This window comes from Sodalis sp. (in: enterobacteria) (assembly GCF_036327475.1).
GTDB lineage: Bacteria > Pseudomonadota > Gammaproteobacteria > Enterobacterales > Enterobacteriaceae.
On sequence record NZ_CP132913.1, the window covers coordinates 1,729,736 to 1,787,406 of the forward strand.

Sequence of the window (57,671 nt, forward strand, 5' to 3'; positions counted from 1 at the left end):
GCAAATAACTGCGTTTGCGCCCGGGAAAGACGAAGCTGGTAACGATCGCGTATGTAGAAGCAAGTCCGGGTGATGGCGCCGCGCACGCGGGCCGTCGGCGCCCCGTCTGCTTGCTCTTTGAAATCCAGCTGCATTTCACAGCGGCCGTACTGGCCCCCGCCGCCGCGCCATTGACTGTATTGATAGTTGCCGCGATTGCTGTTCACTTCGCCGATCGCGGGTTGCAGATTATGCAGGTCTGTTTCGATTTGCCGATAAACCGCTATCTTTGGCGCAGTTTTCCGTTTTGCTGGCATTAGTACGCTGATGGTCACACTCTCAAACCGGTATCACATGTTCCTATTCGATGCGGTTGGCGCGCATCTCGCTTTTACGCACCTGATAGCCGCAGGACGCCGGATCCGGGATGCCCTTTTGCCCCGCCAGAGGATGGCACAACCGCAATAAAAAGGAGCCGGGTGCGTCGCGATTGATTTTCACCGCCGCCGCTTTCGCCTGGTTGAAATTGGTAATCTGCTGCACTTTTGCCGCGGTGGAAAGAGAAAAGAACAAGAGGACAGCGGCTAGTAGGCTAGAAGTTTTATGCGGCATCATCAGAGTGTTCAATTTAGAAAGGCGCAGGTTGCCTAATTGCGCAGAGACAAATTGAACGCGCGGTGCGTCGAATGACGGAAATGATGGAAAGCAGGCGAGGAGTTCTTAACGTCTCTCTCGGGCTGTAATAGGTCGCCACAGCGTCTACAGCGGCATTGGGTCTCATAACCGTCAGGTCAAATTCGTGCGGCCGACGGCAGGGTTTGCAGCACATGACTCTTTATCCAGCGCCACTCTCATCCGTAGGGCGACACCCGGCAAAACTGGCAAAACACCAGCAGGTTCGCCAGTTCGTGCGGAATTACTTCATCAATGAGGGTTGGCTGATTTTCCAGCAGCGATTGCGGATTCAGGTATATTTCCAACCAGGCGGTCCCGGCAGATGTGCTGCGCTGTTGGTAGGTGAGGGTGGGTTAAAATACAGCCAAAATACGCCTCGACCTGTGCGAGCTTGGTCTGCAGGTACTGCATGACACCCCATTGCAGAGCTGTTGGAACACACAACGGTTTCATACTCGTCAACCTAACTGACGGTGAAACAGAATGCAACCGCGTCAGCGCGGCGGGAGAGTACTGCTCAACCATGCACAGGCCAACACTTCACTATCGCTGGGTATTTTATTTAATCCGAGCGCTAGAGCGCGACCTCCGCTGTTCGTGGCGTCTCTGTCGTTAAGGGAGGTGCTTTGGATAAATTCGCGCCCATGGCGCACCTTGAATAAGCATGGAAATAAAAACACCGCCAACACAGGCTATCGAGCAGGCTGCTAAGGTGAGCCTTTGGACCTCCCTCGAAGAAAAACGCCGCCGTCCAGCAGGACGGCGGCGTAGGTCTACGCAAAAGAGGAGCGGTTAGTCCCGCGCACCAATCTCGCGCAGCGGCTTGCCGATCATTAGATTGCGTTCGATATGCTCGAGAGAAACGTTTTTAGTTTCCGGAACCAGCATAATCGTCAATATGATAAAGATGACGTTCAACGCACCGTACACCCAGAAGGTGTTGGCGTTGCCCAGCGTTTCCAGCATGGTAAGGAAGGTCGCGCCGACGATCATATTGGAAATCCAGTTGGTAGCGGTGGAAACGGTGATACCGAAGTCGCGCCCTTTCAGGGGCTGAATTTCAGAACACAATACCCAAATCAGTGGGCCGGCGCTCATCGCGAAACCGACGATAAACAGCATCAGCATGATGATGGCGAAGTATTTTTGGAATTCGGTGTTGATCCCCAAGTGCAATAGCGTACCCAGCACGCCCATGCCAGCCGCCATGACCAGGAAACCCAGTTTCAGGGTCGGTCTACGACCCCAGCGATCCACCAGACCGATAGCGATAAACGTCGCCAGCACGTTGATCAATCCGACAATCACTGTTCCCCACATCTGATCGACAGTGCTGGTAAAACCGGCAATCCTGAAGATTTTCGGCGCGTAGTACATAATCACGTTCATACCGGTGAATTGCTGCATCACCTGTAACAGGACGCCGAGGAAGACCGCGCGGCGGAAATTACTGTTGTCTTTGAACAGCGCCCAGCCGCTTTGTTTGATTTTCAAGCTTTCGCGGATTTCTTCTAGTTCTTTGCGTGCCTGTTCGCTGGAGCTGCGCAGCATATCCAGCACTTTTTGTGCTTCATGATAACGCTCTCTGGTCGCCAGCCAGCGCGGGCTGCCCGGCAGAAATAGTACGCCGATGAATAGCAATACCGACGGGATGGTTATGATGCCCAGCATCCAGCGCCAGGAGCCGCTATAGCTGAAAGCAGTATCAGAGAGATAGGCTGCAAGGATCCCGATGGTGATCATCAACTGATACATGGAAATCATCGAACCGCGGATCTTTTCCGGCGCGATTTCCGACAGGTAAAGTGGGGCGGTATAAGAGGCAATCCCGACCGCCAGCCCCAGCAGAATACGGGCGATGATCAGCGATTCTACAGTGGGGGATAGCGCCGACCACAGAGAACTGATGATGAACAACACGGCGCCGGCAAGCAGGCTAAATTTTCGTCCCAATTTGGCTGACATCCAGCCAGCGGCAAGCGCGCCCACCGCGGCGCCAAACATCATGGAGCTAACCACCCATTCCTGTTGCCGATTATCGATGTGCAGATCAGTGGACAGGAAAGGTAGCGCGCCGGCGATGACGCCAATATCCAACCCAAACAGCAGGCCGACCAACGCCGCCATAAAACAAACGAAAAAAGTAAAACGAGCATGGAATCTGCCAGATTTAGGTGTGGCAGTACTCATAATGCCTCCATGATGTGCTACGTGAATTAATAGTTACTAATATTATGTAAATGTATGCCGACAAAGTGTGAGGTCGATCACAAGTATATGATCTGTTACACACACTTATCCCTGTCTGTCAGCATATTCATCCGTAGAGAAAGCGTTGCCATGCTGATATAGGGTATTCAGAGCGGTTGTTATCGAAAATAATTCGGATGTTGTACACATTTTGTAACAAATAAGAAATGAAGTATTTAATGCTTGGCACAACCATATTAATTTAATGATAATTAGTAAAAAAGGTCGGATTCTCTTTGGTGTGGCGACGTGTTTAGTTTAGATGAAACAAAAATTTTCGCTGAATAAATTTCATCGCATTTCTCGTGGCGAGAAGACAGTATCAACGACGCTGAAAAACGTCGCAGCTCTGCAACGTTAGGCGAAATGGCGCTAGCCGGTATGCATCTGCCTGGTGACATCTCATATCACCCCGCGTGATGACGGGTCGCGGGCAACTGGAGATAATGTAAGCTAGACTGTAACAGCAAGGAGGGGCCGCGCTTGGCCAAGATAGTAGCCGAGGGGCGGCCAGCACCGGACCCGATTGCATTATGGAGTTGTAAAGCAGCGACAGGGTCGGTGTGCGCTCGGCTTAGGCGGCCTTTATCGGTAGGTGAATACCGGCGAGAAACCCATCCCTGCAGGCAAAATGGCGATCGTATCGATCGCCGTTTCGGTGCCGCGGCAGTACGTCCGCCGCGCGTTGTTATAGTGCGTTATTTCAGACCAGCTGCGTCCCGCAGCAGTTCGGCTTTGTCGGTCTTTTCCCATGGGAAAAGTTCGCGTCCGAAGTGACCGTAGGCGGCAGTTTTGCGGTAGATCGGCTGCAGCAGATCCAGCATTGTGATTAACCCATAAGGACGCAGGTCGAAGAATTCGCGCACCAGCGCCGTCAGGTTTTTTGCCGAGATCTTTTCACTGCCGAAGGTTTCGATGGTGATGGAGGTCGGTTCCGCTACGCCAATGGCATAGGACACCTGAATTTCACAGTGATCGGCCAGGCCGGCAGCGACGATGTTTTTGGCCACGTAGCGCGCGGCATATGCTGCCGAACGGTCAACCTTAGACGGATCCTTACCGGAGAAGGCGCCGCCGCCGTGACGGGCCATGCCGCCGTAGGTATCGACGATGATTTTTCGGCCGGTCAACCCACAGTCGCCCATTGGACCACCGATAACGAAACGGCCGGTCGGGTTGATAAAATATTTGGTCAGGGAAGAGAGCCATTCCGCTGGCAAAACCGGTTTGATGATCTCTTCCATCACCGCTTCTTTCAGCTGTGGCAAGGCGATGTCTTCCGCATGCTGCGTGGACAGCACCACGGCATCAATGCCCACCACTTTGCCGTTGTCGTAGGCGAAAGTGACCTGACTTTTGGCGTCCGGACGCAACCATGGCAGGGTGCCGTTTTTACGAACCTGGGACTGGCGGGCCATCAAACGGTGCGCGTAGGTGATTGGCGCCGGCATCAGCACATCGGTTTCATTGGTGGCGTAACCGAACATCAGCCCTTGGTCGCCTGCGCCCTGTTCCAACGGATCGGTGCGATCCACGCCCCGATTAATATCTGGAGACTGCTTACCAATGGCACTCAGCACGGCACAAGAGTTGGAGTCAAAGCCCATCTCTGAATGAATGTAACCGATCTCGCGGATAGTGCTGCGCGTCAATTCTTCAATATCCACCCAGGCGCTAGTGGTGATGATCTCGCCACCCACCAGAACTATACCAGTTTTAATATAGGTTTCGCAGGCGACGCGCGCCTTGGGATCCTGTGCCAGAATCGCGTCCAGCACGGCGTCGGAAATCTGGTCCGCGATTTTATCAGGATGCCCCTCTGAAACAGATTCAGATGTAAATAGATGTTTAGCCATTGGTCTTTTTACCTTTGGATTAAGGGTTAGAAATGATTGCATAGTGCTTAGGACTGGCCACCCGCAATACGCGATGCCGAGATGATAACGGTACGCGTCATGCTGCCTCCCACGAAAACTGTCGTTCAGCAGTAAAACAGTTAATCAGTATAGATGGATTAACTTCTGGATGGCTATTTTAGGGTGAGTTTCGATGGAATGCCAGTAATTTTTTGCTGAAATATATCAGTTAGTTTCAATGCAGAGTCAATAAAGTGACATAGGCTAATTAATTTTGCTTTTCCCCATTGAGCGGTATAAAATCGCGCGCGTTTGCATCGGGTAATGTAAAAGTTAACCAAACGAAAATTTTACACTTATCCCCGCCGCCCGGTTGAGTGTCTTGTTTTTCAAGAGATAGGGTTCTTGACGCGTGTGATTTCTCTCGTTTCCCGTCTCCAACGTGCAGCGCGTCGACTGCCCTTATCCACGACGCCTCGCTCATCCTGTCTTGTGGAAGTCGTCGCCCAACCGGGGCGACTCAGGGCTCTCGGGCGGGCTAGATGCGAGGTTCTGATTTCGGGCCATACGGCCTTTCATGCAATCCTAATTGATGGTGTTCCGCCATCCTAAATAGCATGGAGTTTAGCAAGGTATTTTACAATGGAGTTTAGCAAGGTATTTTACAATTGCTGTCTGGGATAGACCGGACGCCGGCGGCGTCCGGTAGCGTCTCTTGCCGCGTTCGTTGCGCGCGAGCCGGCTGAGTGTTCTAACCGGCGTGAGCGCTGAATCGACGGTAGCGGGCAATAAAGGTCGCACCATTGGCGACCCGCCGCCATAACTGATTCACGACTGGACCAGGAACCGCGCCGCGCGGCTCGACAAGACACTTTGCGCTTAATGCAGGAGGTAGCCATGGTAGCCATGAACGACAGCGACGCCAGCGAAATGCTGAGAACTTACAATGTCACGTACTGGGGCAATAACTACTACGACGTCAATCAGTTTGGTAATATCAGCGTTTGCCCGGATCCTGACTTTCCCGAGGCGTGCGTCGATCTGGCGGAACTGGTAAAACAGCGCCAGACCAAAGGCCAGCGTCTGCCGGCGCTGTTCTGCTTCCCACAGATCTTGCAGCACCGCTTGCGCTCCATTAACGCCGCTTTTCAGCGGGCGCGCGATTCCTTTGATTACCGGGGCGGCTATTTCCTAGTTTATCCAATTAAGGTCAACCAGCACCGCCGCGTTATCGAATCTCTGATCAACTCCGGCGAGCCCCTGGGCTTGGAGGCCGGTTCCAAAGCGGAACTGATGGCGGTACTCGCCCATGCCGGCATGACCCGCACGGTGATCGTTTGCAATGGCTACAAAGACCGGGAATATATTCGCCTAGCGCTCATCGGCGAAAAGATCGGTCATAAAGCCTACCTGGTAATTGAAAAACTTTCCGAAATCACGCTGGTACTGGAGGAGGCAGAACGGCTGAATGTGGTGCCGCGCCTCGGCGTGCGCGCCCGCCTAGCCTCGCAGGGCTCTGGCAAATGGCAATCGAGCGGCGGCGAAAAGTCCAAATTTGGCCTTGCGGCGGCGCAGGTGCTGCAACTGGTCGATCTGCTGCGTGCGAAAGGACGGTTGGACAGCCTGCAATTGCTGCATTTCCATTTAGGTTCCCAATTATCGAATATTCGCGATATCGCTTCCGGCGTGCGTGAATCGGCGCGTTTTTATGTCGAATTGCATAAAATAGGCGTCCATATTGAATGTTTCGACGTCGGCGGCGGCCTGGGGGTCGATTATGAAGGCACCCGTTCGCAATCCGACGGATCGGTTAATTATGGCTTGAACGAATATGCCAACAAGGTCATCTGGGGTATCGGTGATGCCTGTAATGAATACGGTCTGCCGCATCCAACGGTTATTACAGAGTCCGGACGGGCGGTGACGGCGCACCATACGGTGCTGGTGTCCAATGTCATTGGCGTGGAACGTAATGAATTCAACGAGCCGCATCCGCCTGAGACGGACGCCCCGCGCGCGTTGGAAAGCCTGTGGCAGACTTGGCAGGAAATGCAGGAGCCGCGCAATCGTCGTTCGTTGCGTGAATGGTTGCACGACAGCCAGATGGATTTGCATGATGTCCATACGCAATATACTCATGGTATGCTGGATCTGATGCAGCGTGCCTGGGCCGAGCAGCTGTATCTCAACATCTGCCGCTTGATCCAGACGCAACTCGATCCGAGTAATCGCGCTCACCGGCCGATAATTGATGAATTACAAGAGCGTATGGCGGATAAGCTGTACGTCAACTTCTCACTATTCCAGTCGATGCCGGATGCCTGGGGGATAGACCAACTGTTCCCGGTTCTGCCGTTGTCGGGGCTGGATAGGCCGCCGGAGGGACGCGCGGTGCTGCTTGATATTACCTGTGACTCTGATGGCACAATTGATCATTACATTGATGGCGATGGCATCGCCACTACCATGCCAATGCCGCCTTACGATGCCGATAATCCGCAGGCTCTCGGCTTTTTTATGGTGGGCGCCTATCAGGAAATCCTCGGCAACATGCATAACTTGTTCGGCGATACCACCACGGTGGATGTATATGTGTTCAAGGACGGCAGTCTGAAGATGAACGAGTCTAACGAAGGTGATACCGTTGCCGATATGCTGCGCTATGTGCGGCTCGATCCCGGTATGCTACTGACACGTTTCCGTGACCAGGTGAAAAACGCCGATCTGGATGCTGAACTGCAAAGCAAATTCCTGGATGAGTTCGAGGCGGGCCTGTATGGATACACTTACCTGGAAGGTGAATAACGTTAAGTAAGGAATGACGATGAGTACTCTGGGTCATAATTACGATAATTCGCTAGTGTCGAACGCTTTCGGTTTCCTGCGTCTTCCGCTGGAATTCAACCCGTATCACACAGACGCAGACTGGGTGATCACCGGTATTCCCTTCGATATGGCGACCTCCGGGCGTGCCGGCTGCCGGCACGGGCCCGCCGCGATCCGCCAGGTTTCCACCAACCTGGCTTGGGAAGGTTGCCGTTGGCCGTGGGATTTCGACGTGCGTAAACATCTCAAGGTGGTGGACTGCGGCGATCTGGTGTACGAATTCGGTGAGGCTCAGGACTTTTGCAAAAAATTACAGGACCATGCCGAGCGGCTACTGTCGGCCGGCAAACGGATGCTATCGCTTGGCGGCGATCACTTCGTCACTTTGCCGTTATTGCGTGCTCACGCCAAACACTTCGGCAAAATGGCGCTAGTGCACTTCGACGCCCATACCGATACCTACGCCAACGACAACAAGTTCGATCACGGCACCATGTTTTACCGTGCGCCAAACGAAGGATTAATCGATCCCGGCCACTCGGTGCAGATAGGCATCCGTACAGAATTCGAGCGCGATAACGGGTTCACCGTGCTCGACGCAGAGCAGGTTAATGACCGCAGCGTTGACGATATTTTGGCTCAGGTGAAGCAGATTCTGGGTGACTTGCCGGTCTATCTCACGTTCGATATTGATTGTCTGGATCCCTTTGCTGCCCCCGGCACCGGTACGCCGGTCATCGGTGGCCTGACTAGCGATCGGGCGCTGAAGCTGCTTCGCGGGCTGCAACCGCTGAATATCATCGGCATGGACATCGTCGAAGTAGCGCCAGCCTACGACCAGGCGCAGATCACCGCGCTGGCTGCCGCTACGCTGGCACTGGAAATGCTTTATATCCAGGGCGCTAAGCTGAACGACGATCGACAGGGAAGGCGGTGTGCCGGCGGCCCACTGGGGTATGCCAGCACGCTACAAGGGGTGTCAAACGCGTAACAAGCGTGACGTCCGCAGTAGCATATAGTCTATCTACTCCCGCCAATGGCGGGAGCCATGCCGTTTGCCCGCGGTTAAGGTCTATCAATAACAGCACACACGACAGGTCGTCGCCATAATGCAGTGTGTCGATGAGCGCACAAAATGAGCCGGAAATGGGTGAGTGCATCGTCACGGTGGTGTAATGACTAAAGGTAAGCTGAACCGCTTCTTCTGTACCGCGTGGTCGCAATCGGACTGCACCGATAGTAGGGTTTTGGGTAGAAAAATCGATAAAATAGCAATATAAAGTCCGATTCTTCAAGTCGAATATCGAGTGATAGAACTATACAAGAAATAGTTTTCAAGGACGTGCAACGAAGCCAGGCGACTGTCAACGAAGCCAGGCGACTGTCATGAAACAGTTTTCTCCAATAGTTGCCAATTCTCTGGCAGGCATACTCGCTTGCAACGCTTCGTTTTGCGGAACAAGAAATTGCATGGTATCGCCAACCGAGGAAAGTAAGTGTTGACGCGATCGCCTCGTGGCGGTGAAAAACGCAGCATCACTACCAGTAAAGAGAATTTGAAGCGGTGTCTGGCCGGTGTAGTGATGCTTTTTGATAAATCTGCCCGCCGATCATAAACTGTACTATGACATACAGATTGCCTTCGATAAATGGGCTGTGTGCCATAATGAGACGACGGCAGAATAACTGGATAATCTGTGCTCCTGGGTAACCTCTTCTCGCCGAGCGCTGCCGACAGCCTCGGTAATTTTAGTGCGTTTACGCTAGTTTTTCTTGTGCTTCAATGCATCGGGATGGAGCAATACGAGGCGTACCGCTTCACATAAGAAGCTTAATGAATGCTGGCGCTAACTCTGGATGGGCGTTTCAATGTATGAATGTGTTTAGCAGCAGGTTTGTACTCGGATCCAGCGTCAGGTAAATGTTGCACGGTTTTTGTTGGTTGAGTAAATGACAATCACTATCCTCTTTCAACGCGATATAAGCGTGGCGATGAGCATGCTGTTCTGAGCTGTTGAGATGTTTTCTGTAATATCTTTTATTTCAATTTAATGAGCAGACTTATGGGTCTTATGGGTTTTATCGATATGAATTGCCACCCGCGGCAGCAGTTGGAGAGGCATTGCTTACCTCGGCATTTAAAATTTTTATAGGCAACAGGCGTAATCTCACGATGCAGTTTCATGTATTAGACTCTGGTGGTGTGGTAGGGCAGTGACACGTTATCAGCTTCAGCTGAGGTCGCCCGGTAATCGCCATCAAGAGCACGTTGTTTTACGACCGTCGGCAGACACTTCATCCGGCAGCGTTTTGGCCCGGCGTTCAGAACTTGCCAGTTCCCGTCATCCGGCATTACAGCATTCCAGCCGGCATTCCCAGCTCTCGGCACTCCGCACTCACCGCCACACCCAGGCATCCTCTGTCTCCCACTCGTGACTGCTCACTTACCATGCGGAGTAGGCTGTCGGCAAAGTAGAACGGAATCGGCGGAATTGTCATGGTCCAATCGCGATAATTTTACATCATTTAAGAAGATCTACATCACAAAATCAGCGAAATTATTCCTATCGAGTGCATATTTGATTATTCTGAATGAATCGATTCGGTCAACGGCGTGATGATCGCGGCGGGCGTAACCACAGCGAGGGATTGCAGTTTCATCTTCCGCACGGATGGCAAAGCGGGTACGCGATATAATATAGTTGATAACAGAGAATTATTAGTCAGACTGGCATACATTACTCGCCGACTATCGGGGTGAGCGGCCGCAGGGCGACGTTTCATCCCCTGGCGTGTCAAGGTTCTGTCTGGCCCATAGATGTTAAATGCGAGGCCGCGAGCGATTAATGGTCCGGTGTGGGGAAGCCTTTCCCCGTCACTCAGGCATTTAGCAAGCATCAAACAAGAGGGTTCATCATGACTGTAATTAAGATGACTGATTTTGATCTGGCTGATAAACGTGTTTTTATCCGTTCCGATTTGAACGTGCCGGTTAAAGACGGGAAAGTGACTTCCGATGCGCGCATCCGCGCCTCTCTACCCACTATCGAAGCCGCATTGAAACAGGGCGCGCGCGTTATGGTGACCTCCCATCTCGGCCGTCCTACCGAAGGGGAATACAACGCCGAGTTTTCTTTGCAGCCAGTGGTGAGTTATCTGAAAGGCAAATTGTCATCCCCGGTCCGTCTGGTCAAAGATTACCTCGATGGCGTGGATATCGCCGAAGAGGAACTGGTGGTGCTAGAAAACGTACGCTTTAACAAGGGCGAAGAGAAAGATGACGAAGTTCTGGCGAAGAAATACGCCGCGCTGTGCGACGTGTTCGTCATGGATGCTTTCGGTACCGCTCACCGCGCCCAGGCTTCTACTCATGGCGTGGGTAAGTTTGCCCCCGTTGCGTGCGCCGGTTCGCTGCTGTTTAATGAACTTGAGGCGCTGGGCAAGGCGCTTGATAATCCGACTCGGCCGATGGCAGCCATCGTTGGTGGCTCAAAAGTTTCTACCAAGTTAGCCGTACTGGATTCCTTGTCGAAAATTGCCGATCAGCTCATCGTCGGCGGTGGCATTGCCAATACTTTCTTGGCGGCCCAGGAACATAATGTTGGTAAATCGCTTTACGAGGCCGATTTGATCTCGGAAGCCAAACGTCTGCTAGAAAGCAGCGATATCCTCGTACCGACCGATGTCCGCGTCGCCACAGAGTTTTCCGAAACCGCGATCGCCACCTTGAAATCCGTCAGAGACATTCAGGACAATGAGCAGATTCTGGACTTGGGCGATGCTTCCGCCGCCCGTCTGGCGGCAATTCTGAAAAACGCCAAAACCATTTTGTGGAATGGCCCGGTTGGGGTGTTTGAGTTCGCCAATTTCCGTAAAGGCACCGAAGTAGTAGCGCGCGCCATCGCCGACAGCAAGGCGTTCTCTATCGCCGGCGGCGGTGACACCCTGGCGGTTATCGACCTATTTGGCATTGCCGATCAGATCTCCTATATTTCTACTGGCGGCGGCGCTTTCCTTGAATTCGTCGAAGGTAAAAAACTTCCCGCGGTGATCATGCTGGAAGAACGTGCGAAACAGTGAATATTCAGCGGATAGACGCTCTCGGCGTTCGTCATTGCTGTGGCTGGTTCATAGACTAGGGACGCGGCATAAGTTACTTTTTATCAATGGCCTATAAAACAGGACAAAGTGATATGTCTAAGATTTTTGATTTTGTGAAACCAGGTGTCACCACCGGTGATGACGTTCAGAAAGTGTTCGCTGTTGCGAAAGAAAACAACTTTGCTCTGCCCGCCGTCAACTGTGTAAGCACCGATTCCATTAATGCGGCGCTGGAAGCGGCCGCAAAGGTGCGCGCGCCGATTATCGTGCAGTTCTCCAACGGCGGCGCCGCTTTTATTGCCGGCAAAGGCTTGAAAGATGAGGGGCAGACTGCTGCGGTGCTGGGCGCGGTGTCCGGCGCGCTGCACGTGCATCATATGGCCGAGCATTACGGTATCCCCGTTATTCTGCATACTGACCATTGCGCCAAGAAATTGCTGCCGTGGCTTGACGGACTGCTGGATGCTGGCGAGAGGCATTATACTGCCACCGGCAAGCCGCTGTTTTCATCCCACATGATCGACCTCTCTGAAGAGTCGCTTGAAGAGAACATTGAAATCAGCGCCAAGTATCTGACGCGCATGGCGAAACTGGACATGACGCTGGAAATTGAGTTGGGCTGTACCGGTGGCGAAGAGGACGGTGTTGACAATAGCTATTCGGACAACTCCGCTCTTTACACCCAGCCGGAAGATGTCGCTTATGCTTATGAAAAGCTGCATGCCATCAGCTCGCGTTTCATCATTGCGGCCGCTTTCGGTAATGTTCACGGCGTGTACAAGCCTGGCAACGTGCAGCTGACGCCAAAAATCCTTGATAACTCCCAGAAATACGTTTCAGAACGATTTGGTCTCCCAGCCAAATTTTTGAATCTGGTCTTCCACGGTGGTTCGGGCTCTACGCCGGAAGAAATCAAGGAGGCTGTCAGCTACGGCGTGGTCAAGATGAACATTGATACCGATACCCAGTGGGCGATGTGGGAAGGTATACTGAAATATTATCAGAAAAACGAAGGTTATCTGCAGACACAACTTGGCAATCCCGAAGGGGCCGATAAACCCAACAAGAAATTCTACGATCCACGCGCATGGATCCGCGCCGGTCAGGTATCTATGGCAACGCGCTTAGGGCTGGCCTTTAAAGAACTGAACGCTATCGACGTACTGTAATCTACATGTAATCGTCCGGCGGTACCCTTCACGTGCAGCGCGTCGTGCCGCTTGCCTGCTGCATGCCGTAGCGCGGGAATGGGAGATACCCACCGCGCAATCCACCGGAAAGTTGTCTCTCCATCGGAGAACACAGTTTTTGTACCGTGACGGGGTGTGGCAATGTTTCGCCTAAACGGGTCGCGACAGCGCTACAGTGGCGTTTAAAACGGCCTAGATCATGATTAAACTCAATGAATCATCTTGTATCTTCTACCGATGGGCTAATTTCGTTGGCGTGATGAGGCGTTGCGGTATAGGCTTAATGCTGTCTTGTCGCCGAGGGACCTTTGTTATACACCGGAAAATTATATGGAAGATATAAACGTTGTAGATAAAATCAATCATGCCAGTAACTGGCTGGTCAATAATCAAGAGTTGCTGATTCATTACGCGGTGAATATCGTCGCGCCATTATCATCCTGTTTATCGGTCTCCTGGTCTCGCGGATTATCGCCCACACCTTGAATCGGATGATGAAAGCGCGGCATATTGACGCCACGGTGGCCGATTTTGTCTCGGCGATTTTGCGCTACGGCATAGCGACTTCGCCCTTATCGCCGCCTTGAACCGGATAGGCGTACAGACCGCCTCAAGTAAAACGCTACTTTCGACCTGCTAGAGAAAGTCAAGGCGGCGCTGGATGCGCACAATATCGGCATTCCGTATCCGTAGATAAGATGTGCGTTTCCGGACGCCGAAGCCATAGCTCGAACAGGGGCAGCAATTCGCCACTACCGCGACCCATTCGGACGCCTCCTGGGATGCCGAGGAGAGTCAGCAAGCGCAATAGTAGCCGGATGCTGATACCGGTGGCTGCCCTGAATCGGCTCGACAATATGATGTGCACGGTCACGGCAGATAACGGGCCAAGGCCGCACGTCGCTACTGCACGCCCGGTGATCGGGAGTGGGTGCCTTGCTGTACCACGTCAAACTCTCTTTGCCTCGAGGCGATTAGTGGGCGTTTCTGCAGGCGTCGTGGATAAGATCATTCTATTTCAATCGTCGCCGGACAGTCGGTAAACCGCCCTCCACAATCGGCAATTACGGTATATGTAGCATTTTCACAAGGATTTTTCGGTATGGCCCTGATTGCATCGAGCCGCAAAACGTAATGGTGATGAATCAGAGGATACATCGGCAGTATTTTGCAACCTGCTACTTATCTGCGTGGGGTGTTCCACGACGCTTACCACCCGTTCGCCGTGGCTATTGCTGGCCATCACCTTGGCCGGCGTGTTGTTCCTAGGCGGTACGGTTTTACGCTTTGCGCAACGGCTAGCGCAGGGCGATACTCGGGCTATCGCAGGCGTTGGGTGCTGTTGATCATTCTTGAAGTCAACTTGTTCAATCCTCATGTCCATCTGGATACGGTAGTGATCCTCGGTAGCGTCGCCGGCGCAATCAGCGCCTCCTCATTGGCCTGGTTTCACAGCCTGCGCTTATTGCCGTGCGACTGGTGCCCTGGTCAATACAGCTGCGCATTCAGCGTGCCATTCAGTGGCTCGTGGTATCGTGATGTGGTGCATGGCATGCCAGCCGCTTCATCAGGGCTGGCGCATGTTCAGAGCGTTGGCAGTGTTTTAGGCGATCAGTGCCGCACTCCTTTATTCAGAACTTACCTATGTTTTCGGTGTCAGTCGGCGAGATGCTATAAACGTAACGGTAAAAAACTGCAAACAACATTTTCTTCCGGAAAAAGGGGTAATATACTTAGCTGCGTATTTTAATTAAAAGCACTGGTATTAACCACTATCGTAGGGCTGGGAGCCTCTATCATGCCGGCATTGGCCGGTAAGTTTCCCCAGTGGCCGTATGTCGTCACCTCATGGACCTCTTCCGTCGATGCGACGCCGGATGTTGCCATGCCATCTATCGCCATGCCATCTATCGAGGCGTCCATCTCCTCCAAAGACGCGGTGCAATATTTCGATTCTTTAAAAAAGAACGGCACTGGCAGCAAAGATATCAATGCCGCCAATTTGCGTAAAGGTTACAAAGCTGTACGGCAAGTCAAGTCACCCTGCACCAGCTGGATAAACTCAACGAACTGCCGGACGGTGCGCTAAAAGCCGGCTTGAACGAAAATCCTGTCGGTGGGTCTGGGTGAACCCAGAACAACATTGTGCCCACGCCAGGCAGAAGGCGATAGATGACACACCTCTCAGGCACGGGCACTGGCGGAAGGCTTCCACGCCTCGCTGGGTCCAGCATTCGCTACCATGTCACCAATTACCAGCTGATGCTGATCAAACCTACGCCCAGTAGCCGATTCATCTCGACGATCAGGTAGATGTCGTGTTTGAAATGAAGTCGCAGCCTTAACCTTAAGTCGCAGCCTTAACCTTAATATGTTGGATGACGTTCGCCGCGCGGGACTGGCAAACGTTAAACCAGCGGAGTAGCGTTCGCCGTGCGCGTCCGGTAAGCGTGCGGTAAGCGTGGAGCCGTTATCAATCCTGGTGAAGGACCTGACCGTGGTCTAGCAAGGTATTGGTCACTTTACGCATCATACGGCCTTCCAGCGCAAATCAGTGCCAGTAGCGGTGCCTGCACAAGCCTGGCGTTAGATCGAATAAGCTCACTCTGCCTCAGTTCGCGTTCGCAAATGGGAAATCATGCAGCAAGTGGTGCCTTGACAGCTGAACAAAGGCTTCTGAGGAATTTACGATATGTCACGGCACGCTTTGCCGGGTGAAAAATCGAAATTCTACTGCAAGAAAGTCTGGTGCATATCGTCGAAATGACCGAACGCCACCGCAGGCGCCTTAAGCAGGGCGCTGCGGGTCAGGCCGTTGGGAAAGTAACAGGCGGCGAACAACGGCAACGTGCCGAACAGATAATTAAGCGCCACAGGCGGTCTACCAGACAGCTTGCAGCGGTTGACGCTGAATACTGACCGTAACCACCACCTCACCACGGCGCAACTGCTCCTGAGTATGGGCTTCGTCTTCCACCTGCATATTCAACCGGATGGAGGATCAGCACCAGCCTGAGCACCGGCAGCAGCCAAGTCTCGAGACTATCGGCGCTGACCGCCAGTGACGATATCAGCGGGGTATCGTTGCCCAGCCACTCTTCTTCGCAGCAGTTCCACCTGATGCAGCAACGCCAATAGCTTCTGCCCTTGCTCGGAAGGCAGGGCGGGATAGCCCGTATCAGGGCAGCTGGCCAAACAGATTCCCAATCGTTTTATACGCTGCGACACGACCAACTGGGTAATACACAGTTTCTGGCGGATGTGTTCAAAACCGCGCTCTCGTATTACGGCGTCAAATGCCTAGAGCATCCGATACTCCGGACGTTTCATTCATCTTCCTCTGTCAGTATCATATCTCTGCACTATGCCATAGTTTTACTCTATTGCGTGTTCGAGTTTGCTTTATACTGGCCACCACACAGGGTTATACACCACGGGCAGAAATAGACCATGACACAGGATGAACTGAAAAAGGCGGTGGGGTGGGCCGCGCTAAAATATGTCCGGCCCGGCACGATCGTAGGCGTGGGGACCGGCTCTACCGCAGCGCATTTTATTGACGCGCTGGGGTCCGTCAGTCATCAAATCGAGGGGGCGATTTCCAGTTCCGAGGCGTCGTCCGCTAAATTGAAGAACCTGGATATTCCTTTATTTGACCTTAATGATGTAGGCGCTCTGGACATTTATGTTGATGGCGCCGATGAGATTAACAGCAGCATGCAAATGATCAAAGGCGGCGGCGCCGCACTGACTTGCGAAAAAATCATTGCCGCTGTGGCGCGCAAGTTCATCTGTATCGCTGATGCCAGTAAGGTGGTGGACGTGCTCGGCACATTTCCGCTTCCAGTTGAGGTGATCCCCATGGCCCGCGCCTGGGTCGCCCGCGAACTGGTACGCCTGGGTGGTCAGCCGGTTTATCGCCAGGGCGTGATGACCGATAACGGCAATATCATCCTGGATGTACACAATCTGGCGATCCTGGATGCGGTGACGCTTGAAGAGCAAATCAATAACATCCCTGGTGTCGTCACCGTTGGCCTGTTTGCGCGCCGCGGTGCTGATGTGGCGCTTATCGGCAGCGAACAGGGTGTCAAAATTATCGGCTAAACAGAAGGTTGGCGCGCGGCCTACCCGATCACCACCGATGTTAATAAAACGCCGATAATATGTTTTATTTTTCTACCCTGGGTAATGAATTTCACATGTCTCACGCTTGCCTGTCGGAAATCTTCGCCTAGTCCTCCCTGCTAGACGATTTATCCATAATATGCCCTTATGGCCGTGTCTTGTGCTACACCTTCTGCGTCTATGCTGGTTGCCGCACCGGTAAGTTTTGTTATTTTATAAGTTTTGTTATTTTATCGGAGTGCTGTGTGTCGCAGCCGCATTGCGCGCATCTTAAAAGATCGGTAAATGGCAAAAGTATCGCCGGAAAAGATAAGATTAAGTTTCTGTTGGTGGAAGGGGTACATCCCTCGGCGCTGGAAAATCTGCAACGCGCCAGTTACACTAATATGAGTATCATAAGAATTCCATTGGAAACGCTGAAACACGCGATTCGCGACGCTCACTCTGTTGGCATTCGTTCCCGCACCATCTAGCTTAAGGTGTTTCGCCATGGCAGAGAAAACGGTGGCAGTGGGGTGTTTTTGTATCGGCACCAATTAAGCGAATCTGCCGGTCGCGATGAAGCGTGGCGTCCTGGTCTTCATTCGCCTTTTCCAAACACGCGCTCCATGGCCAAATGGTATTTGGGGATACTACTTATGATGTGTAGTATCCCTGAAGTAACGCCCGGGCCCACCCGTAGTCAATGGAACAAACAGGCACAGGGTAGTTACGAAGCGCACAGTAAAATTGGGGCATGCAGGTGTTTTTCTACGATATCGAGAGCAAATTAACTCTGGGAATGCCCAGCAGGTCGCTACGCTGGCTGAACCACTTGGGTGAACCAAGTGGTGAGTCTGCATGTGCCGGGTACGCTATCGACGCGCAACATGAAAAACAAAGCCGGTGCGCTGTTGAATTAACGTCTCACGTGGGACGGTGGTGACATGGCAAAGCTGCGTGAGACGCTGGCCATAAAGCAGCTAGCCAGCGCAGTGCTCGACGTTTTCCCGCAGGAGCTGTCGACCAATAGCGATCCGTTCACGTCGCCGCTGTCAATGTAAGCCTGACGCTGCGCATCGGCGGATCAACTCAAGAGCCCAAGAGAATATCAACATAAGAATAAGAAGAGGCCGGCAAATTAGCGAAGTATTCTGATAAGGGTTCCACTTTGTCGACGGTCAATTTCCCTGAAGTGTCGCTGCCGGAGCATAGCGAAGACTCAAATCAACAAGGTTTTCGCCGAGCAGGGAATCAACATCGCCGCGCAATATTTGCAGACGGCGCCGGAAATTGGTTATGTGGTCATCGATATAGAAGCGGGCGGCGGAAAGATATCGCGCCGCGACATGGGCGTCATACTATCGCCAGTGGCGGAAGGGGGTAATAATTTCCAGAAGTCCAATATCCCACTCTTCCAGCGGCAGCGGAACCGCTACCTTCTGATAATCGTGCGCCAGTTCGATAAGATAAAGCCAACCAGTGGCCTACAGTGCTATGGCGTGTGCAGCCATACAAGCTATCGTCCATACCCAGAGCTGTCCCTGCGCATTGAACGCAACCAGCGGCGTGAACAGCATACACATCCAAGCCGTAGCGATATCTAGCCGGAGCTCGCGGATACGCAAACGGTTCAACACGGATGGCGGAGTTCGATTTTTTGGACGACAGCGCGCGGCGCAGCGGGCGAATGTGTCGCGTATCGACTGCCGCAGCAGCGATTTTCCATTGACGAGGTCACGGGGAAACGGCGCTTAACTAGGGGATCTCCGAGATGCCCCGCGGGCTGTAACCCCTGAACCCTTGGTTCAGGGTGAACGCAGCGTCGAGACCTTAAGACTTCTCGTGCGAGCCGAGCATGCGCGCCGGTCAGGAATCGCCACATTCGCCCTAGGAACTGACCAGCTGGCGAACACCTCAGAAATTTGGTTTCCAGCCCGCGGGTATTAGTATCGGCCCCGCGATGCGCACGTCATCATTCTAACTGGTTTCCCGGTCGTTCTGTTATACGGCCCTGTTTAACCAGCACCTGCTCAATCGTTTGCTGCAGTAAACGAATGCGTTGTTCCATGTTGGCTGCATAATCCCGGGTTTTCAACCTTTCCTGCGCCAATTCGTGACAGACGTTAAGGGCGGCGATGAAAACAAGCTGTTCCGTATTGCTGACTCTAGTTCGAACTTTCAGATCTTGTAACCGCTGATTAAGATCTTCCGCAGCCTGGTTCAACGCTTCCTGTTGCTCCGGGGGACAATTGACCCGTAATGTACGGCCAAAAATTTGAATATCTACCGGTTGTGCGGACATACCCCACCTTCCTGTCTTTGTTACCGCGCCAACCCCACCACTGCCGCGTAATAGCAGCAGTGGTGCGAAGGGAAGCAACTATAATCTATCTAAAATAGAAGTTACAAGCCCTTTCTGGTATAGCGACAGACCTTGATGGTAGCATAACACGAACTTATCCCGCCAACATTAGTGAAAGCACATGTCTAAACAAAATCAGACGGCGGTATTAATCGTTGCGGAGATGATGGATTGCTGATCGGAATATATGTGGCAGTAACAATAACGACAGTTGGCGGGTGTTAGTGCATGAATTGACCAACGACGGGTTGGTGTTCAGCCAAACATTCGCCGCGCCGCTGCGCGATCTGTACCAGGCCATCCGCCAGCGCGCTGGCGGATGCATCATTCCAACTTCAACTATTGCTGCCGGCGGACGACGATGCTCTGGCCGGCTCGGTAAACCGTTTTGTGGTTTAGCCGCAGCTGGACAAGGTGCTGGGCGATGTGCGCTAGACGATAGATGATTTGCACAACATTCGTTCCAGTTGGGGCATGACGAGGACGAAGATCGCGAGGCGTTGGCGCAATCGCTGGAGGAAGTGATGGAAATGTCCACATGGCTGCCATACTTTGCCATAATGATTTTACCCGTCCGAATGACGACGCGGTGCCCACGCCAGCCGGTCCGGCATTACATTAACGTCAACGCCGGCCTTGCGTATGGCGTGTTGGCCACGGCAAAGAAGCCGAGCATATTAACCAGGCTGGAGAGAGCGATGACACCACAAGAATACACTCGGCGTCGTCAAGGATTGCTGGCAAAAATGGCCCCGGGAAGCGCCGCGCTGATCTTTGCCGCCCCTGAGGCGGCACGTAGCGCCGATAGCGGGTATCCCTATCGGCAAAGCAGTGATTTCTGGTATTTCACCGGCTTCAACGAGCCACAGGCGATGTTGATGCTGATCAAAAGCGACCAAAGTTATCATCACAGCGTATTATTTAATCAGGTACGCGATAAAACCGCCGAAATCTGGACCGGCCGCCGCCTAGGTCAGGGGGCGGCGCCGGAGCGCCTAGGGGTTTCCCGAGCGCTCCCCTGGGACGATATCGGCGGCCAATTGCATCTACTACTTAACGGCCTGGACGTGGTTTATCATGCGCAAGGTGAATACGATTTTGCCGACACATTGCTGTTCAACGCTCTGGATAAATTGCGCAGCGGCGCGCGTCAGCAATTGCAGGTACCGGCCACGCTGGTGGATTGGCGGCCCTGGGTGCACGACATGCGACTGCTAAAATCCAAAGAGGAACTGGCAGTAATGCGCCGCGCCTGTGAAATTACCGCTTTGGCGCATACCCGCGCCATGCAGCAATGCCGACCCAACATGTACGAGTATCAGTTGGAAGGCGAGATCCAGCATGAATTTAATCGCCACGGCGCGCGCTTTCCGTCTTACAACACCATTGTCGGCAGTGGTGAAAACGGCTGCATTTTGCACTACATCGAAAATGCCTCTAAGATGAAAAGCGGCGATCTGGTGTTGATCGACGCCGGCTGTGAATATCAGGGCTACGCCGGGGATATCACCCGCACCTTTCCGGTTAATGGCCGCTTCTCGCCGGAACAGCGCGCGATTTATGACCTGGTCTTGGCAATGCTTAACTGTGCCATTGAGCTTTATGGCCCGGGTCGCAGTATTCAGGAGGTGAATGAAAAGGTTGTGCGCATTATGGTCACCGGCCTGGTGCAAATGGGTGTCATGAAGGGGGAGGTTGAGGCGCTCATCGCTGAACAGGCGCACCGGCAATTCTTTATGCATGGACTAAGCCATTGGCTGGGGCTTGACGTTCACGACGTCGGTAATTATGGCTCCTCAGCGCGTAGCCGGGCGCTGGAGTCAGGTATGGTACTGACAATCGAGCCGGGTATCTATATTGCCAGCGACGCCGATGTACCTCCTGTCTACCGCGGTATCGGCATTCGCATTGAGGATAACATCGTGATTACCGCCGTTGGTAATGAAAATCTCACCTCATCGATCGTCAAAGAGGCCGAGGCGATTGAAGCCCTTATGGCGGCGGCGCGCACAGGATGAGTGTCACCATTATCGGCGGCGGCATGGCTGGCGCGACATTAGCGCTAGCGCTTTCGCATCTGAGTCGTGGCACGCTGCAAATCGATCTGGTGGAGGTGCGGACGCCGGGAAGCCGCGATCATCCGGGCTTCGACGCCCGCGCTGTCGCGCTGGCGCAGAGGACCTGCCGCGAGATGACCACCATCGGCGTCTGGCCGGCGCTGGCATCCTGCGCTACTGCCATTACCCGGGTGGAGGTGAGCGACAAAGGGCATCTTGGTAAAGTTCAGATTGCGACCGACGACTATCAGCTGCCGGCGCTAGGCTATGTCGTGGAACTGCATGCGGCCGGTAAACGGCTATTCGATTTGCTACGCCAGGCCCCCGGTGTGCGGCTGCATTGTCCGGCGATGCTCACGCGCCTCAGGCGCGAGCGCGAAGAGACAATCATTACCTTAGATAATGGCGTTGAGCTCAACGCACAACTGATGGTGGCGGCGGACGGCTCGTGCTCGTCGTTGGCGGCGCAATGCGGCATGCGCTGGCGGCAGCGGGATTATCAGCAAATTGCGGTTATCGCCAATATCAGCACCGCCGTGCCGCACGGCGGTGACGCGTTCGAGCGGTTTACCCCTCATGGCTCGCTGGCGTTGCTGCCCATGTCCAGCGCGCGCAGTTCGCTGGTGTGGTGCCTGCCAGCTGCGCATAAACAGGACATTGCCGATTGGGACGAGAGGCGATTTTGCCAAGCGTTGCAGCAGGCGTTTGGCTGGCGGTTCGGCCGTATTACCGCCGCCGGCGAGCGTCAGTGTTACCCGCTGCGGCTGTGCACGGCCGAGCGGCATATTGCCCACCGCCTGGCGCTAGTGGGCAATGCCGCGCAAACGTTGCACCCAATTGCCGGTCAGGGATTTAACCTAGGGTTGCGCGATGTGATGACACTGGCGGAAACGCTGACGCAGGCTGCGGCGCAAGGAGAGGATATCGGCGATTACGCCGTGCTAACCCGCTACCAACGTCGTCGTCGGCCGGATCAGGCTGGTACCGTTGGCATCACTGACGGGCTGATTCATCTGTTCGCCAATCGTCACCTGCCGTTAGTGGTGGGCCGCAATCTTGGGCTGCTAGCCATGGCCCATATTCCGTCGCTGCGCGATGCGCTGGCGCGTAAAACGCTGGGTTGGGTGCCTCGTTGACCCCGACCCGGAAGCAAGGATCCATTAAGCTCTATGCAAGCATTTGATATCGTGATTAGCGGCGGCGGTATGGTTGGCCTGACTCTGGCCTGCGGCCTGAAGGGGGCAGGCTTGCGCGTGGCGGTTATCGAGCGCCAAGGGCCGGAAGCGATTCCCCCTGCTGAACAGCCTGCGTTGCGGGTTTCCATTATCAATGCTGCCAGTCGGCGTTTGTTGCAGCATGTGCAGGTCTGGGAGGACATCACCGCGCAGCGCGCCAATCCTTATCGGAGTATAGAAGTCTGGGAGCGGGACAGTTTTGGGCGTATCACTTTCGACGGTGCCGAACTTGGCTATCCCGAGCTGGGTCATGTCATTGAAAATCCAGTTATTCAGCAGGCATTATGGCGCTGCGTGGAGCAATCGGTCGAGGTAATGCTGATAGCCCCTGCTACACTGCGCCAGGTGGCCTGGGGTGACAATGAAGCCTTTATCACCCTTGACGACGACCGGATGCTAACTGCCCGATTGGTCGTTGCGGCGGACGGCGCGTGCTCTTGGCTGCGGACTCATGCCAATATCCCGTTGACTTTTTGGGACTACCAGCATCATGCGTTGGTGGCAACCGTGCGCACTGCTCGGCCTCATAGCAATATCGCCCGACAAACGTTTCATGGTGACGGTATTCTGGCGTTTTTGCCTCTAAGCGACCCGCATTTAAGTTCTATTGTCTGGTCGCTGCCGCCGTCGGCGGCGCAAGAGCGCCTGACGGCGCCCACCGAGGCCTTCAACGCCGCGGTGGGCATGAATTTCAGTCTGGCGCTGGGGTTATGCGAGCTGCATGGCGAACGAACAACCTTCCCGCTTACCGGCCGTTATGCACATGATTTTGCCGCTCACCGCCTGGTGCTAGTAGGGGATGCAGCGCATACCGTCCATCCGCTGGCAGGGCAGGGCGTCAACCTGGGGTTCATGGATGTCGCAGAACTGTTAGGAGAAGTGCGGCGCCTGCGAAAAGCCGGTAAAGATATCGGCCATTACCCTTACCTGCGGCGCTACGAGCGCCGCCGCAAACACAGCGCCGCGCTGATGCTGGCGGGCATACAAGGTTTTCGCGAGCTTTTCGCCGGCCAACAGCCTCTAAAAAAATGGGTCCGCGACGCTGGTTTGCGGCTGGTGGATACGCTACCCGGCATTAAGCCCCATTTTATCAAACAGGCGATGGGGTTGAACGATTTACCTGCCTGGTTGGCAGCCGAGCCCTTTGACTGAATTATTCTCCGTTCCTTTTGGATTATATTTTCCCGATGCTTAGACTCCACCAGGATTTAAAAGCAGTGGCGAGGTTTTTGTGATTAAACTCTCCTTTCTACCCGTTGAGATGCCTGTTTCATGCGCCGAAATCCTCTTTTATGCAGCATAATATCGCGCCTGGCTTCACTTACCTTGCACGTAGCTTTTCCTTCGGTTGATAATTTAGGTTATGGTCTCCACAACTGTTCAATGGTACGTTCAGCCTAAAGGCATTCTTTGCGTCAGCCCCCTTTACCGTCCGGGCAAAGGCTTGGCGTGCTGCGCTAAAATAGTGAATTTCCTCAGCTGGTTGATGCCGTTCAACTATGGTTCCCAACTGGATGAACACCATCAGGTGCGGCGCGATGCCAGCATGTTCGACGCATCCCACATGACCATTGTCGACTTAGCTGGGCCGTGCGCACCCATAGTTTCTGCGCCATCTGCTTGTCAATAATCTCGCCAAGCTGACGGTACCTGGTAAGGCGCTTACGCCGGCATGCTCAACGCTTATGTCTGGGTGATAATTGTGCAATGGCCCGCCGATCCATTTCACCGACACCTCCGGCAATGTGTAGCAAGGCATCATCACTAGCGGCTCGTTGTCGCCCACCTTAGGCATCAGCATTGTGCTGGCACGAGTGCCGGCCGGTACGGCCGGCAGGCGATCGTGTTAATTTGCAGCTGCGAAATGCCTGTTTAAACCCGATGCTGTGCACGCTGGCGGAGTGGTTGTGCAATAACTAACTTTGTTATGGTGAGAATGGTGATGAGCAATGTGCCGACAGAATTAAGGTATCCCTCCTACGAGTGGGTGTTATATGCTCGCCGCCGTGGGCAGTGATTCCCGGGCATTGCTTAGCTTATTGCCTAAACGTGCCGGCGGACATTCAGTTTGCCGTGGCGCCCGCCGTGGGCGAGACGGCGACAGAAGTGCAGACGCTGGCCGAGCTAAAGGCTATCGCCAGTCAGAGTTAGCTCTACAAATTCTTTATCGGCATGGGCTAAGCGCGGTGGTAACGCCGCCCGTTATCCTGCGCAATATACTGAAAAATCCGAACTCGTACACCACCACACACCCTATCAGCCAGAGATATCTCATGGGCAGCCTGAAGCGCTACTCAATTTTCAATAGCTGACGCCGGGTCTAACGGGCCTGGACATCGCTTCCGTCTCGCTGCTGGATGAAACCACTGCTGCGATTGAAGCCATGGCGCTCGAGCAGTCTGATCTCTTCGGCGTGTTATTACAACATGTTCACCGGCAAGCTACATGACTATCGCGCGCTCATTGCCGAGCTAAACAGCCGAAAATTATCAACTGCGTGGTGGCGGATATGCTCTCACTAGTACTAGTGGCCACGCTCGGCTCGCAGGGGGTAGATGTGGCGTTCGGTTCGTCGCAGCGTTTCGGTGTGCCGATGGGGTACGGCTGTCCGTACGCGGCGGCGTTCGCTACCCACGATGAGATAGCGCGCCATGCCGAGCGGATTAACGCCGCCAGCATATCGTACTGCGCGTAGCGATGCAGATGTGCGAGCAGCATATTAGCCGCGAGAAAGCGAACTCGAATACTCATACTTCACAGGTGTTGTTGGACAATATCGCCGGTCTGTATGCAGTCTATCACGGTCCAGGGGCTTCAGCCACCGCTAGTCGTATGCATCGGTTGGAGCACAAGGATCTGGAGCTTAACCAGGCGATGATCCTGCTCGAATCCTGTACAATGAAGCCATAACGCCGCCGAAATGATCCCCATCACTTAGCCGGAATTCGTCGAGCCGAATCCTTTCTGCCCTGCGGAGCGGGCGGTTGGATGCCGGCAAATGATCGCCCAATTATGCGCTGGCCTATCCAGCTGACCGGCATATTTCGCCCTGGGTGCCTGAGTTCGGCCGCATGCACAGAGCGCATATTCCTGTCAGCTGGCAATTCGCCGTTATCATAAAAGCTGTAATCCAGGCGAGCGCCATGTTTTTCTTATCCTGAGCTCGGCCCACGGTACCAACTCGGCGTCGGCGCAGATGGCCGACATGTCAGTCACCGTGGTGGTCTGCGATAAGATCTGCGATAAGAATGGCAACACTGATGCGCACAATTTGCGCGCCAAGGCCGAGTAGGCAGGCGAGCAACTGTCTTGCATTACGGCGACCTACCCCTCGATCCATGGTATCTATGAAGAAACCATCCGTGATGCGTGCCAGATTGTCCACCAACACGGCAGGCAGGTCCATCTGGACGATATCAGCAACGATGTACCGCATCTGAAGGTGCATCTGTCTCCGTTCGTCCCCGGTCATTCGGTGGTGGACTGGACGGCGTTTTAATCCGCAGGGTGCCATCAGCACCGCGCCGTTCGGCAGCGTCTCGATCTTACCCATCAGTATATCCGTATGATTGGCGGGAAGTATTATAACGCCAATTATATCGCCAGCCGATTGCAGCAGGCTTATCCGGTGCTGTTTACCGGACGTGACGGCCGCGTGGCTCACGAATGTATCCTGGACTTCGACCGCTGAAAGAGGCCACCGACATTAGCGAAATGGATATAGCTAAACGCTTGATCAACTATGGTTTTCACGTTACCGCTATGTCTTTCCAGGTGGTCGGTGCGCTGATGGTTGAGGCCGCCGAATCGAACAGTTTGCCGGAGTTCGATCGCTCTTGCAATCCGCGCCGAAATCCATCGGCTGGTGGACGGCATCTGGTTATCGGACGATAACCCGCTGACGAACGCGCCCCATACCTAGTGTGAGCTGGCCAGCGAGTGGTGGTATTCGTACGATCGGTAGGTTGCGGCATTCCCAGTCGGGTATGGGCCGGCGGTGAAGTGGTTGGCGATGTTTACGGCGCCCGCAATCTGTTTTGTTCCTGCGTACCCATCGGCGATTATGCCTAAGCGTCATGGCTATGCTCCGATGGGTGCCGCGCGCAAACCTGCCGGCATAGAGCGATTAACATTACTCCTGTAGCCGCAGTCCCGGTCCGCCGAAAACCCACCGCCAAGCGGCGCCCTGTGCTCGGTATGCCGCCAATAAACATTGTTCGGTGAGGGTGCCGTTGGTCGCGGTGTTATTTTAGCCAGCCTTGCCGCTATGCTTGTGCAGTTAAGGCTGAGATGCGTCCACAGCGCCAGATAGACATCGGCGATAACGCATTGCGCCTTAGCACCTATTCGAGAGTAATGCCATTCTCGAAACAAGCGCTAGGGGTTTCGCCCGCTCTCATACTCCAGTCACAATTTATGACAGCCACAGTTTATGAAACTGGCGATGCTGCTTTGTCGGTAGCAGCCAAAGCAGCCGCTGTGTCGCCTTTGCTTCCATCGCGTGAACCGCCTCGAGCCCTGCGAGATCATAAACCAGCACGCCGCCGGCGCAGAGTTACGCGAGTGATATCGACTCCGCCGTCGGCATAGAAGACAAAGTTCATCACCGCGACCGCAAAGGTGCCAACTGTGCTCCGCGGTGTTCTCCTGTCGTTAGGTACCAAGTGCTTTGGTGCGGCGTTATATGCTTTGAGGATTATCAATTTCGATTAAGAAAGCGACGACTTCGGTCAGTTCGCCGAAAGCCAGCGCGGGTGGTGTTGCGGCTATCAGATTCTCCGGCATAATCCATTTGACTGGCCTAGTGTAGGACAATTCACCCGTGAATTCGACCGGAATAGCCGCGCCATGAACGGCGAGCCTTGCGCCTTTACAATTTCTCACGGTTTATTTCAGCGTACAATATGTACACCGAATAGACTGTTGATTACCCTATACACTACGCGTGGACGAACGCATCATCAAGCGGAGGTAAGATAAACCATGAGAAACAAACCATTAGCAAAAAGCTACTCCTTGGCAGAAGAGATAGCTAATAGCGTCAGTCACGGCGTGGGAGTGATCTTCGGTATTATTAGTCTAGTTCTCATGCTTCATCAGGCCGGCAAAACCGGAGCCACCGCGCTTGCGGTGACCAGCTACAGCCTTTATGGCGGCAGTATGATCCTGTTGTATCTGGCTTCGACGCTTTACCACTCCATTCCCCATTCACCAGCAAAACGCTGGCTGAAAAAGGTCGACCACTGCGCGATTTACCTGTTGATCGCCGGCACCTATACGCCGTTTTTATTGATAGGTCTGGCTTCGCCGCTGGCCAAATGGCTGATGGTGGTCATCTGGGTGATGGCGGCGGCGGGTGTCCTGCTTAAACTGGTGTTTACGCATCGCTTTCGCGTTATCTCCATCATCACCTATTTAACCATGGGCTGGTTATCGCTGGTGGTCATTTATCAACTGATGCAACGTTTACCTGCGGGTGGGGTGGCGCTACTAGCGGCGGGAGGCGTGGTTTACTCGCTGGGCGTGGTGTTTTACGTCTTAGATCGAATACCGTTTAACCATGCGATATGGCATAGCTTTGTGTTGGGAGGAACCGTTTGTCACTTTTTGGCCATCTATTTGTTTGTTGCCTGACTCACCGACCATACCTATTCACCCGCTGCGTAAATTACCGGAGCCACTTTCCCGTGTCGGGCACCTCGAAGCGCGCAGCAGGTCACTCGCCGATAACGTATGGCAGCGAACGTACGGCCAACGCGCCGACGGCGTCGTCGCGTACCCGTAGCTGGCTATCAGGCGCCAGATCGTTATTCAGCACCGCTTGTATCCAGACGCTACTATCTGCCAGCTGACAGGCCGCCAGCACCGTACCGGTTCTCCGCCAATTGTCGCCAAGTTTGAGCTCCAAATCATCGCCGGCAGCGGGAAGATGGCCGGCTTTGCCCGACAGCCAGTACATGGCGCGTTTATTGGCGCCGCGATACTTGGCGCGCGCCACTATTTCCTGACCGGCATAGCAACCTTTATTAAAACTAATGCCGTCCAATGCCTGGACATTGGCCGCCTGCGGGATGAACTGCGCGCCGTTGGCGCTGTCGATAACCGGATAGCCCGCCTCGATATCCAACGCCAGCCATTGCCGACTGTCGTTTAGCTGGACATGTCCCTCCAGCTTATGTTGCAGCGCGTCGCACACCGCTGGCGTGGTGATAAGCAGAAAGCGCGGCGCCGGCAAATTGAAAAAGAGCAGCGTTGTGTTCTGGTGATGCGCCACCGAATGCGCCGCATTGGGGACGCTAGCGAAAAGTCCGCCGAGCGCCGCCTGCGCTTGAAAACCCGCTACGCCGAGTAATACCGCCTCGTCATCAGCTGCGATGGTGGTTTTGGAGAAAACGGCATACTTTTTTAATTCCGTGAGCTGACAATCGCGCACGCTGCGCCGTTCGATTAAGGCCATGCCATCTTTGTGATGAAAGACGCACAGATGACTGAACATTTTGCCCTTGGCATCGCAATGGGCGGCAAAGCTGAAGCAATCAGCCTCCAACGAGGCCACATCGCAGGTCAGCTGGCCTTGTAAATACTTAACGCTGTCCGGCCCATTCAGGGTAATCAACGCCCAATCCTCCAGTGAAATGAGCGTCAGCGGCAGATGGCTGGAGGGCGATGGCAAACGCGGAGGGAAAAAAACTTGAGATGACATAGAAGGCCCTATTCAGTAGTCTGACAATGATCTAATGGTAAAAGACCGCTTGAGGTTTGCAAGTGGATCCTGCCTTAGGTTTTGGCGATATGCGTCCGGTGCGAAATAAAGCGCGCAGAACATGTCGAAATATATTGTTTTATCTCATATGTCAGGACAAAACGAGGTAAACTAGCCGCAGTGCATAGGGTTTATGAGTATAAAGTAAAGCGTGGATATCACCAATAAAGCACGGATCCATTTGGCCTGCCGACGCGGCATGCACGAGCTGGATATCACCATTATGCCGTTCTTTGAACAGGATTTGACGCCCTTGATGACCAGGACCAGCGGCGTTTTGCCCGACTGCTGGAGTGTGACGATGCCGATCTGTTTAACCGGCTAATGGATCACGGTCAGCCTGACGATCGTGAATTTCAGCAAACTATCTCAATGATACAAACGCGAAACAAAGCCCGCGACCCTTTTGTAATGTGATATTCGGGTCTCTTGGCGAACTCAGTTTTGCTCGCTGGCGTTTTACGGGATCCTGATAATGCTGATTCTGTTTTCTCTCTGTCCGAGGAATTGCAGGCTGGTATGGTTGACGTTGGTGCTGGTATGAGTGCGTCCGCAGTCAACGCAATATCATATCCTGCTGGTTGCTGGTGGCGACAGCAGTATTCAATATCATCGAGAGGAGTGGACTTTTACTCAAGCCTGGATGCTTAAGGGCGCGATGTACCGCTCAGCTGGCGTCTGTGGCTGGCGGCGACAGCATGGATGGTTGGGAATACGCCACCTGCGCCAGCTTCTGGCGCAACAGACATGGCCTTAGCGTGGAGGTGGGGCGGCAAACCCGCCACTGTCGCGGGGTTACAATGGCGCTGCCATTTCTGTCAGAATCTGCTCGCACTACTGTTGCAACCGCTGCTCGCTTAAATTGTATTTGCTTCATCCAGCGCCAGGCCAGTAGCCGATGAAGCCGGCGCCTCCAGCGGTTGCAGAACATCGTGAAGGTAGCCAAGCGATCCAAACATTCGCCGTCACTTACTTAATCTCTCATACCGTAGAGCGCGATAACTTTACCGCGCAGGTCCACCATGTGCTGTACCGGGACGTCTTTGGGTTGTGCAGATCTGCCGGCTCCGCTCCGAGAATATCGCGGATTTTCTCTGCGGCCATCTCGGTATAGCAGGTGTTGGGGCCAATAAGATAAACCGACTTTCATCTCTCATGTTACTCTTGCAAACAACCTAATAGCATCAAGTGTACCAGATTTGACGGTATGTCAGGCATAATGTCGTCTGCCGCCCCATGCAGGAGTCAGATATGGAACAACCGGATGACGTCATTATTGAGCAGTTTCTTGTGCCCTACGGCTTGAACGCAATCTTGCGGAAAACACGCTTCCCGTCGAGCTCCGCGGCCTCCTATCGTCTTGACCTGCAGGCGCTCGACCTGGCTATGGCGCTAGTAGCGCGACTGCCTGAGCGCGAGCGCGGTGGATTTGCAGGCCTTTCTTGCTGATCGCTTCGATCATGGCTATAAAGCCACCAGTTCCGCCAGACTACTTAGTGTTACGCGCCAGTTTTTTCAGTATCTGTACCGGGAAAAACTGCGCACCGACGATCCCAGCGCCGGTATTTCGGCGCCCAAATGGCCGCAGCGTTTGCCTGAGGATCTCAGCGAGGCGCAGGTCGGCGATTTACTGGCGGCGCCGACAATTTCCGATCCCGTCGAGCTCCGCGATAAGACCATGCTGGAGGTACTCTATGCCACTGGTTTGCGCGTGTCAGAGCTGGTTGGGCTGACTATATCGGACGTGAGTCTTCAACAAGGCGTGGTGCGGGTGATTGGTAAAGGGGATAAGGAACGGCTAGTACCACTGGGGAAGAGGCGGTATACTGGACTGAATATTATCTGGAACACGGCCGTCCGGCGCTGACCCATTGTCAAAGTCTGGACATTTTGTTCCTCATCAACCGCAGCCGCAAAATGACCCGCCAGGCGCTCTGACATCGCATCAAACATTATGCCTTCCTGGCGGGCATTACAGCAAGCGGGTTTCCCAACATGTGCTGCGACACGCCTTTTCGACCCATTTACTGAACCACGTGGCGGATTTGCGCGTTGTGCAGTTGCTGCTTGGACATGGCGATCTTTCGACGACGCAGATCTACACCCATGTCGCCACCGAGCGGCTGAATATTATCCATCAGCGGCATCATCCCCGCGCTTGAGCGGTGGAATTGAACTGAATTTCAGGCGTATGAATGCGCCAGCACCGGCCCGGGTGTTTATTAGATAAGGATTAAACTGTGAAGAAAAGCCTAATACTGTTTTCTTTTATGTCGCTAGCCATAGCGCCCCTGACCCACGCTGACGATGCGGTCATTAAGCATTCGCCATTGACCGAAAGCGGCGTGTTATATGTATTCGATGACGGTCGCTACATCATCCGGGGTTCGCTGTATAACGTCGGTAGCGATCACCCCGTCAATGTCACGAATCAGCCTCTAAGCAACCGATTGAATGCCCTGCAAAAGAGATGATCATCTTCAAAGCGCTGCAGGAAAGACATGTGATAACCGTGTTCACCGACATCACCTGTAGCTATTGCCACAAGCTACACGAACGGATCAAAGACTATAATGCGCGGGGGATAACCATCCGCTATTTGGCGTTTCCGCGCCCGGGCCTGAATTCCAGGACGGAATGGGAGATGGCGTCGGTATGGTGCAACACTAATCCCAAAGATGCCTTCACCCAGGCGATGAATGACGGCAACGTTCAACCCGCCACCTGCGATATCGATATTAGTAAACATTATACGCTTGGCGTCCAGTACGGTATTCAGGGTACGCCGGCGCTGTTGCTCGATAACGATACCCTGATCCCTGGTTATCAAAGTATGAAAGAGCTGGCCGCCATCTTGGATCAGCAAGGAACTGGCCAGGCATCAGGCGGTTAATACGACAGTGCACATGACAACGGAACTACGCCGACGTCCGCTGGGCGATATCACTTTGCTGGCGGAGGCGGATATCCCGCCGCTGCTGAAACGCTTATACGTGCAACGCGGGGTTTGCGCGGTCAATGAACTGGAACGGGGCGTGCGTAGGTTGCTGGCCTATCATTCACTGACCGGTATCGAGCAGGCGGTGGATTTGCTGGTCGGCGCCCTGGCGGCTCAGCGCAGATTAATGGTGGTCGGCGATTTCGACGCCGACGGCGCGACCAGCACTGCGCTGACGGTGTTGGCGCTGCGGCAAATGGGTGCGCACACGATTGAATTTCTGGTGCCTAATCGCTTTGAGGACGGCTACGGCCTCAGCCCCGAGGTGGTGGAGCAGACGGTGGCGCGCGGCGCACAGGTTATCCTGACAGTAGACAATGGCATCTCTTCCCATGCCGGCGTCGATCTGGCGCATGAGAAAGGCATCACAGTACTCATAGCCGATCATCATCTCCCAGGTGATACCCTGCCAGCTGCCGATGCCATCGTTAATCCCAATTTACGCGGCTGCGACTTCGCCTCAAAATCTCTGGCAGGTGTCGGCGTGGTGTTTTATCTGATGCTGGCGCTGCGCGCGCGCCTTAACGACAGCGGCTGGTTTACGCAGCATGGCATTGCTGCCCCAAAACTGGCCGAACTGCTGGATTTGGTCGCGCTAGGCACCGTGGCGGATGTTGTGCCGCTAGATGCCAATAACCGTATTCTGGTGTATCAGGGGTTAAGTCGTATCCGCGCCGGCCGCTGCCGTCCCGGCATCCGCGCACTGGCGGAGGTGGCTAACCGAGACCTCGTTCGGCTGTGCGCCAGCGATCTGGGCTTTGCGCTGGGTCCGCGGCTGAACGCCGCCGGCCGGATGGACGATATGTCGGTCGGGGTTACGCTGCTGTTAACGGACGATCTATCGCAGGCGCGTATGCTGGCGGTGGAGCTGGATGCTCTCAATCGAACCAGGCGTAAAATCGAACAGGGCATGGAAGCCGAAGCGTTGGCGCTGTGCCAGGCGATGGTGCGCGACGAGCAGTCGCTGCCCTTTGGTCTGGCTATCTATCATGCGCAGTGGCATCAGGGCGTGGTCGGTATCTTGGCGTCGCGGATAAAAGAGCGTTTTCACCGGCCGGTTATCGCCTTTGCGCCCGCTGGGAATGGCATATTGAAAGGCTCCGGGCGATCTGTAGTTGGCTTGCATATGCGCGATCTGCTCGAACGGCTGGACACATTACACCCAGGTTTAATACTGAAATTTGGCGGCCATGCCATGGCGGCCGGTTTAACGCTGGAGCAGACGCAATTTGACCGGTTCCGCCAGCGTTTCGCTGAACTGGTCGATGAGTGGCTCGATCCCGCGATGCTCGAAGGCGTGATTTGGTCGGACGGCGAGCTGGCCGGCCCGGAGCTGTCGCTGATCACCGCCGAGCTGCTGCGCAACGGCGGCCCATGGGGGCAGGCGTTTCCAGATCCGCTGTTTGACGGGCGGTTTCGCGTGCTAAATCAGCGGCTGGTGGGGGAGAAACATCTAAAGCTTCTGCTAGAACCGCTAGCCGGCGGTCCGATGCTGGATGGCATCGCTTTCAATATTGACCCACGACTGTGGCCGGACAATAGCGTGCATACCGTCGAATTGGCCTACAAGCTCGAGATTAACGAGTTTCACGGCAAACGTTGCCTACAGCTATCAATACAACATATTTGGCCGCTGTAATGGGCCGTTCAACGGCTACTACCGCCAGGGACGCTGATTCGTTACAATAGCGGGTTAGCACGTACCCCTTTCTCGTCAATAAGCATATTAATTCATGTTTGAAATAAACCCGGTAAAAAACCGTATTCAGGACCTGTTGGAACGAACAACCGTTCTGAGGGGGTATCTTTGACTACGATCTCAAGAAAGAACGCCTCGAAGAAGTAAACGCCGAGCTTGAACAGCTGGATATTTGGAATGAGCCCGAACGCGCGCAGGCACTGGGTAAAGAGCGCTCGTCGCTTGAGGCTATCGTTGAAACTATCGACGAGCTTATCCAGGGTGTGGAGGACATCTCCGGCCTGTTGGAGTTAGCGATGGAAGAGAGCGACGAAGAAACCTTCCTCGAAACCAAAAGCGAACTGGATAGTCTAGAGGCCAAACTTGGCCAGTTGGAATTCCGTCGCATGTTTTCCGGCGAGTACGACGGCGGCAATTGCTATGTGGATATCCAGGCCGGTTCCGGCGGCACAGAAGCGCAGGACTGGACTAGCATGTTGCTCAGAATGTATTTGCGCTGGGCGGAATCGCGCGGTTTCAAAACCGAAATTATCGAAGAGTCGGAGGGGGAAGTGGCTGGCATCAAATCGGTGACCGTCAAAGTCATCGGTGACTACGCTTATGGCTGGCTTCGTACCGAAACCGGCGTGCACCGCCTGGTGCGCAAGAGCCCGTTCGACTCTGGCGGTCGGCGGCACACCTCATTCAGCTCTGCTTTTGTTTATCCGGAAGTGGACGATGATATTGATATCGAGATTAACCCAGCGGATCTGCGGATCGATGTTTACCGCGCCTCCGGCGCCGGCGGCCAGCACGTCAACCGGACCGAATCCGCGGTGCGTATTACTCACTTGCCAACCAATATCGTCACCCAGTGCCAGAACGACCGCTCGCAGCATAAAAATAAAGATCAGGCGATGAAACAGCTGAAAGCCAAGCTGTATGAATTCGAATTGCAGAAAAAGAATGCTGAAAGGCGGGCGCTAGAAGATACCAAGTCCGATATTGGCTGGGGAAGCCAGATCCGCTCCTATGTGTTGGATGATTCCCGCATTAAGGATCTACGTACTGGCGTTGAAACCCGTAATACCCAGTCGGTGCTGGATGGTGATCTGGACAAATTTATCGAAGCCAGTCTTAAGGCAGGGCTATGAGGAACTCATATGTCTGAATCACACTCACGGGACGGCGCCCCTCAGGCGCTGGATTTCAATAATGAGCTGCGTTCACGACAGGAAAAGCTTACTCAATTGCGCCAGCAGGGTACCGCTTTTCCAAACGATTTCCGCCGGGACGCGGTTTCCGACCAGCTGCACGCCCGCTATGGCGAGAAGAGTAACGAAAAGCTGGAAGCGTTAAATATCGAGGTTAGCATTGCCGGGCGCATGATGACCCGCCGCGTCATGGGAAAAGCCTCCTTTGTCACCCTGCAGGATATGGGGGGGAAAATCCAGCTATACGTTGCACACGACAATCTTCCCGAAGGCCAGTACAACGAGCGGTTCAAAAAATGGGACCTTGGAGACATTCTCGGTGCGCGTGGCAAATTATTTAAAACCCGTACCGGCGAGCTGTCTATTCACTGTAGCGAAATTCGCCTGCTGACCAAGGCGATACGTCCGTTGCCGGATAAGTTTCGCGGTCTGGCCGATCAGGAAACCCGGTATCGCCAGCGTTATCTCGACCTAATCGCCAATGACGAATCACGCCAAACCTTCAAGGTTCGTTCGCGCATCGTGGCGGAAATTCGCCGATTTATGATGGATCATGACTTTATGGAAGTGGAAACGCCGATGATGCAGACCATCCCCGGCGGCGCCTCGGCGCGTCCGTTTATTACCCACCATCATGCGCTTGGCGTCGACATGTATCTGCGCATTGCGCCAGAGCTTTATCTTAAGCGACTGGTAGTGGGCGGTTTTGAGAGAGTATTTGAAATCAACCGCAACTTCCGTAATGAAGGACTGTCGCCGCGCCATAATCCTGAGTTTACCATGATGGAACTCTATATGGCCTACGCGGATTATCGTGATCTGATTGTGCTGGTGGAGGATCTGTTCCGCACCCTGATCCAGCGAGTATTGCGCAACAGCGTGGTGCATTATGGCGACCAGACCTTTGATTTCAGCAAGCCCTTTACCCAGATGACCATGAAAGAAGCCATTTGCCATTATCGCCCGGAAACCAGGCCAGAAGCGCTGGACGATATGACCTCCGCGATCACTATTGCCGAGTCATTGGGCATTACGGTAGACAAAAGCTGGGGATTGGGTCGAGTGCAGACCGAAATTTTTGAAGAGACGGCGGAAAGCTATCTGATCCAGCCGACGTTTATTACCGCCTACCCGGCGGAGGTTTCGCCGCTGGCGCGCCGCAATGATGAAGATCCGTTCTTCACCGATCGTTTTGAATTCTTTATCAGCGGGCGTGAAATTGGCAACGGCTTTTCAGAGCTTAACGATGCCGAAGATCAGGCCGCGCGCTTTGCCGAGCAGGTCCAGGCTAAGGACGCCGGTGATGATGAAGCCATGTTCTATGATGAAGACTATGTCACCGCCTTGGAACACGGCCTGCCGCCGACCGCGGGTCTTGGAATCGGTATCGATCGCCTGACGATGCTGCTAACAAACAGTCACACTATTCGCGATGTTATCCTATTCCCGGCGCTGCGTCCGCAAAAATAGTCCCTGAAACAGCGGGCTACTCTATGCGTCCGCTGTCCTGGCGCGTCCGTTGCACCATTGCAGTCCATTACGCCGCATGGCGGCGCTTGTGACGCGCCAGGGCCGATAGGTGCCGTCCAGGGCTTGAGATTGTTTTCGCTAACATGTTGTCGCGTTCGCTTTAGCCGTCAACGTCACTCGCGGCAAGTCACGAGTCTGCGCCACTGCCGTACCCCTCTTGTGTTTGGTTAACTTTACGTCTCCTTTGTTGCGACGAAGGTTGGTGATCTTGCGGTTTGACCTTTAGATAATTATGCATTATCTTGGCTCATGCTAATGACGGTTTTTATTTAAGCGCGCTTGCTGCAGCCGGTACGTTTGACCTACGTCTTACTAGTTATTATACAAGTTCTCCTTCATTTGTTTTAGAGGTCACCAGGTAATGAGTATGGACGACAGTACCGCGGTATCTACTCTATTAACCGCACCGCCGGACAGCCGCACGCTGGAAGAAATCTAGTCGCTCATTGAAGCCAGCCCGCGCGCAATTTGCGCGTTAAGCAACAGCATTTGAGGTACACCGGATGCTGGAATAGCAGGGGTTTCATATCGAACGCGGTATTTCGGGTATCCCTACCGCCATAATCGTGAAAGCCGATGAGGGTGGCCCGGTCATTGCAATATTGGGTGAGTATGATGCGCTACCTGGGGTCATCCAGCAGGCCGATGTGGCAGAACCCTGGCCGATGACAGCAGGCAGCAATGGTCACGGGCTGCAGCCATAATTTGCTTGGCAGCGTGTCTACAGGTCGCCAGCGCTGTCAAAGGTTTTCTGCCGCCCGTAATTACGGGGTCGGGTACGATTTTACGGCTGTTCAGCGGAAGAGGACGGCTTCGCCAAAGGATTTATGGTGCGCGCGTGGGGATGTTCGTGATGTAGACATCACAAACAGCTGGCACACCAATGCTTTCAGCGGGGTAATAATAAAAGGAATTTCCTCTGGTCTGCAATGAATTAACTATCACTTCAGCGGTATGGCCGACCATGTATCCGACAGTCAGCACCTCGGCTGCAGTGCGCTGGATGCGATCGAACTGATGAACGTCGGCATTAATTACATGCGCGAGTACATGTCCAGCACTGCCGGCGTTGCAGAAATTGGTCAAGCAGGTCGATAACATGCCTGCCGGCGCGACGCTGATGAACGAAACCCCTTTACTAGCCAGGTGCTGAACTCAGTGACTGGCGTCACGGAATTGCTAACCTAGGCGCAACTCGGCTCCGGATCCACCGGCCGGCCGTTTGATTTTTAGGGGTGCGGACATGCTGATGGATGTTGAATTTTTACACAACACGCTGATGTAGCTCTTGCCAGACGTCCCGTTGACACTTGAACTGGCGATCGGCTCGGTGTCGCTTGGTTTTCCTTGCCCTGCTGTTGGCGCTGATGCGTCTGAGCGGCGTGTGGGTCCTGAACGCGTCTTCACCTTTCGCGACTCACGCTGCTGGTACAATTCCAGCCGTGCGGCGAACGCGTGCTCTGCCCATCCTGCGTGAGCTCTACTTAGAGTACGCTGCTCTCGCTGACCCTGCATACCGCCGCTTACTCTAGCGAAATTTCCACGGCAGTCCGCCGTCGGTGCCATGGGTACATTGAAGTCGCCTATGTCTGCGGCATGACCTGGCAAAAGGTGTTCCGCAGTATTATTTGCCAGTAGTGATGCGCCAGGCGCCATCCGCCTACGGTAATGAAATGATTTCCATGGACATCTACCTCGTTGGCCTCAATCATTACCCTGATTGAGATAACCAGCATCGCCGCCGGCATCATCGCTGAAACCTACTGCGCGCTCGAAGTGTTTTGGTGGCTGGGCGCTGTATTTGGCGATTAATCTGGTGCTGACTTGTTTGCTGCAATGGTTGGAATATCGGTTGATACCGGATTTACGGCTGCAACAGAACCTCTCTTGCGTAAGAAATACGCGGCATGCTTCCTGATGTCGGAAAGATATTATTTAACATCGCTCCGGCGATATTTCTGTTGACATTTTTCACTAGAGGTGGGATTAGAATGAAATTCTCCACGATGATTTGCGCGCTGTGAACGCTCAGACCGCGGAAGAAAAATGGACCACGGTGCGCATTGGTACCGAAGGAGCATTCCGCCTGCTTAATTTTACCAGACCGGATTGTGCACTTGATGATTTTGAAATCGATTTGCATAAGGTGTTCTGCAAATCGATGCAGGTGACATGCGAAAGTGTCGTCCAGTCCTTCTATCGCCGCAGGCCGGCAAATTCGACGCGATTATGTCCGGGATGTCGGCGACCGCTAAGCGTCGGCAGGTGATTGATTTTTAGGTGCCCTATAGTAATTCTGGTAGGTGCCCTATAGTAATTCTGGCCAGATCTCTGCTGTCCTGAAGACAGTCCGCTGGCTAAATTGTCGGATACCGGCATGTGTTTTCTCTGACCAGAAGCTAGAGCGGTGAAAGAGTTGGATAAAATCGAACCCGCTTTTCAAGAAAAGCCATCGGTGTTCAGACTGCCTCGATTGCCACCACTTTTTTGAATAAATATCTGCAGGGCGTGTAAAGTCGCGAGAATATAAAACCACTGAAGAGCACGATCTAGACCTGGGCGCCAGTCGCGTAGATTTGGTTATCGCCTCTATAACCTATTTGAATAGTGCGCTGGAAAAGCTCGGTAACGCCAATATGGTTCTTGGTAGGGCCGAAAGCAGTTCGACTATCGGCCCGCATAAATCTGATCCTGAACTGAAGAAAATGTTTGACGATACTATCATGAAGACGCTAGACATGAGGTGGTTCAGCCAGGATATTACGCCGCAATAAACGCACGGTAGAGTAGAGCGCAGACTGCTCTGATTGCTCAAAAATAACGACGATCAGGAGCGCGCCCCTTGTCAACGGGTGCTATAAGGTTATAATGCTTCGCGCCTATCGAGGGCGGGTGTAGTTCAATGGTAGAATGGCAGCTTCCCAAGCTGCATCCGAGGGTTCGATTCCCTTCACCCGCTCCAAACACACTTGAACAGTAGCGCATTTGCGAATTGAAATAGAGTACTTGCGTGCGAAGCTGGAAAACCGTGCCAAAGTGGAGCTGGTTACATTGGTGTGGATGGACTGGTATGACACTGAAACAACTGGGTTATATCACCAGCCACCAGAAGTAAAACAGGCATATTGGCACTTCTGTCGGGCTTAAGGATCTGGCGATCTGAGCTTGCGGATTTAACATCTTTCCGCAGAATCAGATCGGTTCAATTGTGTTGCCAGTAATGAAATCCTCAAAAATCTCTGCATATTGATGATTACTTCTTCCGAAAAATCATAAATCTTGATAGCGGCTGGAGAGGCTATAAACGCATTGAAAATGGGAGAGGAGGCTTGGCTAGCCACCCGTTGGCTGACAAATTGGTTACACGGCTCATGTACTGACCTAACTAGGAAAGGCTTTTAAATGCACAGGGCATAGGCCAGAGGCTCGCCGACAGCCGCCAAGCACACGCCTGAAAAGTGTTTATGAGGGTTGGCCGTGCATGCAAAAGCGAATGCCGACTGGGTGGCAACAAAGTAGAATAGTTGTTATCAACAATATTTTACGTCATTTAAGAGTAGAAAACATAATACTACCTCCATGATTAAGATATTCAATAAGTTGTGGCATGGCATATTATCGTAGGTTATTGCAACTCTGTATGCTTCACCTCTTGGTATCTGTATTAGCTGTCACATAAATGTGTTTAACCACAATGATCGAGGAAGACCCTTTAGACAGTATTGAAGGTTGTTTGGATGATGCGCAAAAGAACTCATGATCTCCTGCATCCGGGGCCTTCCTTAAGGCCGCACTCAGCTTTAGCTTGTGCGGTGCATGAAATGAGTAATGATTCTCTTATTTTGACTACAATGGCTTGTCATTCTTTGTTTTATTTGTGAACTTCATTTAACAATTAATGAAGCCTCTTCTTTACGACCTGTTTATTCGCGTTTTACGTGCTTAGTAAAATACACCATAAATACACTATTTCTTTAAACACGACGTTACAAGGTCTCGAAACCACGTATTTTCCGCTAGATAGTGCTTAGTACGGTATTTAATTTCTGCTTAAGTTACTTTCTTCCGTTGATATTTTGTATATAGTCTTATAAAGAGTAATATGGTTATTAATGAATATCACTTCAACTCAGTGAGGAATGTAGATATGAAATCAATATACAGCCAAGAGTATCGAGGACAGTATTGTAAACAGTATCGTAAACGGAAGCGGGGTTTTGTCGGAGATCATAACCAGAGATAAGCAACGCCCACTCAAGTTTGAAGAGCCCGATATTATCAGAGCTATCACTTCTCTGAATGGGATGAAACTCAATGATGTGTTTGTCCGCAGTCCTACACCCTGTTTGGCCTGTACAGTAACTATAACTATCGCTGGCGGCTGGTGAATTTAACGTTAATTTATTAACCGAAATTCTCAATGCTGTTTCCTCCGGATGGGGGTGGAGGATGGGATTTCAGTTGGACAAGAAGTCACTTACGGCGTAGATTGGCTCAAAGGCGAAACATCGAGTATACCCACGACTGGGGTAAATGGTGAAGTGTCGGAGTCGGTTACCCTTACGACCGCTCCTGGGTGGCGGTCTTGCTGGCTCCCGGTCAGGCAGTCGTTGCGCAGATGATTGTAAGCTGGGGCTGGGCCAGAGTCGAGGTGGGATATCTTTCTTGCCTCGATGGTGTTGTCGCAATGCACTATGAGTCCTCCGTATATTGAGATAAAATTCGACGCCTAACGCATGTCGTTTACTGCAGTCATAGACATTGGCATGTATTCCAGCGCGAGTCGCGAGTAGAGTTATGTGATAAGGTAAACAAAAATTTACTGAAAACGGTTTAGTTGAATGAGGGGGCAAAACCTATCGGCAATAGCGTCGTTTCGGAAAAATTTTGCAGAGATCGGACAATTGATTACGCAATGTTTTCTCTGGATGAGGTGATCATTAGCGAATCGCTTATTTCCCGGTGGGAGAAGAAAATGACTGAATAACAATGCCATGATTTTATGCTGACAGGCATTGTCTTTGCAATAAAGGGTAAAGGCCAAACGAAAGAGCGGGATTATTCTGCGCCGATCAGCGCGCCATAAAGCCCATGAGGCCGCAGACAAAAAACAGCACCGCCTGATGCTTACGCGAGAGTAACGGCGATGCCGGTTTCGTCGGCCAATTCCTTAAAGGAATACCTCTGTAACTCGGTCTTTGTAAACGCTTCGCGCTTTTGCACGACCGGTTGATAAGCCCATTAGTGGGCGGTGACATGCTCGATCGGGTGCAGAGAGCTATCGGCCTTGATTGATAGGTTATTTTCCTGATAAATGTCGGAGCTAGCAGCTGCGTATCGGAGCTACCAGACCCGTGGTCGTTCCTCGGCCTTGTCCGTTACGTCTGACCATTATCGCCGCTGCGAGGGCGGATAGCATTGTCATGGTCCTTAACAGCATCCATGCCAATTCTGCGGTCAGAATACGCTCATCAGCATAGCGCCTTTTACTAGTTCGGAGGCAAGGCGCTGCCCGTTATCAGCTCAGACATTGGCATGACTCCTTATAAGAGGTTCGCTCTTCATTAGCTGCTATAGCCAAGTTCGCTTAATGCAAACATCATGCCGGCGTACTATCAATCTATTGCATTAAACGATTGACAACACAGTAAGGGTACCGTGCCGTTTTCTTCTCGCTTGGCGTATTTTGTGTACGGAGCAAGCTTGATTGCCCATTTTATGCTCGCTACCGTCCTGAAATTGACTGAGGGTTTTCTCTATCAGCACCGGATTGCGCTACTTGCAGATAACACCTTCGCGGCCATTAACCAGAAATCCCTACTGCACCCTATCTGTTCAAGCTCCAATAATCGCATAATTAGCTTGATTTATCTTGAACGCCAGGGGTTACTGTGCCTGTTGTCATGAATTTGGCACAATCGTGCGATCATGTTTTCCTCTCATCGCCGGTTCTTAAATCGGTCACAAGCGCTGTCCGCCATCACATTGGCAACCCGTTAATTCGCCCGTCGCTCCCGTGCTGCCATATAAGGCCTACCTCCGGGCCCTACCACTTGTGATAGAGGCCTGCTCGGGCTACCTTATTGGACGGCAGGCTTGGAGCGTTATGCTGACCGTGCCGCTGACGACCGTCCCTTTTCATTCACCGGTATAGGAGCCAAAGATGAGGGCTGGTACACGGCTTATCAACGGAATCTTTATATTGCTGACGCAAGCCGCAGTAATCGAAATATAATTCGCCCACCAACGGCGTCTGATAATTATTTTCTGCAAGCGGTGAGAGATGTAATTTATTTATACTTTTCTTTTGATGTACTTTCAAAAAACCAATCCCATCTAGGGATTGCATTATGAAAGTCGGTTGCATCGGCTTAGAAAAAATGGGCGCCGCCATGGCTGCACGACTTCAAAATGTTAGACATGAAGTGATCGCCGATGACAAAATAGTCATGCACAGGACGCGGTGACGCAGCAAGGCATCGATGTCGCCTCGGATTGTCGATCGGCGGCGGCCATGCTGCCGGCGCCGCGGACTTTCTAGCTGATGACGCCACAGGATGAGGCAACGGAACGCGCTATTGCAGAATTAGCGGTGCTGCTTACCAGCGGCGATATCGTCATTGACGGTGGTAACTCGGATGTTCGCGATACGCTTCGTCGCGCGATCAGGCCGTGGGAGAAAGGGGATAACACTCGTAGACGTAGGCGTTAACGGTGAAACAGGTGAAACACAAGGCGCACGGGGAGGGATGTAGGTTTCTTATCGGCGCGGCGCCCCGATCGTCGAATAGTTCACCACACTGTTTGACACCCTGGCGGCCAAAGGGACAACGTGCGTGGGCGACAGTGGCGCAGGGCTTTGCCAAAGCGGTACATAACGGCGTCGAATACGCGCTACGGCGTCGAATACGCGCTGATGCAGGCTTATGGCGAGGGATATGAGCTACTTTTGGCGCCTGACATCGATGTCGACCTGCACGCTGAACAACGCAAAACGTCTGTTCCATATGTTCGCATTTTCTGGAAAAACTGATTGAAACTCTGGCGCCTGATGTGTCGCTGGGCAATGTAAATGGCTACGCGGCGGACTTCGGCATGAGCTGCTGGATGGTAGAGGAAGCCATCCAGCAGCTCATGCCCACTCCGGTCATCAGTACGACATTTGCAGGAGACTCCACATCATAAGAGCATCGCCACCCTGCGGGACGTTCGGCGGCCATGCGGTAAAACGCCGTGAGGATAACGCATGAGCACAATTTCACTAACACAGCGCCTACAAACAGGTCGCCCGCGAGCTTAGCCATATGGTGCAAGCAATTAACGATGATCATAACTTGCCGAAGCCATCAACCGCATGCCGCGGTGTGTCTAAGAGGCCGGGGTCGTTCGGGTTTGATGGTGAAAGCCATCGCCATCCGTTTCATGCATATCGGTCTTGCGGTGTATGTTGTTGGCGGCGGGTGATTTGCTGATTGCGATGTCTTTCTCCATCAAAACGCCGGCAACCCTTTTCCACATTGCGGCAGCCCGTCAGATAGGGGCCGAGTAGTGCTTATCAGTTCGTCGCCGACGCCGGCGTTACAGGTGGACCACTATGTCTCCCTGCCGGCGCACAGGGCGTCGCCACCGATCAGTATACGGGATCTTTATTTGAACAATCTGTATTAATCACCAGCGATGCTATCGCCTGGAAAATCCAGCATTCCCGCGTGCAAACCGACGAGGAATTGGGTAAATAGCACGCCTAACCTGCAATAGTCTTAAACGCTACCCATCGACCCTACACACCTAAGCATCTTTCACCATAATATAAATATCAGAGGAAATTATGAACTAGGATGTCATAAAACATACCCCAAACAGGTATTTCTAACAGCGAGACCTCGGCAATGTAAAATGCGTCTTCAGATGATTCCTGATTTATTGCTTTTGTATGCCATTACCTATCTGGACAGGACCAAGATCAGCTATTCTGCGTTGGAAATGAATAAAGAGTTGAGTATTAATCCAGCTTAATTTGGCATACTCATCAATATCTTTTTATTTTGTATTTTCTTTTTGAGGTCAACAGCAATATTGCCTTGCATAAATTGGCGCGTGCAAATGGATAATGCGTATTTTGGTTACCTGGGGCATCGTAGCGGTGGGCACCGTCTTTGTTACCCACGTTAATCACATTTATCTATTGCGCTTTTTGCTAGGCGCCGCCGAAGCGTGGTGCTTCCCGGCACCGCATTTTATCTGACCCACTGATTTCCCCGCACACACCGTGCGAAGGCCATGGCGACTTTTCTGCACAAATTTTCTGTACCTGTCTCGGCGTACCGCTAATCGGCTGGATTATGGACAATGTCAGCACTCTAGGTATGGCCGGCTGGCACTAGATGATCCCGCTGGAAGGCTTTCCCGAGATCGCCATCGACCTTCGAAACCATTGTCGTGCTGCACGCCGGACATCAGAATATAAAATGGCTGAGTCAGGACGAAAACGCTGGGTATGCGAGGCGCTGGAAGGCGAATACCGCCATTCATCTGCGCCCGAAATGCGTTGTGGAAAATATTGGCAAATCGCCACGTGCTTTACTTGATGATAACCTATGTTTGGATCGTTATGGCGATTTGCGGCATTACGTTCTAGATGCCAACCATAAAATTATTCTTCTAATACCGTTATTGGCTTTTGGTGGCGATACCAACGCTGGTGGCAAGTTGGCTATGCTATCCAGATAAGACCATAGAGCGAAAATGGCATGTGATTACCGTGATGTTGATTTGTCTATTCTGTAGCTCTGTCTGATCGTCGTTACCGCCTACAGCTATATTGGCGTATGGTGGACTATTTCAACCTTATTCCTGACCGGGCTCTCCGCCGCCGTGAGGCTTGTTGCTGTTAATTCCGTGGTAAACCTGGGCGGGATTCTTTGGCCTTTTAATCGTCGGTATGCTGGTTAATTTCACTGGTATATCCTGTAGGCGCAAGTCTGCTGTTTTTATGCGCCTTATGCATCATTTGTGCAATAATGCTGGCTCAAACCACTGAAATGGAACATATCCATGTTTAAGCCATTTGCGTTCTTGATATCGATATCGGTTCGTTCTCATTGCACGTAGGTCTATCACGACACGTGTGAGGCCGCCGGGAGAGCGCGTAGCGGTACTATTACGCCGGACACCGCGCCGAATGGCGAAGCTACGTTAGACGCCGAGTGGATGTTCGCTTACCTGCTTGCCTTGCTGGACGAGGTCCGTGCGGGTTTAGCGGCCCATTGCCGCGTCAAAGCGGTCGGCATTAGCGCCTTCTGGCATAGTTTGATGTGGATCGACGCACAGCAGGAAACTACCTTGCTCATCATTACCTGGACCGATAGCCGCGCGGCCTAGAAATACTGAGGCGTCGCCTGGTATTTGCACGTGCAACAGGCTGCCCGTTCACTTCAGTTCCTAGCCGGCACGTCTGCACTGACTGACAAACAAGCAACAGGCGGCACTCGCCCGCACGCGTCACTGGCTGTCGTCGTTGTCCGATCTGCTCTTTCTACGCCTGTCTGGAACGCTGTCCACCGCCTATCCATAGCACCCGGCACCGGACTGCTGGATAGCAATCGGCGAGGAACGCCTGCGAGGAAGGTTTACGGAGAGTGATGTTAGAAACATACATTGATATCCGCCACATCACATTCCCGATAGCGTGGTTGAGCCCGATCTTCGAGCGCATGAAATTTACCATCACGGGTCCTTTTCTGCCTTAAGTGGCCCTGCGCCATCCTCTATTATACGTGGCGATGTTGAACAGCGGTGATAAGCGACAATGCTCAGTTACAAAATGGGAAAACCAGATAATAGTGTATAAAACATCGGCAAGCATCAACTACGCCATCCCGACAGTCATCGAATCGCTGGAGAAAACCGTGGTGCGCGCCTGAATAGCTTAGAGTCAAGGTCGTCATGCGTTAGCGAAAGCGTTTGTGCACCGGTTTGGGCTGCATTCACTATGTCGACTACGACCGGTTCGAATCGCCTTGTATGGCTGATGCCCACCGCTCGCCGCGACAATCATCTTCGTCGTCGCCTCCTTCGCTAACAATACCCGTAGGTGGTATAATTACTGTTTGCCAGGCGCGTGGCGGTGGCGATACTCATCTGCGCCGCCGCTAATTCAGAAATAGTTGATGAATAACATCATCGGCATGTTGTAAAATGAGAGACGCCAGTCTACGCGTCTGTGGACATCAGCAGCGTGCGCACTGCTTCTAGGTACAGGCGCATCTTTTACAAAGAACATCCTAATCCCGCTATGATTTATCGCTTTCCGCCTCAATTCGTTATCAGCCTGTTTTACCCGGTATTAGCACTAAACAATACAGTCACCGGGCGAGTGAACGTTCCCGATGGCGGTAATGGCCATGACCACCAGCCACGGATTATCGCCCTTACTCTTGGTGTAATTTCCCCCGGAGACGGGATGCCGTCTGCGCAACGCTGATGGCATGATAAAATGCCGAGGAAATGCAGCGGACGTAGTGGCCCACTTGCCTCGCAATTCGGGTAATGGATCATCCGCTTCCATCAGAAGGTGGCGTGCCTGTGAAAGTCGATAATTTAGCAATTTTAGCGGACTTTGGTTAAACGTAGTTTTGAAAGGTATAACTGGGATTTACTGACCTGGCAATGATGCATGATTTAAGGGTCAAGGTCATGCCGGAATTCGGCTTTATCACGGAGGAAAACATGAAATCCATGCCACTCGTCTCACCTGAGAGATCGTCATTGACTGAGTCAAACCATCAAGCAACTGGCAAAGGCGGCTGTGCCGCCACGGTAGACGATGTGCGACTTCTCGAAGCGAATATTTATTGTTGGACAAAAGCTTCCGATAAAGTCAATACGCTGGCCAAGATGAAAATGTTTGCCGCCGGAACCGGATTGGATTAACGCATGCTGGTCGGCGGGCGCTTGATTGCCGAGCAGAAATGCTCAATTAAACACGCGAATACATCACGACGGGCAGTAAGCACAACAAACCAGTCAGGATCTGGCTAAAATCGATAAGACTGGACCGTGGATTTCAACACCATCAACATTAGCCAGGTCTTCGTCAAAAATTGCTTCCCTCCACAGCTTGGCGGCATTAGCTTAGCGGCATTATTAGTGCCAATACGCTGCGGGCCAGTGAATGCCTTGATCGTTGATAATGATGCGATTCCATGGCTAGACTCTAAATTTATCGCGCTCAATGGGGCGGGCAATGGCATCTATGATATTAGATGGAATAATTAGAGCAATATCAATTTTCCTTGATAGACTGTAACTTGGCGATTGTCGATATCGTCATTAACGACGTAAAACTATATCTTAACCGACAATCGTTTCGGACCCGTGCAGTTACTCTTTGGTGGCATGCAGGCTAAAGACAACAATGAATGGGGAAACGCCTAACGGCATTCAGATATCCAACGTTAAAGGTAATACCGCGCTGCTAGGGTATCAGGACAGTAGCTTCCATGGCATGGCACCGGCGAAGCTCGCAGCGCCTTATCCTGGGAAAATATTGCCGCCGATCCCGTATTACTCTCCCAGGCCAAAATGCTGCACCTGGCCGATTATGGCATGGTCAAAGCACCCAGAAAGCGCCTGCAGATGAAAGCTAGCAGGCGCCGCCTCTAGTCCGGCGCCGTCGCCCATTAAAGAAAACGGCGATGACGCTCGCGGTTTAACGCCATCGTCAACGGACGGTAACGGTCATTAACCCACCATAAAACTGCTGGCGCAAATGTTTTATGTCTGATTCGTCTACCTCAGCAACTAACCATCAAGGAGTAGACCGCATGAAGGATCGTAAACTTTGGAGAATGCAATGGTCGTAGTCGCTATCTGCGCCGTCAGCATGCTGGTCATATACTGCCTATTGGAATACGCTGTTGCCGTACATCTTTGGCGTAAAACCATCAGCTTTTTTCGGGCGCTGTGACTTCTTATTCTCAGTAAAATTCTCTTTGGCATCTTCAGTGGCCGGGGCATGTTTTGACGCAATTACGCGAACGCTGGATGACGATAGGTCCCGACCAGCGCGAAGCTTTTTCCATCAACGTGGCATGGGCCGCCGCCATGGTCATGGCCTGGGCCACCGTTATCGGTGCCTTCGCCGACGCAGCGATTTTATGGCATCAGCAAGGGGTTTGGTCTATTGTGGCGATTATTTCTCAGTAATCTGTCCTTTTCAATAGGACTGGTCGTAGCCACTTTCACCGCCAGTTTGCTGGATTCATTTCTACTAGTCGATACAGCAATTGATTTACCAATAGGTTCACTTGTTGCGTTGGCTGCAGCAGTGCGTATTTTGATGTAGTTATGCAGTAAAGACGGTCTTTCACTATTTTCACGATTCCGTGGAGGGCAGCAGTAACGAGCCAGCAAGTGATGCTTCACGCGCATGCTCTTATTTACGCGGCGACCTGCTTGCTACGGCTGATGACCTATTGTCGAGGGAGCTGAATTTAATCGGTTTATGGCGTTTATTGCCTGGCTGCTTAACAGCGCAATGGTATCGGTGGTTATTCGCGTTGTGATGGGCCATTTTGACTAGTCAAAATTGATGATCGATGTCGCACTTTGCTGCATGTCGTGCTGTAAAATAAAGTTGGTTATCTTGCAAAATAATCAAAGAGGCATAAAACCGCGATGATTAGTGGGTGTTTGAATTGCGGTATTGGCGACAAAGGCGAGTCACGACTTAGCTTCAATGGATGAGCGTGCCATGAGCCAGGCAGCGTGCAAGCTAGTAACGTTGTCAAACTTGCGTCAATATTTTTTTTAAAGTCGACGCAAGTGGTGCTGCTTGGGCTACTGTTCTAGCGATATATCGCCGATAAAGAAAGCGCCAATACCGTTTGCCAGAACCGATGGAACACGCAATATCGCCGATATATAGCTTATGACGCGCTATCAGTGTGAAGCGCGTGAGGAAGAACAACGCCGAATCAAGACTATTATTCAGGTTAATAAAGATGCTAATCTCCAACTTAATGCCGCGCGTGCTGATACCGCTCGCACTAAATTTTATTAGCAACCTGTAGAACATTGTATGATACATGCGGCAAAAGCTCGCCGAAGATAATACCGCCGGCGTTTTCTTCCACCACTGTAGGAAAACGCCAGATACACCTATTGTTTGTCGACATATTCTCAGAATTTATCAAAAGAAACAAGAAGTTAGCAGCCTATGCTGACCAAAAATTCTTACCAAAAATTCTTATAATATAGAGCTGATTACGGCTTAATGAGTGGCCGCCAAACGAATAATTTATGTATTCTGCCACTTGAGTTGCAGTAGTAAGGGCTCTACATTACCACCCAATGTAGCTTAGACAACTGAATTTGATGTGCTCCTCTCTTCTCCTTATCTAGCGGGTCATGCACCGACATGCAAGGCGGCCTAATAACTGCCATTCGCACATAAACACTCTTCTATTAATTAAACATCCGCGATAACAATCTCACAAGTCTCTGACTTTATCTCATTGTTTCTCAAGAAAGAGTGTTTTAGTGCTATAACATATTGTCTACGAAAATAAATGTAGGTCGGGAAAAATCGAGCGTCCATTCAGTGTTGAAATATCTGTACAGAAATAGTAGAATAAGTTGCAAGTTACACAATTATTTATTTTAGTGCTAATAGAGTTTGGCGAATATTTTATAATTATTTTAAGAATGAACAGCTACTAAGGCTAAACCACTAAGGATGGTTATGAATCTGACTGATAAAAGCATAGCTCCGCCATTGATGAATGGTAATAATTACGCGCTCATAAGCAATGAAGATAATAAATAACGCAATGTTCTCGCTTCAAAAATCACTGATAAACAATACGCTGTTGCCTTTAAGGGAAAACTTCAAGATAAAAGTGGCTTTCGGGGTTCAATAATTTGAAAAGTTCAAATAAAGGGAAATATCTTATAAACAAATAAACAAGGAATAGAAATATCTTATAAACAAAACAACGCTGTAAATATACTGAATCACAAATAAATATGGCTAAGCAGGATGCAATCATCCGATTTGATGTTAAAATGAGTCTGGGCCTGCGATTGCTTCGCCAGTAACCCATTTGGCTACAACCCTTTAACGAGGAAATTCACTCTTTATCATGAGGATTCAGATTTCAATAAATTGACATAAATTGATTTATAAATGTATATGTTACAAAATAAGTCTGGTAATAAATTCTACGGCTAGATTAATGAAATTATAATCATTATTGATGGTGATACCATAAAACCTGTTCATCATGAACTTAAAGCGCTAAGATGCGTGCGATTTATTCTTAGTCTGTAACGAATTTCTAAATAAATATTCGCCTAAACAACGGATTTGAAAGCTTTATTTGTTGAAAATTATGATTTCAAAGAATCTGTAAAATTATACTATTAGAGAGAATGAGGCAAAAGGCAGCTCAACTCTGCTGAAAATTGATTGCTGATCAATATAATTAAGATGATTTCTTTTGTGAATTGAGAAAATTACTTGACGATAAAGCGATGAAGGAGGTATTGATGAAAATATGTTCTGATAATGTAGAAGCTCAGAGAAAAGCTTGCTAGTGTTTTCACAAGATAAAATAGTCATTGACTACCACGAAACAGAAAACCAGATAAATGATCACTTGAAAATATGTTTAATCTCGAATATCTCGATAGAGCTAAGAAAGAATATATTTCAGAGAAAACGGGCCTCAAACAGAGGGATGATTGGTTCATTTGGAATCGTTTTTACGAAAAGACAATAGCACGATAGCCCGCGCCGGTTGATATCGCTTCTCAATGCATGCGTATAACGAGATCAACGGAGGCGGCGACATCAAGCGACGGGCGGTCGGCTTCCTCTTTCAGCGGAGTCACGGGATGCACACTCTGTGGTAACGCTGATGTCTGCAACGCAAGAAAACGTAAATGGGGTGCCAAAGTGAGCAAACCCTGATAAAACTGCGACGGCGATAGTCAGGCATCAGGATAGGCGGTGAGGAATTTTCCGCCAGCGTCTAGGGAAGGAGACAGGGTTCGCTCCAGGCCAACAACCGGCTAAGTTGGTGATAATTGAATATTGTCGATAACCCTTTCGCTAGGCGAAGCCGTTTCCTGGGCTCTTCGGTGATGCAATCCTCAGCCTGTCCATAATGCACTACCGCCGAGCGCCGTTTCAAATCACAGATCGTCATGACGCGGCGTGACTTTCGGCCAAGCGCTTCGTAGGCCGGATACCGCCGCCTGGGTTGATGTCATAGCGGTTCGTAGCGCAGAGAGGCCGCACAGCCGATGCCGTCGATAGTATTCGGTGGCATTGTCGGCCTCCTTGCCCGGCTGGCAGCCTGATTTACAGGCGTAAAGCTCCGGGCGGCTCGCTCAGTAAGTTGCCAAGATGAGCCGGGCGACGCTGCCTAAGCGTTTGACCTGCTGACGCAATGTGTGTCTCCAACAGGGTAGCAGGATCGAACCCGCCCGACTGTTCCAGCGCCATAATTAGGCCCTGAACGCTATAATATCGCGAGGATGCTGATAAAACCGTCAGCTCACGAATAACCCCGGGTGCTGCCGGACATATTTCCGCACACGCGCCAACTTAGGGGGCGTTTGGCGCGAGTATTGAGCGTACGCAAAAGCCTTAGCGCCAGCGCGAACCAGCCTTCACTATTCAGAACCAAGATCGACAGTATCGCGCGCATTTTGTTGAATGGCGGTTATAACGATCATTCACCATCAGTTCTAGCGGTCCGTTCGCCGCCAGCGCGCGTTCCAGCACACACAGGCCTTCGTCAGGGAGGGGGAGTGCACTACCCACGCAACTGATGAAATCGAAGCATTGGCGGTACAGCGCCAGCAGTAAATCTTCCTGGCGGAAAGTGATGTTAACCATAGCTAAACCGGCGGCAAGACGCCGTTGAAACGCCAGGCTGGCGGTGCTGATATTACTTACGACGATGTTGCAATTGTGAAACTGCGGGGCGACTATTACCGCCCAGTGAGTACCGTAGTCTGGAACCCAAGTCTAGCTGCCGGGCTTCAACGCGGCGCCGAGGCCCCATCTCGAGATCGAGATCGAAACTATCACACAGATCACGCCGAGGATCCTCTTGCTCTATCTTGTACACCGACGGAAACAGGAATGTCTCATACTGCCCGGCGTTCTGTTCGCAACTCGCTTCTTCGGCGGCGAGCTGCGGTATACCATGAGCCGGTTTTCATCGTCATTGTTGCTCCTTACGGGGGAAGGAGGTGCTTGCGTCCGCCGCAGAAAGCGCCAGTCGCCCGCTCCGTTTTGAATACTGGGCTGTCCGGGTGATCCGCGCCGAGGAAATGCGCCAGCAGCGGCGGGCAGTAACGCTCCAAATCCAGTGAATGGGGCTGGCGCGGCTCCTCAGTATAAATTCCATAATAAATTTGCTTGCATAGCGCGTATGGCGGTAACTTTCTCGCGCCCATCGGCGTACTGGGCAGTAGCGCACCGAATGATACGATCAATCAGCGGCACGTATTCCCCAGCTTCCCCAGCGCCCGCGTCAGATCCGCCAGTTTATGCAAGATTCCCTTGGTATAGAGATTTGGAAACATATAGTTAAGCAGAATCGGGACGCCGAAAACGCGGGTGCACCCCATGCTATCCCCAATGTAATCCGCATAATGCCAATACAGTGTCGGTAACAGCCGGTAAGGCGTAAAAACTCTCGGTGTTCCTGGTTGGAGAAGTTTTGTACGTTTTGGTCCAGGGGAGCCATTTCTTTATGAAACGCTTGTGACCGAGAATCTGACCCGCTTTATCAAAATGGAGATTGGCCACGTTGTCCTGGTTACCGACAAAATATGGCAGCACTAACGTGTTGCTTTCGCCGGGGCACGGATAGCACAGCTCAGAAATAATGTAGCTCCAGCGGGCGGGCCGGCTGCGGCGTAGCGAATTTTCCAGGCTGCTCGCGAATGTAACGGAAATCGTCGGTAAGGATCATCGTCATCATGTTGTCCAGCGACGCGCCCTTATTTTCAGCGTGTTTTGCCCTACATGGAGGCTTCATAGGTTTTATGGTGCTCATCCTGTACCGGTTTTGGCATAATGAGCACTCATCTGTTGCGGCGTGTTGATGTTGCGTATGCGATTGCCGCGGAACAGATCCGTTATCACTACCGGGCAACACTGTATACTGCTGGAAACTCGCAGGTATCGGGCAGGGGATCCTGCGCAGTGTGGATGGCTGGTTTTCCATTTGTTTCTCCTTAACTCGTCAAGGTGCCATTAACGAATGGGACAGAGTGCATCGGACCAATACAAATACTCCGCAAACGGCGAGGGTATAGCCCAAGTCCTAGACCAAACGGTCGCAGCCCGGCCCGTCGTTGCGGTTTTGCAACAACCGGGCGATGCGCCGACGGATATAGCAGGATTTTGCCTTCCGTCGCGAAACGGCCGTCGCGTTAGCCGGGCCAGCTCGGTGCCGATGCCTTGCTCCGTCTCCGGCGCCAGCGTGGTCGGTCGAAGGTTAGGCCACCACCGACTGTACGCAATTTGCGCCGCGCTCGCTGGTCAGACTCGCTTAGCCATTATCGACACCAGTTTGTTCTGGGGTGCTGGCGTGACGCTGTATTTTCTGCTAGTGCTTTTGGTTCCGGTGGCGCTAGGCATTGTTTTTGGCATCGCCGCCAGGTTTATCCGGCTGGAAACGGTACGTCGCTGCATGCCGGCGGGAATAGTGCTGGGCGGTGCGGTGGTGATTTTAGCGTATAACCATCATCTGTTGCCCGCTTGTGGAGTACTGGCCGTTATCAGTATGCTGAGCGGTTTCTTCATTGTACCGCTCAACGCCTTGTTGCAGCACCGCGAACAGCAGAGCGTCGGTGCCGGCAACACTATCGCCGTGCATATCGCCGTGCAGAATTTTGCGAAAATATTACGGTAGCGCTAGGCACGCCCAAGCCTTGCACTTCTCTCGCCGGTGTTAGCGTCCGCGCGGCCGTGAATCTCTTCGAGTGAAGCCAGCAGCGTCTCGTCGAGATCCAGCGTCAGGTTGTTAAGGTTGCTCTGCGACTGTTCGAGAGTGGTTGCGCCAAGCAGCGTTGAAGTGACGGACAGCTGACGACGAACGAAGGCTAGCGCCATCTAGCGCCGGGATCCAGCCCGTGGCGGCTCGCCGGCGGCATACTGGGCGATCGCCGCCTGGGTATGCGGGGCGCTATAGCAAGTAAAACGGCTAAAGAGCGTATTCTCCGGCCGGTCTGGCGCCATGCGGGCCAAAAGCTCTAGCCTTTCAAATTGGCTTATTTCCGCTATTCCCATCTCAAAACTGCGGTTGATCAAACTATAGGGATTTTGTACCGTGACAACGCGCGTAGGTCAATTTTCCAAAGCAGTTGGTGCTGCGCTGCGACTAATGCTACTGATATAAATCCAGAAAATCCAGATCATCGGTGTTCAGGCGTCGTAGGCTGTCTTCCGGCGCCTGACGGATGTTTTTGCGATCCAGCATTTGCCGCGGCCGGACCTCAAAATCGTTGCCGCGCGCCGAGCACTTTGCTGGCCAAAACGACTTTTTGCGCTGACCACTCGCTTTAACCAGCTGCCGATATAGTACTCCGTCAGCCACTGGGTTTCAGGATGTGGCGGTACGGGGTACGTTTCCGCGGTGTCAATTAAGTTAACGCTGTTGGCGAGAGAGAGATCCGAGTTGATCATGGGCTTGCGTTTCGCTGTTTTGTGCGCCGAAAGTCATGGTATCAAGACCGAGCACGCTGACTTCCAAAGAACCATGTGGAATACGGTGATAAAACATCAGGGTAGGTTCCTCAGTGACGCAAGCGTACAGGTATAATCGCACCGTCTTGGCTGACCATAATCAAAGACGAAGCGTGGGAGAAAGGGAAAATTAAACCTGCGGCGTGTTCAGGGCGCGTGGATCCTCTTTCGATGATCTGCGAGGTCAATATTATCTGACTATCTTTGGTTGCCATAACGTAATTACTGGTGAAGTCGGCAAGCAGCGCGACGCCGAATAACGCCAGCATTAGCAGAAAGCGTGTTGTCATTATTCATCCATTAAGAGATCCATAGGCAAAGCACCGCCTGCACTAGCGATGCAGGTGAAAATTCCCGCGCCATTTTCCATTTCGTATCGAGGCGCGTTCAGGCGTCCGGACCGGAAGGCCGCTGACCGGCTTTTTTATTGCGCAAGAGATTCAACGTTTCTACCGCCAGCGAGAAAAACATAGCGAAATAGATATACTCTTTCGGCACGTCGATAGTCGCACTTTCCAGAATCAGCGCGCTGCCAATCAAAATCAAAAACGCCAGCGCCAGCATTTTAACCGACGGGTGTCTATCGACAAATTCACCTATCGGCCGGGCGGCAAAGAGCATTATCGTCACAGCGATGATCACCGCCGCCATCATGATACACAGATGGGAAGACAGACCTACCGCAGTGATGATCGAGTCAAGACTGAGGATAATATCGAGCATAATGATCTGAGTTATGGCGCCGAGATAGGATTGGACCGCGCTGCCCTCGCCGCCGGAGCTACCATGGAATAATTCCATTATCTCCCGACACGATTTCCAGATAAGAAAAAGGCCGCCGAAAAACAAAATCAGATCCCGGGCGGAAATAGGGTGTTCCAGTAGATAAAACAGCGCCTTGACCAAATGGCTGACCCAGGCGATCGCGGCCAGCAGGCCAAGTCGTATCACCATGGCACCAAACAGACCCACGCAGCGAGCACTGCTTTGCTGTGAGGGAGGAAGTTTGGCGATGACCACGGACAGGAAAACAATATTATCAATACCCAGGACGACTTCCAGAATAGCCAAGCTTCCCAACGCCAGCCATGCGTCCGGATCAGCAATCCAATCGAGCATTACACACATTCATTTAAACGAAACATAAACGATAATTATACGCGGCGTTGTTAGTGGGCTGGCGAGAGAAAGTACGGTCATAACAGAAAATTGTACGCCAGCAGTTGGGATGAAGTTTTTTCAAGTAGAAACCGCGCGGCAATGTAATAAGATCGGCTGGCCAAATTCACCGACGGCGACGGTCAACGCTCGTCCGTTAGCGGATTTTGGCCGCAGCCGTAACACTTCGCCGTTGTGAGGGGTGATGCGTTCCACCTTGCCCAGCACGATAAGATCCATCAGCTCTTCCTCTGCGTTCGGACTCCATAGGAGCGGCCGCCGATGCGGCGTCGCGCCAACGGTATCGTCCGTAGGCCCTCAACCGGGATCCAAAGCACCCGCGTCGGCTTATAACGCACGTAGCTGGTTTCCCAGGTCATGCCGCTATTGCCGGTCAGTGGCGCCACGCAGACAAAGGTGATATCCAACGGTCGTCCGCCGCTGTTTACCGGAATGGTTTTCAACTCTAAGCCGATGGCGTCAAAATCCTGCTCGGGCTTATTGTCAGCGCTGGCGCCAAGATAGCATTCCAATAGGACACCAATCCACCCTTTGCCGCGCTTAAGATTGGCGGGGGTCGACAGACTGACCTGGGCAGATAACTTCCACAAGGTATAACTCGACAGCGCATCAGCGCGACGCAGCAGTTTCCTTTTATTGACGGGATGGGGCGCAAAGGAAAGCAGAATCGAGCTGTTCATTTCGCGGTCCTGAACTGAATAAAAACTAAGCGCCTGCTGCACATCCGCGCGGCTAACGGGTGTGATGATGGCAGGAGAAAAAATAATAATAGCATAATTTAAGCTCTTTTAATGACCTTGACGGGCAGCATGCAGCCCGATGGTAGCTGTACATCCGCTACGGGAAACAATGAATAGGATTTTACACCAGGTTATCCACAGATTTGCGGGATAACC

36 protein-coding genes, 1 tRNA gene, 1 other RNA gene and 17 pseudogenes are annotated in these 57,671 nt (G+C 52.4%); 37 read left to right on the forward strand and 18 right to left on the reverse strand.

All coding sequences use genetic code 11. The annotated features are described in order from the left end of the window. Positions 1 to 2: 2 nt before the first annotated feature. The 4 genes and pseudogenes from GPOALKHO_RS09360 to metK form a co-directional block, all read right to left on the reverse strand. Positions 3 to 591: pseudogene (locus GPOALKHO_RS09360) on the reverse strand (endonuclease); the annotation flags it as partial. Positions 592 to 830: 239 nt separating this feature from the next. Beyond that, the gene (locus GPOALKHO_RS09365; protein WP_406702272.1) at positions 831 to 959 is read right to left on the reverse strand and encodes a hypothetical protein; all 129 of its coding nucleotides are present in this window, start codon (positions 957 to 959) and stop codon (positions 831 to 833) included. 487 nt (positions 960 to 1,446) lie between these two features. After that, positions 1,447 to 2,844, reverse strand: coding sequence for a sugar porter family MFS transporter (locus GPOALKHO_RS09370; protein ID WP_406702273.1), 1,398 nt, complete (start codon positions 2,842 to 2,844; stop codon positions 1,447 to 1,449). A gap of 758 nt (positions 2,845 to 3,602) precedes the next feature. Then, entirely contained in the window at positions 3,603 to 4,760 is a 1,158-nt protein-coding gene (gene metK, locus GPOALKHO_RS09375) for a methionine adenosyltransferase (RefSeq protein WP_406702274.1), read from the reverse strand. An 882-nt stretch (positions 4,761 to 5,642) separates the two neighbouring features. On the opposite strand from metK, the gene speA reads away from it, so the two are divergent. From speA to GPOALKHO_RS09405, 6 genes and pseudogenes are all read left to right on the forward strand, one after another. After that, a complete protein-coding gene (gene speA / locus GPOALKHO_RS09380; protein WP_406702275.1) occupies positions 5,643 to 7,565 on the forward strand; it encodes a biosynthetic arginine decarboxylase in 1,923 nt (640 codons plus the stop codon). Between the two features lie 19 nt (positions 7,566 to 7,584). Then, a pseudogene (gene speB, locus GPOALKHO_RS09385) lies at positions 7,585 to 8,493 on the forward strand (agmatinase); the annotation flags it as partial. Between the two features lie 2,009 nt (positions 8,494 to 10,502). Beyond that, positions 10,503 to 11,666: a phosphoglycerate kinase gene (gene pgk / locus GPOALKHO_RS09390; RefSeq protein ID WP_406702276.1), complete on the forward strand. Its 1,164-nt coding sequence runs from the start codon at positions 10,503 to 10,505 to the stop codon at positions 11,664 to 11,666. A 113-nt stretch (positions 11,667 to 11,779) separates the two neighbouring features. Next, entirely contained in the window at positions 11,780 to 12,856 is a 1,077-nt protein-coding gene (gene fbaA, locus GPOALKHO_RS09395; RefSeq protein WP_406702277.1) for a class II fructose-bisphosphate aldolase, read from the forward strand. 351 nt (positions 12,857 to 13,207) lie between these two features. After that, positions 13,208 to 13,490 (forward strand): annotated as a pseudogene (locus GPOALKHO_RS09400) (mechanosensitive ion channel family protein); the annotation flags it as partial. A gap of 1,185 nt (positions 13,491 to 14,675) precedes the next feature. Then, positions 14,676 to 15,165, forward strand: a pseudogene (locus GPOALKHO_RS09405) (SIMPL domain-containing protein). 185 nt (positions 15,166 to 15,350) lie between these two features. On the opposite strand, the pseudogene GPOALKHO_RS09410 reads toward GPOALKHO_RS09405, so the two are convergent. Continuing rightward, positions 15,351 to 16,162, reverse strand: a pseudogene (locus GPOALKHO_RS09410) (ArgP/LysG family DNA-binding transcriptional regulator). 165 nt (positions 16,163 to 16,327) lie between these two features. Between GPOALKHO_RS09410 and rpiA the strand changes: the two are divergent. Next, positions 16,328 to 16,984 (forward strand): ribose-5-phosphate isomerase RpiA, encoded by a 657-nt coding sequence (gene rpiA / locus GPOALKHO_RS09415; RefSeq protein WP_406702278.1) that lies wholly within the window; start codon positions 16,328 to 16,330, stop codon positions 16,982 to 16,984. Between the two features lie 306 nt (positions 16,985 to 17,290). Continuing rightward, positions 17,291 to 18,306, forward strand: a pseudogene (locus GPOALKHO_RS09420) (NAD(P)-dependent oxidoreductase); the annotation flags it as partial. A gap of 440 nt (positions 18,307 to 18,746) precedes the next feature. On the opposite strand, the gene ssrS reads toward GPOALKHO_RS09420, so the two are convergent. Both ssrS and zapA read right to left on the reverse strand, forming a co-directional pair. After that, positions 18,747 to 18,911: non-coding RNA, 6S RNA (ssrS, locus tag GPOALKHO_RS09425), on the reverse strand. Between the two features lie 48 nt (positions 18,912 to 18,959). Beyond that, positions 18,960 to 19,289, reverse strand: a complete 330-nt coding sequence (gene zapA, locus GPOALKHO_RS09430) for a cell division protein ZapA (protein WP_406702279.1) — start codon at positions 19,287 to 19,289, stop codon at positions 18,960 to 18,962. A 758-nt stretch (positions 19,290 to 20,047) separates the two neighbouring features. Here zapA and pepP point away from each other — a divergent pair. The 8 genes and pseudogenes from pepP to GPOALKHO_RS09470 all read left to right on the forward strand — a co-directional run. Further along, complete coding sequence (gene pepP, locus GPOALKHO_RS09435; RefSeq protein ID WP_406702280.1) at positions 20,048 to 21,367, forward strand: Xaa-Pro aminopeptidase; 1,320 nt, start codon at positions 20,048 to 20,050, stop codon at positions 21,365 to 21,367. Next, on the forward strand, positions 21,364 to 22,542 hold the full coding sequence (ubiH, locus tag GPOALKHO_RS09440) for a 2-octaprenyl-6-methoxyphenyl hydroxylase (protein ID WP_406702281.1): 1,179 nt from the start codon (positions 21,364 to 21,366) through the stop codon (positions 22,540 to 22,542). The genes pepP and ubiH overlap by 4 nt, the downstream gene beginning before the upstream one ends. A gap of 33 nt (positions 22,543 to 22,575) precedes the next feature. Beyond that, positions 22,576 to 23,793, forward strand: a complete 1,218-nt coding sequence (gene ubiI, locus GPOALKHO_RS09445) for an FAD-dependent 2-octaprenylphenol hydroxylase (RefSeq protein WP_406702283.1) — start codon at positions 22,576 to 22,578, stop codon at positions 23,791 to 23,793. 211 nt (positions 23,794 to 24,004) lie between these two features. After that, a pseudogene (locus GPOALKHO_RS09450) lies at positions 24,005 to 24,373 on the forward strand (hypothetical protein); the annotation flags it as partial. Beyond that, positions 24,342 to 24,517, forward strand: a pseudogene (gcvT, locus tag GPOALKHO_RS09455) (glycine cleavage system aminomethyltransferase GcvT); the annotation flags it as partial. The pseudogenes GPOALKHO_RS09450 and gcvT, both read left to right, overlap by 32 nt. Before the next feature lie 390 nt (positions 24,518 to 24,907). Beyond that, positions 24,908 to 25,090: pseudogene (locus tag GPOALKHO_RS09460) on the forward strand (hypothetical protein). Between the two features lie 60 nt (positions 25,091 to 25,150). Continuing rightward, positions 25,151 to 25,336, forward strand: a complete 186-nt coding sequence (locus GPOALKHO_RS09465) for a hypothetical protein (protein WP_406702284.1) — start codon at positions 25,151 to 25,153, stop codon at positions 25,334 to 25,336. Next, positions 25,327 to 26,712 (forward strand): annotated as a pseudogene (locus GPOALKHO_RS09470) (hypothetical protein); the annotation flags it as partial. The gene GPOALKHO_RS09465 and the pseudogene GPOALKHO_RS09470, both read left to right, overlap by 10 nt. Positions 26,713 to 27,321: 609 nt before the next feature. Here the strand turns inward: GPOALKHO_RS09470 and GPOALKHO_RS09475 are convergent. Next, the gene (locus GPOALKHO_RS09475) at positions 27,322 to 27,525 is read right to left on the reverse strand and encodes a hypothetical protein (protein WP_406702286.1); all 204 of its coding nucleotides are present in this window, start codon (positions 27,523 to 27,525) and stop codon (positions 27,322 to 27,324) included. A gap of 99 nt (positions 27,526 to 27,624) precedes the next feature. On the opposite strand from GPOALKHO_RS09475, the gene GPOALKHO_RS09480 reads away from it, so the two are divergent. Further along, the gene (locus GPOALKHO_RS09480) at positions 27,625 to 28,275 is read left to right on the forward strand and encodes a hemolysin III family protein (protein ID WP_406702288.1); all 651 of its coding nucleotides are present in this window, start codon (positions 27,625 to 27,627) and stop codon (positions 28,273 to 28,275) included. An 82-nt stretch (positions 28,276 to 28,357) separates the two neighbouring features. Here the strand turns inward: GPOALKHO_RS09480 and ygfZ are convergent, their stop codons facing one another. Continuing rightward, positions 28,358 to 29,344: a tRNA-modifying protein YgfZ gene (gene ygfZ, locus GPOALKHO_RS09485; RefSeq protein ID WP_406702289.1), complete on the reverse strand. Its 987-nt coding sequence runs from the start codon at positions 29,342 to 29,344 to the stop codon at positions 28,358 to 28,360. A gap of 211 nt (positions 29,345 to 29,555) precedes the next feature. On the opposite strand from ygfZ, the pseudogene sdhE reads away from it, so the two are divergent. The 10 genes and pseudogenes from sdhE (at position 29,556) to GPOALKHO_RS09535 (ending at position 39,786) form a co-directional block, all read left to right on the forward strand. Continuing rightward, positions 29,556 to 29,821, forward strand: a pseudogene (gene sdhE, locus GPOALKHO_RS09490) (FAD assembly factor SdhE). A 55-nt stretch (positions 29,822 to 29,876) separates the two neighbouring features. Further along, positions 29,877 to 29,948: a hypothetical protein gene (locus GPOALKHO_RS09495; protein WP_406703482.1), complete on the forward strand. Its 72-nt coding sequence runs from the start codon at positions 29,877 to 29,879 to the stop codon at positions 29,946 to 29,948. Positions 29,949 to 30,655: 707 nt separating this feature from the next. Further along, a pseudogene (locus tag GPOALKHO_RS09500) lies at positions 30,656 to 31,566 on the forward strand (site-specific tyrosine recombinase XerD). Between the two features lie 78 nt (positions 31,567 to 31,644). Beyond that, a pseudogene (gene dsbC, locus GPOALKHO_RS09505) lies at positions 31,645 to 32,297 on the forward strand (bifunctional protein-disulfide isomerase/oxidoreductase DsbC). Positions 32,298 to 32,310: 13 nt separating this feature from the next. Beyond that, positions 32,311 to 34,041, forward strand: coding sequence for a single-stranded-DNA-specific exonuclease RecJ (recJ, locus tag GPOALKHO_RS09510; protein WP_406702291.1), 1,731 nt, complete (start codon positions 32,311 to 32,313; stop codon positions 34,039 to 34,041). Positions 34,042 to 34,135: 94 nt separating this feature from the next. Next, a protein-coding gene (gene prfB / locus GPOALKHO_RS09515) for a peptide chain release factor 2 (protein ID WP_406702292.1) occupies positions 34,136 to 35,234 on the forward strand; the annotation gives its coding sequence in 2 pieces (ribosomal slippage) (positions 34,136 to 34,210 and positions 34,212 to 35,234; 1,098 coding nt in all). Between the two features lie 9 nt (positions 35,235 to 35,243). After that, positions 35,244 to 36,764 carry a lysine--tRNA ligase gene (gene lysS / locus GPOALKHO_RS09520; protein WP_406702294.1) on the forward strand — a complete coding sequence of 507 codons (1,521 nt, stop codon included), beginning with the start codon at positions 35,244 to 35,246 and terminating at the stop codon, positions 36,762 to 36,764. A gap of 626 nt (positions 36,765 to 37,390) precedes the next feature. Beyond that, positions 37,391 to 37,528 carry a hypothetical protein gene (locus GPOALKHO_RS09525; RefSeq protein ID WP_406702295.1) on the forward strand — a complete coding sequence of 46 codons (138 nt, stop codon included), beginning with the start codon at positions 37,391 to 37,393 and terminating at the stop codon, positions 37,526 to 37,528. Positions 37,529 to 39,424: 1,896 nt separating this feature from the next. Next, positions 39,425 to 39,598, forward strand: coding sequence for a hypothetical protein (locus tag GPOALKHO_RS09530; protein WP_406702296.1), 174 nt, complete (start codon positions 39,425 to 39,427; stop codon positions 39,596 to 39,598). Positions 39,599 to 39,712: 114 nt separating this feature from the next. Beyond that, a tRNA-Gly gene (locus GPOALKHO_RS09535) sits at positions 39,713 to 39,786 on the forward strand. A gap of 2,110 nt (positions 39,787 to 41,896) precedes the next feature. Here GPOALKHO_RS09535 and GPOALKHO_RS09540 read toward each other — a convergent pair. After that, positions 41,897 to 42,041, reverse strand: a pseudogene (locus GPOALKHO_RS09540) (RNA polymerase subunit sigma-24); the annotation flags it as partial. A 471-nt stretch (positions 42,042 to 42,512) separates the two neighbouring features. On the opposite strand from GPOALKHO_RS09540, the gene GPOALKHO_RS09545 reads away from it, so the two are divergent. Both GPOALKHO_RS09545 and GPOALKHO_RS09550 read left to right on the forward strand, forming a co-directional pair. After that, positions 42,513 to 42,731: a hypothetical protein gene (locus GPOALKHO_RS09545; RefSeq protein WP_406702298.1), complete on the forward strand. Its 219-nt coding sequence runs from the start codon at positions 42,513 to 42,515 to the stop codon at positions 42,729 to 42,731. Positions 42,732 to 43,368: 637 nt separating this feature from the next. After that, entirely contained in the window at positions 43,369 to 43,536 is a 168-nt protein-coding gene (locus tag GPOALKHO_RS09550; protein ID WP_406702299.1) for a hypothetical protein, read from the forward strand. Between the two features lie 364 nt (positions 43,537 to 43,900). Here GPOALKHO_RS09550 and GPOALKHO_RS09555 read toward each other — a convergent pair whose 3' ends face one another. Continuing rightward, on the reverse strand, positions 43,901 to 44,086 hold the full coding sequence (locus tag GPOALKHO_RS09555; RefSeq protein ID WP_406702301.1) for a hypothetical protein: 186 nt from the start codon (positions 44,084 to 44,086) through the stop codon (positions 43,901 to 43,903). An 848-nt stretch (positions 44,087 to 44,934) separates the two neighbouring features. Between GPOALKHO_RS09555 and GPOALKHO_RS09560 the strand changes: the two genes are divergently transcribed. From GPOALKHO_RS09560 to GPOALKHO_RS09590, 7 genes are all read left to right on the forward strand, one after another. Beyond that, positions 44,935 to 45,069: a hypothetical protein gene (locus GPOALKHO_RS09560; RefSeq protein WP_406702302.1), complete on the forward strand. Its 135-nt coding sequence runs from the start codon at positions 44,935 to 44,937 to the stop codon at positions 45,067 to 45,069. A gap of 139 nt (positions 45,070 to 45,208) precedes the next feature. Continuing rightward, positions 45,209 to 45,412 (forward strand): hypothetical protein, encoded by a 204-nt coding sequence (locus GPOALKHO_RS09565; RefSeq protein WP_406702304.1) that lies wholly within the window; start codon positions 45,209 to 45,211, stop codon positions 45,410 to 45,412. 622 nt (positions 45,413 to 46,034) lie between these two features. Further along, a complete protein-coding gene (locus GPOALKHO_RS09570; RefSeq protein ID WP_406702306.1) occupies positions 46,035 to 46,205 on the forward strand; it encodes a hypothetical protein in 171 nt (56 codons plus the stop codon). A gap of 1,314 nt (positions 46,206 to 47,519) precedes the next feature. Continuing rightward, a complete protein-coding gene (locus GPOALKHO_RS09575; RefSeq protein WP_406702308.1) occupies positions 47,520 to 47,756 on the forward strand; it encodes a hypothetical protein in 237 nt (78 codons plus the stop codon). Between the two features lie 126 nt (positions 47,757 to 47,882). Continuing rightward, a complete protein-coding gene (locus GPOALKHO_RS09580) occupies positions 47,883 to 48,101 on the forward strand; it encodes a hypothetical protein (RefSeq protein ID WP_406702309.1) in 219 nt (72 codons plus the stop codon). Positions 48,102 to 48,845: 744 nt separating this feature from the next. Continuing rightward, on the forward strand, positions 48,846 to 49,031 hold the full coding sequence (locus GPOALKHO_RS09585) for a hypothetical protein (RefSeq protein ID WP_406702311.1): 186 nt from the start codon (positions 48,846 to 48,848) through the stop codon (positions 49,029 to 49,031). Positions 49,032 to 49,299: 268 nt separating this feature from the next. Beyond that, the gene (locus tag GPOALKHO_RS09590; protein ID WP_406703484.1) at positions 49,300 to 49,407 is read left to right on the forward strand and encodes a phage holin family protein; all 108 of its coding nucleotides are present in this window, start codon (positions 49,300 to 49,302) and stop codon (positions 49,405 to 49,407) included. Between the two features lie 3,102 nt (positions 49,408 to 52,509). Here the strand turns inward: GPOALKHO_RS09590 and GPOALKHO_RS09595 are convergent. From GPOALKHO_RS09595 to GPOALKHO_RS09605, 3 genes are all read right to left on the reverse strand, one after another. Then, positions 52,510 to 52,731, reverse strand: a complete 222-nt coding sequence (locus GPOALKHO_RS09595) for a hypothetical protein (protein WP_406702313.1) — start codon at positions 52,729 to 52,731, stop codon at positions 52,510 to 52,512. Between the two features lie 605 nt (positions 52,732 to 53,336). Beyond that, complete coding sequence (locus GPOALKHO_RS09600) at positions 53,337 to 53,471, reverse strand: hypothetical protein (protein WP_406702314.1); 135 nt, start codon at positions 53,469 to 53,471, stop codon at positions 53,337 to 53,339. 251 nt (positions 53,472 to 53,722) lie between these two features. Beyond that, the gene (locus GPOALKHO_RS09605; protein WP_406702316.1) at positions 53,723 to 53,884 is read right to left on the reverse strand and encodes a hypothetical protein; all 162 of its coding nucleotides are present in this window, start codon (positions 53,882 to 53,884) and stop codon (positions 53,723 to 53,725) included. Positions 53,885 to 54,388: 504 nt separating this feature from the next. Between GPOALKHO_RS09605 and GPOALKHO_RS09610 the strand changes: the two are divergent. Next, positions 54,389 to 54,757, forward strand: a pseudogene (locus tag GPOALKHO_RS09610) (MFS transporter); the annotation flags it as partial. An 8-nt stretch (positions 54,758 to 54,765) separates the two neighbouring features. Here GPOALKHO_RS09610 and GPOALKHO_RS09615 read toward each other — a convergent pair. From GPOALKHO_RS09615 to mutH, 4 genes and pseudogenes are all read right to left on the reverse strand, one after another. Next, a pseudogene (locus tag GPOALKHO_RS09615) lies at positions 54,766 to 55,633 on the reverse strand (aldo/keto reductase). A 13-nt stretch (positions 55,634 to 55,646) separates the two neighbouring features. Beyond that, positions 55,647 to 55,886, reverse strand: coding sequence for a hypothetical protein (locus GPOALKHO_RS09620; protein ID WP_406702317.1), 240 nt, complete (start codon positions 55,884 to 55,886; stop codon positions 55,647 to 55,649). Between the two features lie 97 nt (positions 55,887 to 55,983). Then, positions 55,984 to 56,715, reverse strand: a complete 732-nt coding sequence (locus GPOALKHO_RS09625) for a TerC family protein (protein ID WP_406702318.1) — start codon at positions 56,713 to 56,715, stop codon at positions 55,984 to 55,986. 13 nt (positions 56,716 to 56,728) lie between these two features. Then, positions 56,729 to 57,455, reverse strand: a pseudogene (mutH, locus tag GPOALKHO_RS09630) (DNA mismatch repair endonuclease MutH). Between the last annotated feature and the right edge of the window lie 216 nt (positions 57,456 to 57,671).

Bases quoted from the DNA above. Each gene is read 5' to 3' on its own strand.
- GPOALKHO_RS09370 (WP_406702273.1), bottom strand. From the start codon at position 2,844: ATGAGTACTGCCACACCTAAATCTGGCAGATTCCATGCTCGTTTTACT.
- metK (WP_406702274.1), bottom strand. From the start codon at position 4,760: ATGGCTAAACATCTATTTACATCTGAATCTGTTTCAGAGGGGCATCCT.
- speA (WP_406702275.1), top strand. From the start codon at position 5,643: ATGCAGGAGGTAGCCATGGTAGCCATGAACGACAGCGACGCCAGCGAA.
- pgk (WP_406702276.1), top strand. From the start codon at position 10,503: ATGACTGTAATTAAGATGACTGATTTTGATCTGGCTGATAAACGTGTT.
- fbaA (WP_406702277.1), top strand. From the start codon at position 11,780: ATGTCTAAGATTTTTGATTTTGTGAAACCAGGTGTCACCACCGGTGAT.
- rpiA (WP_406702278.1), top strand. From the start codon at position 16,328: ATGACACAGGATGAACTGAAAAAGGCGGTGGGGTGGGCCGCGCTAAAA.
- zapA (WP_406702279.1), bottom strand. From the start codon at position 19,289: ATGTCCGCACAACCGGTAGATATTCAAATTTTTGGCCGTACATTACGG.
- pepP (WP_406702280.1), top strand. From the start codon at position 20,048: ATGACACCACAAGAATACACTCGGCGTCGTCAAGGATTGCTGGCAAAA.
- ubiH (WP_406702281.1), top strand. From the start codon at position 21,364: ATGAGTGTCACCATTATCGGCGGCGGCATGGCTGGCGCGACATTAGCG.
- ubiI (WP_406702283.1), top strand. From the start codon at position 22,576: ATGCAAGCATTTGATATCGTGATTAGCGGCGGCGGTATGGTTGGCCTG.
- GPOALKHO_RS09465 (WP_406702284.1), top strand. From the start codon at position 25,151: ATGCTCTCACTAGTACTAGTGGCCACGCTCGGCTCGCAGGGGGTAGAT.
- GPOALKHO_RS09480 (WP_406702288.1), top strand. From the start codon at position 27,625: ATGAGAAACAAACCATTAGCAAAAAGCTACTCCTTGGCAGAAGAGATA.
- ygfZ (WP_406702289.1), bottom strand. From the start codon at position 29,344: ATGTCATCTCAAGTTTTTTTCCCTCCGCGTTTGCCATCGCCCTCCAGC.
- recJ (WP_406702291.1), top strand. From the start codon at position 32,311: ATGACAACGGAACTACGCCGACGTCCGCTGGGCGATATCACTTTGCTG.
- lysS (WP_406702294.1), top strand. From the start codon at position 35,244: ATGTCTGAATCACACTCACGGGACGGCGCCCCTCAGGCGCTGGATTTC.
- GPOALKHO_RS09550 (WP_406702299.1), top strand. From the start codon at position 43,369: ATGACGCCACAGGATGAGGCAACGGAACGCGCTATTGCAGAATTAGCG.
- GPOALKHO_RS09560 (WP_406702302.1), top strand. From the start codon at position 44,935: ATGCGTATTTTGGTTACCTGGGGCATCGTAGCGGTGGGCACCGTCTTT.
- GPOALKHO_RS09565 (WP_406702304.1), top strand. From the start codon at position 45,209: ATGATCCCGCTGGAAGGCTTTCCCGAGATCGCCATCGACCTTCGAAAC.
- GPOALKHO_RS09570 (WP_406702306.1), top strand. From the start codon at position 46,035: ATGTTCGCTTACCTGCTTGCCTTGCTGGACGAGGTCCGTGCGGGTTTA.
- GPOALKHO_RS09575 (WP_406702308.1), top strand. From the start codon at position 47,520: ATGCCGGAATTCGGCTTTATCACGGAGGAAAACATGAAATCCATGCCA.
- GPOALKHO_RS09595 (WP_406702313.1), bottom strand. From the start codon at position 52,731: ATGGTTAACATCACTTTCCGCCAGGAAGATTTACTGCTGGCGCTGTAC.
- GPOALKHO_RS09600 (WP_406702314.1), bottom strand. From the start codon at position 53,471: ATGGGGTGCACCCGCGTTTTCGGCGTCCCGATTCTGCTTAACTATATG.
- GPOALKHO_RS09605 (WP_406702316.1), bottom strand. From the start codon at position 53,884: ATGAAGCCTCCATGTAGGGCAAAACACGCTGAAAATAAGGGCGCGTCG.
- GPOALKHO_RS09620 (WP_406702317.1), bottom strand. From the start codon at position 55,886: ATGACAACACGCTTTCTGCTAATGCTGGCGTTATTCGGCGTCGCGCTG.
- GPOALKHO_RS09625 (WP_406702318.1), bottom strand. From the start codon at position 56,715: ATGCTCGATTGGATTGCTGATCCGGACGCATGGCTGGCGTTGGGAAGC.